This is a genomic window from Chryseobacterium sp. POE27 (assembly GCF_039727685.1).
GTDB lineage: Bacteria > Bacteroidota > Bacteroidia > Flavobacteriales > Weeksellaceae > Chryseobacterium.
In genome coordinates this window covers 4,011,888-4,069,558 of sequence record NZ_CP152475.1, presented here as the reverse complement: position 1 = coordinate 4,069,558, position 57,671 = coordinate 4,011,888, and the positions used below count along the sequence as shown (strand labels likewise).

The 57,671-nt window shown below is 36.0% G+C and carries 52 protein-coding genes and 3 pseudogenes (3 of these 55 running past the window's edge); 32 read left to right on the top strand and 23 right to left on the bottom strand.

Going from position 1 to position 57,671, the window contains the following annotated elements; genetic code table 11:
- Positions 1 to 7, bottom strand: the 5' end (the start) of a protein-coding gene (locus tag AAHI02_RS19605) for a prolyl oligopeptidase family serine peptidase (RefSeq protein WP_322924880.1). The gene continues 2,456 nt to the left of window position 1, outside the view; 7 of the gene's 2,463 nt are visible here — the first part of the coding sequence; its start codon is at positions 5 to 7; its stop codon lies off the left edge, out of view.
- Positions 1 to 1,376, bottom strand: the 5' portion of a protein-coding gene (locus tag AAHI02_RS19600; RefSeq protein ID WP_322924878.1) for a RagB/SusD family nutrient uptake outer membrane protein. Its footprint begins 4 nt before the window's first position; only the first 1,376 of its 1,380 coding nucleotides appear in the window; it begins with the start codon at positions 1,374 to 1,376; its stop codon lies beyond the left edge, outside the window. Before AAHI02_RS19600 ends, AAHI02_RS19605 begins: the two co-directional genes overlap by 11 nt.
- Positions 1,377 to 1,386: 10 nt before the next feature.
- Positions 1,387 to 4,398 (bottom strand): SusC/RagA family TonB-linked outer membrane protein, encoded by a 3,012-nt coding sequence (locus AAHI02_RS19595; protein WP_322924876.1) that lies wholly within the window; start codon positions 4,396 to 4,398, stop codon positions 1,387 to 1,389.
- Between the two features lie 669 nt (positions 4,399 to 5,067).
- On the opposite strand from AAHI02_RS19595, the gene AAHI02_RS19590 reads away from it, so the two are divergent.
- Complete coding sequence (locus tag AAHI02_RS19590; RefSeq protein WP_322924874.1) at positions 5,068 to 5,313, top strand: helix-turn-helix transcriptional regulator; 246 nt, start codon at positions 5,068 to 5,070, stop codon at positions 5,311 to 5,313.
- Positions 5,314 to 5,332: 19 nt separating this feature from the next.
- Here the strand turns inward: AAHI02_RS19590 and AAHI02_RS19585 are convergent, their stop codons facing one another.
- Positions 5,333 to 5,545 carry a hypothetical protein gene (locus AAHI02_RS19585; protein WP_322924872.1) on the bottom strand — a complete coding sequence of 71 codons (213 nt, stop codon included), beginning with the start codon at positions 5,543 to 5,545 and terminating at the stop codon, positions 5,333 to 5,335.
- 172 nt (positions 5,546 to 5,717) lie between these two features.
- Between AAHI02_RS19585 and AAHI02_RS19580 the strand changes: the two are divergent.
- The 4 genes and pseudogenes from AAHI02_RS19580 to AAHI02_RS19565 all read left to right on the top strand — a co-directional run bounded on the left by AAHI02_RS19580 (position 5,718) and on the right by AAHI02_RS19565 (position 12,924).
- Positions 5,718 to 7,266: pseudogene (locus AAHI02_RS19580) on the top strand (type I restriction-modification system subunit M).
- A complete protein-coding gene (locus AAHI02_RS19575; protein ID WP_346984618.1) occupies positions 7,263 to 8,534 on the top strand; it encodes a restriction endonuclease subunit S in 1,272 nt (423 codons plus the stop codon). Before AAHI02_RS19580 ends, AAHI02_RS19575 begins: the two are co-directional and overlap by 4 nt.
- Positions 8,485 to 9,351 (top strand): hypothetical protein, encoded by an 867-nt coding sequence (locus tag AAHI02_RS19570; protein ID WP_346984617.1) that lies wholly within the window; start codon positions 8,485 to 8,487, stop codon positions 9,349 to 9,351. Before AAHI02_RS19575 ends, AAHI02_RS19570 begins: the two co-directional genes overlap by 50 nt.
- A 465-nt stretch (positions 9,352 to 9,816) precedes the next feature.
- Positions 9,817 to 12,924 carry a type I restriction endonuclease subunit R gene (locus AAHI02_RS19565; RefSeq protein ID WP_322924864.1) on the top strand — a complete coding sequence of 1,036 codons (3,108 nt, stop codon included), beginning with the start codon at positions 9,817 to 9,819 and terminating at the stop codon, positions 12,922 to 12,924.
- Positions 12,925 to 12,992: 68 nt separating this feature from the next.
- Here the strand turns inward: AAHI02_RS19565 and AAHI02_RS19560 are convergent, their stop codons facing one another.
- Positions 12,993 to 13,895, bottom strand: coding sequence for an HTH domain-containing protein (locus AAHI02_RS19560; RefSeq protein ID WP_322924862.1), 903 nt, complete (start codon positions 13,893 to 13,895; stop codon positions 12,993 to 12,995).
- A 1,037-nt stretch (positions 13,896 to 14,932) separates the two neighbouring features.
- Between AAHI02_RS19560 and AAHI02_RS19555 the strand changes: the two genes are divergently transcribed.
- The 7 genes from AAHI02_RS19555 (at position 14,933) to AAHI02_RS19525 (ending at position 20,287) form a co-directional block, all read left to right on the top strand.
- On the top strand, positions 14,933 to 15,469 hold the full coding sequence (locus AAHI02_RS19555) for a hypothetical protein (RefSeq protein WP_346984616.1): 537 nt from the start codon (positions 14,933 to 14,935) through the stop codon (positions 15,467 to 15,469).
- Between the two features lie 248 nt (positions 15,470 to 15,717).
- Positions 15,718 to 16,188 carry a hypothetical protein gene (locus AAHI02_RS19550; protein ID WP_322924858.1) on the top strand — a complete coding sequence of 157 codons (471 nt, stop codon included), beginning with the start codon at positions 15,718 to 15,720 and terminating at the stop codon, positions 16,186 to 16,188.
- A 134-nt stretch (positions 16,189 to 16,322) separates the two neighbouring features.
- Entirely contained in the window at positions 16,323 to 16,853 is a 531-nt protein-coding gene (locus AAHI02_RS19545; RefSeq protein ID WP_346984615.1) for a hypothetical protein, read from the top strand.
- 52 nt (positions 16,854 to 16,905) lie between these two features.
- Positions 16,906 to 17,745: a hypothetical protein gene (locus AAHI02_RS19540; protein ID WP_322924854.1), complete on the top strand. Its 840-nt coding sequence runs from the start codon at positions 16,906 to 16,908 to the stop codon at positions 17,743 to 17,745.
- Positions 17,746 to 17,832: 87 nt separating this feature from the next.
- Positions 17,833 to 18,264 (top strand): RidA family protein, encoded by a 432-nt coding sequence (locus AAHI02_RS19535; protein WP_322924852.1) that lies wholly within the window; start codon positions 17,833 to 17,835, stop codon positions 18,262 to 18,264.
- Between the two features lie 274 nt (positions 18,265 to 18,538).
- On the top strand, positions 18,539 to 19,465 hold the full coding sequence (locus AAHI02_RS19530; RefSeq protein ID WP_322924850.1) for an aldo/keto reductase: 927 nt from the start codon (positions 18,539 to 18,541) through the stop codon (positions 19,463 to 19,465).
- Positions 19,466 to 20,287, top strand: a complete 822-nt coding sequence (locus tag AAHI02_RS19525; protein ID WP_322924848.1) for an AraC family transcriptional regulator — start codon at positions 19,466 to 19,468, stop codon at positions 20,285 to 20,287.
- Positions 20,288 to 20,367: 80 nt separating this feature from the next.
- Here AAHI02_RS19525 and AAHI02_RS19520 read toward each other — a convergent pair whose 3' ends face one another.
- From AAHI02_RS19520 to AAHI02_RS19510, 3 genes are all read right to left on the bottom strand, one after another.
- Entirely contained in the window at positions 20,368 to 22,515 is a 2,148-nt protein-coding gene (locus AAHI02_RS19520) for a DNA topoisomerase 3 (protein WP_322924846.1), read from the bottom strand.
- 75 nt (positions 22,516 to 22,590) lie between these two features.
- Positions 22,591 to 24,045 carry a DUF3945 domain-containing protein gene (locus AAHI02_RS19515; protein WP_322924844.1) on the bottom strand — a complete coding sequence of 485 codons (1,455 nt, stop codon included), beginning with the start codon at positions 24,043 to 24,045 and terminating at the stop codon, positions 22,591 to 22,593.
- Positions 24,046 to 24,142: 97 nt separating this feature from the next.
- Complete coding sequence (locus AAHI02_RS19510) at positions 24,143 to 24,424, bottom strand: helix-turn-helix domain-containing protein (RefSeq protein WP_322924842.1); 282 nt, start codon at positions 24,422 to 24,424, stop codon at positions 24,143 to 24,145.
- 299 nt (positions 24,425 to 24,723) lie between these two features.
- On the opposite strand from AAHI02_RS19510, the gene AAHI02_RS19505 reads away from it, so the two are divergent.
- The 9 genes from AAHI02_RS19505 to AAHI02_RS19465 all read left to right on the top strand — a co-directional run bounded on the left by AAHI02_RS19505 (position 24,724) and on the right by AAHI02_RS19465 (position 33,993).
- Complete coding sequence (locus AAHI02_RS19505) at positions 24,724 to 25,302, top strand: Crp/Fnr family transcriptional regulator (protein WP_322924840.1); 579 nt, start codon at positions 24,724 to 24,726, stop codon at positions 25,300 to 25,302.
- A gap of 102 nt (positions 25,303 to 25,404) precedes the next feature.
- On the top strand, positions 25,405 to 26,472 hold the full coding sequence (locus AAHI02_RS19500; RefSeq protein ID WP_322924838.1) for an SDR family oxidoreductase: 1,068 nt from the start codon (positions 25,405 to 25,407) through the stop codon (positions 26,470 to 26,472).
- A gap of 385 nt (positions 26,473 to 26,857) precedes the next feature.
- Positions 26,858 to 27,973: an alpha/beta hydrolase gene (locus tag AAHI02_RS19495; RefSeq protein ID WP_346984614.1), complete on the top strand. Its 1,116-nt coding sequence runs from the start codon at positions 26,858 to 26,860 to the stop codon at positions 27,971 to 27,973.
- A 744-nt stretch (positions 27,974 to 28,717) separates the two neighbouring features.
- Positions 28,718 to 29,080 (top strand): hypothetical protein, encoded by a 363-nt coding sequence (locus AAHI02_RS19490; protein ID WP_346984613.1) that lies wholly within the window; start codon positions 28,718 to 28,720, stop codon positions 29,078 to 29,080.
- A 124-nt stretch (positions 29,081 to 29,204) separates the two neighbouring features.
- Positions 29,205 to 29,414, top strand: coding sequence for a CPBP family glutamic-type intramembrane protease (locus tag AAHI02_RS19485; RefSeq protein ID WP_346984612.1), 210 nt, complete (start codon positions 29,205 to 29,207; stop codon positions 29,412 to 29,414).
- Between the two features lie 284 nt (positions 29,415 to 29,698).
- Complete coding sequence (locus AAHI02_RS19480; RefSeq protein WP_346984611.1) at positions 29,699 to 31,855, top strand: ATP-binding protein; 2,157 nt, start codon at positions 29,699 to 29,701, stop codon at positions 31,853 to 31,855.
- Positions 31,856 to 31,956: 101 nt separating this feature from the next.
- Entirely contained in the window at positions 31,957 to 32,322 is a 366-nt protein-coding gene (locus AAHI02_RS19475; RefSeq protein WP_322924828.1) for a response regulator, read from the top strand.
- Positions 32,323 to 32,804: 482 nt separating this feature from the next.
- Positions 32,805 to 33,341 carry a hypothetical protein gene (locus tag AAHI02_RS19470; RefSeq protein WP_322924826.1) on the top strand — a complete coding sequence of 179 codons (537 nt, stop codon included), beginning with the start codon at positions 32,805 to 32,807 and terminating at the stop codon, positions 33,339 to 33,341.
- Between the two features lie 55 nt (positions 33,342 to 33,396).
- On the top strand, positions 33,397 to 33,993 hold the full coding sequence (locus AAHI02_RS19465) for a hypothetical protein (RefSeq protein ID WP_322924824.1): 597 nt from the start codon (positions 33,397 to 33,399) through the stop codon (positions 33,991 to 33,993).
- 19 nt (positions 33,994 to 34,012) lie between these two features.
- On the opposite strand, the gene AAHI02_RS19460 is transcribed toward AAHI02_RS19465, so the two are convergent.
- The 3 genes from AAHI02_RS19460 to AAHI02_RS19450 form a co-directional block, all read right to left on the bottom strand.
- Positions 34,013 to 34,258: a hypothetical protein gene (locus AAHI02_RS19460; protein ID WP_346984610.1), complete on the bottom strand. Its 246-nt coding sequence runs from the start codon at positions 34,256 to 34,258 to the stop codon at positions 34,013 to 34,015.
- Positions 34,259 to 34,695: 437 nt separating this feature from the next.
- A complete protein-coding gene (locus AAHI02_RS19455; RefSeq protein WP_322924820.1) occupies positions 34,696 to 35,154 on the bottom strand; it encodes a hypothetical protein in 459 nt (152 codons plus the stop codon).
- Positions 35,155 to 35,261: 107 nt separating this feature from the next.
- Positions 35,262 to 35,954, bottom strand: coding sequence for a hypothetical protein (locus AAHI02_RS19450; RefSeq protein WP_322924818.1), 693 nt, complete (start codon positions 35,952 to 35,954; stop codon positions 35,262 to 35,264).
- Positions 35,955 to 36,104: 150 nt separating this feature from the next.
- Here AAHI02_RS19450 and AAHI02_RS19445 point away from each other — a divergent pair, with 150 nt between their 5' ends.
- The gene (locus tag AAHI02_RS19445; protein ID WP_322924816.1) at positions 36,105 to 36,590 is read left to right on the top strand and encodes a DUF4385 domain-containing protein; all 486 of its coding nucleotides are present in this window, start codon (positions 36,105 to 36,107) and stop codon (positions 36,588 to 36,590) included.
- 63 nt (positions 36,591 to 36,653) lie between these two features.
- Here AAHI02_RS19445 and AAHI02_RS19440 read toward each other — a convergent pair whose 3' ends face one another.
- A complete protein-coding gene (locus tag AAHI02_RS19440) occupies positions 36,654 to 37,265 on the bottom strand; it encodes an alpha-ketoglutarate-dependent dioxygenase AlkB (RefSeq protein ID WP_322924814.1) in 612 nt (203 codons plus the stop codon).
- A 65-nt stretch (positions 37,266 to 37,330) separates the two neighbouring features.
- The gene (locus AAHI02_RS19435) at positions 37,331 to 38,098 is read right to left on the bottom strand and encodes a helix-turn-helix domain-containing protein (RefSeq protein WP_322924812.1); all 768 of its coding nucleotides are present in this window, start codon (positions 38,096 to 38,098) and stop codon (positions 37,331 to 37,333) included.
- Between the two features lie 61 nt (positions 38,099 to 38,159).
- On the opposite strand from AAHI02_RS19435, the pseudogene dinB reads away from it, so the two are divergent.
- The 6 genes and pseudogenes from dinB to AAHI02_RS19405 all read left to right on the top strand — a co-directional run bounded on the left by dinB (position 38,160) and on the right by AAHI02_RS19405 (position 45,135).
- A pseudogene (gene dinB, locus AAHI02_RS19430) lies at positions 38,160 to 39,303 on the top strand (DNA polymerase IV).
- 11 nt (positions 39,304 to 39,314) lie between these two features.
- Positions 39,315 to 42,370, top strand: a pseudogene (dnaE, locus tag AAHI02_RS19425) (DNA polymerase III subunit alpha).
- 28 nt (positions 42,371 to 42,398) lie between these two features.
- Positions 42,399 to 42,728 (top strand): hypothetical protein, encoded by a 330-nt coding sequence (locus tag AAHI02_RS19420; protein ID WP_346984609.1) that lies wholly within the window; start codon positions 42,399 to 42,401, stop codon positions 42,726 to 42,728.
- Between the two features lie 95 nt (positions 42,729 to 42,823).
- Positions 42,824 to 43,630, top strand: a complete 807-nt coding sequence (locus AAHI02_RS19415) for an SDR family oxidoreductase (RefSeq protein WP_346984608.1) — start codon at positions 42,824 to 42,826, stop codon at positions 43,628 to 43,630.
- 76 nt (positions 43,631 to 43,706) lie between these two features.
- Positions 43,707 to 44,618, top strand: coding sequence for a helix-turn-helix domain-containing protein (locus AAHI02_RS19410; RefSeq protein ID WP_322924801.1), 912 nt, complete (start codon positions 43,707 to 43,709; stop codon positions 44,616 to 44,618).
- Between the two features lie 181 nt (positions 44,619 to 44,799).
- Entirely contained in the window at positions 44,800 to 45,135 is a 336-nt protein-coding gene (locus AAHI02_RS19405; RefSeq protein ID WP_322924799.1) for a nuclear transport factor 2 family protein, read from the top strand.
- Positions 45,136 to 45,292: 157 nt separating this feature from the next.
- Here the strand turns inward: AAHI02_RS19405 and AAHI02_RS19400 are convergent, their stop codons facing one another.
- The 3 genes from AAHI02_RS19400 to AAHI02_RS19390 all read right to left on the bottom strand — a co-directional run bounded on the left by AAHI02_RS19400 (position 45,293) and on the right by AAHI02_RS19390 (position 47,063).
- Positions 45,293 to 45,511, bottom strand: coding sequence for a hypothetical protein (locus AAHI02_RS19400; protein WP_322924797.1), 219 nt, complete (start codon positions 45,509 to 45,511; stop codon positions 45,293 to 45,295).
- A 117-nt stretch (positions 45,512 to 45,628) separates the two neighbouring features.
- Positions 45,629 to 46,108, bottom strand: coding sequence for a cupin domain-containing protein (locus AAHI02_RS19395; protein WP_346984607.1), 480 nt, complete (start codon positions 46,106 to 46,108; stop codon positions 45,629 to 45,631).
- On the bottom strand, positions 46,038 to 47,063 hold the full coding sequence (locus tag AAHI02_RS19390; protein ID WP_346984606.1) for a carboxymuconolactone decarboxylase family protein: 1,026 nt from the start codon (positions 47,061 to 47,063) through the stop codon (positions 46,038 to 46,040). Before AAHI02_RS19390 ends, AAHI02_RS19395 begins: the two co-directional genes overlap by 71 nt.
- Positions 47,064 to 47,468: 405 nt before the next feature.
- On the opposite strand from AAHI02_RS19390, the gene AAHI02_RS19385 reads away from it, so the two are divergent.
- Positions 47,469 to 48,365 carry a helix-turn-helix transcriptional regulator gene (locus AAHI02_RS19385; protein ID WP_322924793.1) on the top strand — a complete coding sequence of 299 codons (897 nt, stop codon included), beginning with the start codon at positions 47,469 to 47,471 and terminating at the stop codon, positions 48,363 to 48,365.
- A 258-nt stretch (positions 48,366 to 48,623) separates the two neighbouring features.
- On the opposite strand, the gene AAHI02_RS19380 is transcribed toward AAHI02_RS19385, so the two are convergent.
- Together AAHI02_RS19380 and AAHI02_RS19375 are read right to left on the bottom strand one after the other, a co-directional pair.
- Complete coding sequence (locus tag AAHI02_RS19380; protein WP_346986640.1) at positions 48,624 to 48,869, bottom strand: outer membrane beta-barrel protein; 246 nt, start codon at positions 48,867 to 48,869, stop codon at positions 48,624 to 48,626.
- Positions 48,772 to 50,853, bottom strand: a complete 2,082-nt coding sequence (locus AAHI02_RS19375) for an outer membrane beta-barrel protein (RefSeq protein ID WP_346984605.1) — start codon at positions 50,851 to 50,853, stop codon at positions 48,772 to 48,774. The genes AAHI02_RS19380 and AAHI02_RS19375 overlap by 98 nt, the downstream gene beginning before the upstream one ends.
- 233 nt (positions 50,854 to 51,086) lie before the next feature.
- Between AAHI02_RS19375 and AAHI02_RS19370 the strand changes: the two genes are divergently transcribed.
- The 3 genes from AAHI02_RS19370 (at position 51,087) to AAHI02_RS19360 (ending at position 55,087) form a co-directional block, all read left to right on the top strand.
- Entirely contained in the window at positions 51,087 to 51,641 is a 555-nt protein-coding gene (locus AAHI02_RS19370) for an AraC family transcriptional regulator (protein ID WP_346984604.1), read from the top strand.
- 334 nt (positions 51,642 to 51,975) lie between these two features.
- Complete coding sequence (locus AAHI02_RS19365) at positions 51,976 to 54,348, top strand: TonB-dependent receptor (RefSeq protein WP_322924787.1); 2,373 nt, start codon at positions 51,976 to 51,978, stop codon at positions 54,346 to 54,348.
- Between the two features lie 10 nt (positions 54,349 to 54,358).
- Complete coding sequence (locus tag AAHI02_RS19360) at positions 54,359 to 55,087, top strand: hypothetical protein (protein WP_322924786.1); 729 nt, start codon at positions 54,359 to 54,361, stop codon at positions 55,085 to 55,087.
- Between the two features lie 60 nt (positions 55,088 to 55,147).
- Here AAHI02_RS19360 and AAHI02_RS19355 read toward each other — a convergent pair whose 3' ends face one another.
- The 5 genes in view from AAHI02_RS19355 to AAHI02_RS19335 are tightly spaced (at most 12 nt apart) and all read right to left on the bottom strand, a layout consistent with a single transcriptional unit that may run on beyond the window.
- Positions 55,148 to 55,564: an EamA family transporter gene (locus tag AAHI02_RS19355; RefSeq protein ID WP_322924784.1), complete on the bottom strand. Its 417-nt coding sequence runs from the start codon at positions 55,562 to 55,564 to the stop codon at positions 55,148 to 55,150.
- Between the two features lie 10 nt (positions 55,565 to 55,574).
- Positions 55,575 to 56,366, bottom strand: coding sequence for a phosphatase PAP2 family protein (locus AAHI02_RS19350; protein WP_322924782.1), 792 nt, complete (start codon positions 56,364 to 56,366; stop codon positions 55,575 to 55,577).
- A 12-nt stretch (positions 56,367 to 56,378) separates the two neighbouring features.
- A complete protein-coding gene (locus AAHI02_RS19345; protein ID WP_346984603.1) occupies positions 56,379 to 56,624 on the bottom strand; it encodes a hypothetical protein in 246 nt (81 codons plus the stop codon).
- A complete protein-coding gene (locus tag AAHI02_RS19340) occupies positions 56,605 to 56,970 on the bottom strand; it encodes an HD domain-containing protein (protein WP_346984602.1) in 366 nt (121 codons plus the stop codon). Before AAHI02_RS19340 ends, AAHI02_RS19345 begins: the two co-directional genes overlap by 20 nt.
- 11 nt (positions 56,971 to 56,981) lie before the next feature.
- Positions 56,982 to 57,671, bottom strand: partial view of a TonB-dependent receptor gene (locus tag AAHI02_RS19335; RefSeq protein WP_322924778.1) — the end only. The gene runs 1,731 nt beyond the window's last position; 690 of the gene's 2,421 nt are visible here — the last part of the coding sequence; its start codon lies beyond the right edge, outside the window — the gene reads right to left on this strand; its stop codon occupies positions 56,982 to 56,984.

The window sequence follows — 57,671 nt, the reverse complement described above, 5'->3', positions numbered from 1 at the left end:
TAACCATTGTTCTGAGGATTTAATGATGGGTTAAGTGCCAATTCTGAAAGCGGAATGGGCCATAGGACATAAAAGCTCTTCCAGTTCGGTTTGACTGTACTTAAAATGTCAAGTTTTTCATTTCTTTTTAGATTGAGAAAGCGAATGCCTCTTTCAGAAAAGAATTCCCTTCTGCTTTCCGATAGGATTTCTGCCAGTAAAACGTCTTTTGTAATGGTACTGGAAACATCGACCAATCCGGCTAAATGACGGACTGCATTGAGATAGTTGACACCTTCTGCGATTCTGTTTTGTTGAGCCATTACTTCCGCCATTAATAAGTAAGCTTCCTGCAACCTGAAAACAATGGAGTATTCATCCGTATTGCTGGTAATGGTTTTGTACTTATTGATTTTATAATAGGTTTTCTGACCAGTTGTTATTGGAGAAAGCCAGTTTGTTTTTCTCAGGTCACTCGCTGAAAAACTGGACATCAGGTTATCAGAAGCTGAGTAGTAACGGGGTACGCCAGAAGAAAAATTATATAGGGATGCTTCAGGTGTTGCAGCATTGGCAAAAATTGGCTTTAACTGCCACAAAATGTGTTTACCCTCTTTTTTAAATGTTTCGGAAAGATCTTGTGGGAAACTGTATAATGGTGAATTAATAATCCCATTCAATAATCCTTCTGCCTGATTCCACTGTTTTAACCGCATATAAACAAGAGATGATAACAAATCCAAAGTTTTCCTGTTGACATAAATTCTTTCGGCATTGCGGTAATCAATATCTACGAGAGGTGTAGCTGTTGAAAGGTCTTGTGACACTCTCTGCAAAATCTCATTCTGGTTTACTTTCGAGATGGATTGGTTAACATTATAATCTGTAGAAGTAATGTAAGGGATGTCACCGAAAATTTCCGTGAGATAGTAATAGATCAGCGAACGGATAAAAATAGCTTCTCCTTTAATCCTGTTTTTATCTTTCTCACTGATAGCAGTTGATTTATCAAGTCCTTCAATGATGGCGTTCGCCATATAAATTTGCCTGTAGGAATTGCCCCACACTAATTTAACCGTCGTATTCGAGGGATTTTGAATATTGTTAAACAAATCCATTGAGGCATTGTTTGAATAGATATCGTATCCATCAAGATCATCCGTGTAACTTCCCAATAATCCACCGGAGCCAGTGGCTCCGCCTGCAATGATTGAAAAGGATTGCATTTCTGCATATAATGCTGAAAGTGCACCTTCTGCCGTACTGGTGGATTCAAAGACCTGATCAGCTGTAAGCTGGTTGATTGGCAGGTCTACTTCCACCATCTTTTCACAAGAAGTAATCGACAGAAATAATACTAATATTAAAATTGTATTCTTTATTGTTATATTCTTCATAATCTTTGTTTTAAAAGGTAATTTGAACACCCATCGAGTAGGTTTTAAATGGCGGTGTGTAGCCCGTCAGCAGAAATTCAGGATCGATTCCGAAATAATTAGTCCACGTCAGGAGATTCTGTCCTTGCAGAAAAATCTTAGCTTCTGACAAAAGTTTGCCCTGTAATGGAATTCTGTAATTCAGCTGGATATTCTTCAGCCTTATATAGGATGCATCGCTGACTGCGGCTGTACTGAATTTTAGATACGTGGTCATTGTAGATACTGTAGCATTACTTCCCGATGAGTAGGGCATAATAATACCGTCGGGATTTGCTGGTGACCATACATTCGAGAATATTGCAGGCTGATTGGACAGTGTTCCCGGAATATTCATATCTCGGTAGTAATTGGTTTGTCTCTGCTTGACAAATTGCAATAGGAATGAAAATGAAAGGTTTTTATATTTGACTTCGTGCTGCCAGCCTCCGAAAAATTTCACTCCTATGTTTTCCACAGTCTGTGCATCATCAAGAATCGATATTTTACCGTCATTATTGGCATCTTTAAATCGATACTGTCCTGTTACAGGATCTATGCCCTGATATTCCAAAAGTTTGAGTACAGTTGTCGGTTGTCCTACACTATACATCGTGGCATACGGTGAACCTTCCAAACCCGGAAACGAGATCAGCTTATTTTTTGGAAAGGAGATGTTAAATCCTGTATTCCAATTCCAGTCTGAGCATTTTATAATATGAGAACTAAGTTCAAACTCCCAACCGCTGTTTTCAATAGTCGCATTGAGGTTAGCCTGCACAGATGAGAATCCTGTAACCAAAGGCAATTGAAACCCAACCAGCTGATTGGAAGATCGGTTCCTGTACCAGGATGCCGTAAGGTTGATACGGTTCTTAAGGAATGAAGCCTCCATTGCTGTTTCCAGCTTCTTAGTCTTCTCCCATGAAAAATCCGGGTTAAAAAGTCGTGAGGGAGCAAAACCGGGAATGGAATTGTATGGTGAAGTCGTTACTGAATAGGTGTTCAAATATTGGTAATCCCCTATTCTATCACTTCCGGTAATCCCATAGCTTCCGCGCAGTTTGGCAAAGCTCAGCCAACTCACATTTTTAAGAAAAGATTCTTCGGACATAATCCAGGCGGCTCCTACTGCACCAAAGTTGGCAAATCGTTTATTGGGACCGAACCTACTCGAACCGTCCCGACGACCCGTAATATTTAATATGTATTTTTTGTCATAATTCCAGTTTACTCTTCCGAACACAGCAGCATAACGGTATTCAGTTTCATTGAGACCTTCGATGTTAACCACAGAAGCCGCAGCAACATTGTAAAGCAAGGCGTTACTTGAATATCCTGTTCCCCTGACTGCTAATGATTTTGAAATGGTTTCCTGATATGAAGCTCCTGCTAAAACTTCAACTTTTGACTTTCTAATATTTTTAGTCCATGATAGCTGGGGCTCCAAGAGATATGAAAAGAAATGCGCATTATTAACTGCTGAGGTGGAGTTAGCTGAACTTGCTCCGGCAGGAAATGCAGGATTGTACATCGTATTTGGTGACAATGTGTTTTCCTGTAAATTCCAATAATTAATTCCACCGTTAAGCTTTAGTCTAAAATCTTCTGACAAAGCGTAGGCTACACTAATATCTTGGTTCAGTCGTAAAGTCTTGGCTTCATACGTTCCGTTAAGTGCTGCCAATGGATTGCTGAATGTGTTTTCCTGCCAATTGATATTGCCATTGGTAGTATACAAAGCAGGGGCATTGGGTGCAAGCGATAATGACTGCCTTGTGAAATCACCGTTCATTACATTGTTGGACTGGAACGTCAGATAGTTGGAAGCGGTTAGTGAAAAGCGTCGGTCACTGCTGTTGTAGCTGTAATTGCTGTTCAGTACATTCGTTTTATATCCTGAACTGCCGGGATAAACCGTTCCTTGTTCCTCATGGGAAGCGCTGATCAGAAAAGAAGAGCGATCTCCTCCTCCGCTGATGGACATTTGGGTCTGAAAATTTTCTGCGGTATTTCCTATCAGCACTTTCTGCCAGTCGGTATATCTTGATTTGTCCCATTTTCCGTTAAGGTCGTAAGCTGAAGCAGGAAGTGTTGTAATACCATCGTTGGCAAATGCCTGCTCTCTCATCTTAAGGTACTGCTCGGTACTCATCATTCCCAGTCTGTTGGCGACTTTGCTTAAACTGTAGCTGGTGTTAAGACTTAACTTTAAATCTTTGCCATTTCCCTTTTTGGTTGTAATGAGAATAACACCATTACCGCCTCGTGAACCATAGATTGCCGTAGCATCTGCATCCTTAAGAACTTCTATGCTTTCGATGTCATTAGGGTTGATTGCATTAAGAGGATTGACGTTCCGCATCGGTTCAATACCTGTTGTGTAGGTGGTCGTGAGATCGCCACCAACAGCAACACCGTCAATCACATATAGTGGTTCATTACCGTTGATCAAGCTGTTGGTAACCGTTCTTAAACTGTTTCGTCCCCTGATCTGAACATCAAAGCCTCCTGAATTATTACCGCTTGAGCTTGTAATGTTGACGCCTGCCATTCTTCCCTGTAATGCAGAGAGGACATTGTTGACAGGTTGGTTTTCTATGTCTTTTGCTGAAACTTTAGCGATACTACCGGTTCTTTCTTTGTCTTTCACCTTGTAGTAGCCTGCGTTGAGAATAACTTCTTCGATTCCCTTTACTTTCTGTTCTAAGCTGATATTAACGACGGTCTGATTAGTTAGTGTGACTTTTTCTTCTGCATAATCAGGATGTCTGAACAATAGGATGGGATTTTCTGCTGAAACCTTTATCGTGTAGGTTCCGTTATTAGCGGTCATGGTTACCTCATCACTGCCCTCCTGGGAGATAATGACTCCCGACAATGGTATATTGGATGAGGTGACGGTACCGGAAATTGTGCGTGTTTGGGCTTTTGATTGAGTGCTGACAGCGGTCAGCATAAGGCCAAAGAAAATACCTCCTATATGGTAATAGGAATTTTTCATAGATTTGTAAAGGTTTTTAATTTTCTAAAGATTAATTACTGAACTACGCTCTTTCCTGATGTTTTAGTCGACTGACAGGAAGGGGCTTTTTACATTCTTCTGTTTTTAAGTTGAGTAGTTTTTTTGATTCTTTTTTTTAGTAAAACTTTCCTGATGCCCTTTGGTATGAAAAAGGACTGGTGAGGTTCTGCAAGCAGTGACCGCAAGGCACCGGAAAGAATTTAATATGAATGAATCTGTGTCCCGTGTGAGCTTTTTTAAAGCCGCAATAGGTTGTACCCTCCTATTGTATCGTGTAATCTGATACTATTTTTAGGAAGCGGGCTTAGATTTTTAGCGACTGCGGACAACATTAGAAAAATAAAGCGTGGAACTCACTACATCATCGCTTGTACTAGAGGCATCGCCAAACACCTTGCAACAAACTCCGTAAGTAAGCCCACGCCTAGGTCGTGAGCTACTTTACTTATGGTCTCGTTGCGTTTGTTTGAAAATTGGCGATTTTCTAGTACGAGATTCTAAGCAATAGCTTCTAATATTCTTTGAAGTATCGCAAAATTACTTTAATAAGTAATCTTTTCCAAATATAATAAAAAAATACAATGTGGGAAATAATACCCACTAAATATTTTATCTTTCTATGGAAATTGCTATCAATTTGATATTGATATGGCAACAAACTCTGAAAAAATTGCATTTCTAACAGGTTTCGGAAAAAGAGTTCAGGCTTTAAGAGAAGAAAAACAACTTAGCCTTAGGCAATTGGCGCAAAATTGTGAGATCGACTATAGCGATATTAGTAAAATTGAAAAAGGTTTAAGAAATATTCAAATGTCTACAATATTAGAGCTATCTAAAGGATTAGATGTACCTCCCCAAGAATTATTTATTTTTAAAATAAGTGATAAATCCTAGCTAATGGTTAGGATTTTTTTTACTTATTAATTTCCTGATAGTACTGATCAGAACATTGATCAAGAACTTCTTCTGTTTCTTTTAATTCTTTCGCTTTTCGTTGCAATTCTATTTCCTTTTGTTTTAGTTTTTTCTCAGAAGCATTAAGCTTTGTTTCGCTTTGGTAAAGAGACAATAATTTTGCGATGATTGCAATTGTTGTAATTGTGCTGTAGATTTTTAGTGTTTTCATATTTGTGGTTTTTGTAAAGATAAAACAATCCTTAAAATTAATAATTTGAAAATGACTCCATTGAACGCAGAATTAAAACTGTTCTTATTAACTACACTCCATATCTTTAATTCTATGCGTATATTTGACTAGTTTTATAACTTAAAAATATAATAAATTTACATTTATATAAATGACTAGCACAATTCAAAAGCAAGAACTACTCAATAAAATATGGAAAATCGCCAACGAAGTAAGAGGCGCGGTAGATGGATGGGATTTTAAACAATTTGTTCTCGGGACACTTTTTTTATCGTTATATAAGTGAAAATTTCAGCAGTTACGTTGAAGCAGGTGATGACAGTATAAACTATGCAGCTTTACCCGACAGCGTAATTACGCCAGAGATTAAAGACGATGCAATTAAAACCAAAGGCTATTTTATTTATCCAAGTCAGCTTTTTGAGAATATGGCTAAAAATGCCAATACAAATCCAAATTTAAATACAGAATTAAAAGATATCTTCAATTCAATCGAAAGTTCCGCAAATGGCTACCCTTCAGAACAAGATATTAAGGGTCTGTTTGGCGATTTTGATACAACCAGTTCACGTTTAGGAAATACCGTTGCCAATAAAAACAGCCGTTTAGCAGCTGTCTTAAAGGGGGTTGAAGAACTTAATTTCGGAAACTTTGAAGACAACCAAATTGATCTTTTTGGTGATGCTTATGAAATTCTAATTTCTAATTACGCTGCTAATGCAGGAAAATCGGGTGGAGAATTCTTTACCCCGCAGACCGTTTCAAAATTAATTGCACAATTAGCAATGCATAAGCAAACATCAGTAAATAAAATTTATGATCCGGCAGCAGGCTCAGGTTCTTTATTGTTGCAGGCAAAAAAACACTTTGATAGCCATATTATTGAAGAAGGATTTTTTGGGCAAGAAATAAACCATACCACATACAATTTAGCAAGAATGAATATGTTTTTGCACAATATTAATTACGACAAGTTTAATATTGCACTAGGAAATACTCTCTTAGACCCTCATTTCGGCGATGACAAACCATTTGATGCTATTGTTTCCAATCCTCCATATTCAGTTAATTGGATTGGTTCGGACGACCCAACTTTAATAAACGATGACCGTTTTGCTCCGGCAGGCGTGTTAGCCCCTAAATCAAAAGCTGATTTTGCATTTGTACTGCATGCTTTAAGTTATCTTTCCAGTAAAGGCAGAGCCGCTATTGTTTGTTTTCCGGGTATTTTTTACCGTGGCGGTGCCGAACAGAAAATCAGAAAATATCTTGTAGATAATAACTTTGTAGAAACTGTAATTGCATTAGCACCTAATTTGTTCTATGGCACTTCCATAGCTGTAAATATTTTGGTTCTTGCCAAAAATAAAACAGAAAATAAAACCCAATTTATCGATGCTACTGGTGAAGACTTTTTCACAAAAGTAACCAACAACAATGTATTAAATGATATTCACATTGATAAAATTATGGAACTCTTCGACACAAAAAACGATGATCCACATATAGCTGTAAATATTGACAATACTAAAATCGCTGAAAACGATTATAATCTTTCCGTAAGCAGTTATGTAGAAGCTAAAGACAACCGTCAAAAAATTGACATTGCCACACTTAATGCTAAAGTTGATGAAACTGTGAAAAATATAAATATACTACGTGCCAATATTACTAATATTATTAAAGAGATTGAAGCATGAGTTTTTTAGAAAAATTATTAGATGGCGTGAAGCTGGAATGGAAAACCCTTGGTGATGATAATTTTGTTCAAATTGCTAATAGTGGTAGAAAACCTGTAAAATCTGAACTAAGAATACCTGGTAAAATTCCCTATTATGGAGCAAATAACATACAAGATTACGTTGACGGATTTACCCACGATGGAGAATATCTTTTGATTGCAGAAGATGGGACAGCTAGTATAGAAAAATATTCAATTCAATACGCTGTTGGAAAATTTTGGGCTAACAATCATGTTCATGTTTTAAGTGGTAAATCATTATTGAATACAAGGTTTTTATATCATTATTTGCAAATAGTAAATTTTGTCCCATTCTTATCTGGTGGTGGGAGAGCGAAGTTAACAAAAGCAAAGTTGCTTGAAATCCCAATCCCAATTCCCTGCCCTGAACATCCTAAAAAATCGTCTGAAATTCAACAAAAAATAGTTGCAATTCTTGATACTTTTACAGAGCTTACAGCAGAGCTTACAGCAGAGCTTACGGCAGAGCTTACGGCTCGCAAGCAACAATATAGTTATTATCGAGAGAATTTGTTAAATTTTGATGAGAGAGAAGTAAAGCATTTACCTATGGATGATCAAAGAGTTGGAGAATTTCAAAGAGGAAAACGTTTTGTAAAAACTGATTTACTCTCAAAAGGAATTCCAACCATACACTATGGGGAAATGTATACTCATTATGGTACTTGGGCAAATGAAACAAAATCTTTCGTAAGTAAAGACCTAGTTAAAAATAAAAATCTACGTTTAGCACAAAAAGGAGATGTAGTCATAGTTGCAGCTGGAGAAACAGTCGAAGACATTGGAAAAGGAACTGCGTGGTTGGGTAACCAAGGAGTGGTTGTTCATGATGCTTGTTTTTCGTATAAAACTAGTTTAAATCCAAAATTCGTTGCTTATTTTACACGAACTAAACAGTACCACGACCAAATTAAAAAACATATATCCTCTGGTAAAATTTCTGCAATTAATGCAAAAGGATTGGGTAAAACGATTATTCCTATTCCTTCTCCTGAGGAACAAGAACGTATCGTTTCAATTCTAGATCAATTTGATATTTTAACTAATTCAATTAGCGAAGGTCTACCGAAGGAAATTGAATTGAGAAAACAGCAATATGAATATTATAGAGATTTATTGCTAACCTTTCCTAAAAAAAGTGAACTAAGCGAACAATATGGGACAGAAAATAACCGAGATAGCTCAATCTTTAAAAGATGCCAATAAGAAAGTGCAACTGATTTATGCGTTTAATGGTACTGGTAAAACTCGTTTATCACGTGCGTTCAAAGAATTGATAGCACCCAAAAATCCAGAAACTGATGAAGAAGGTAAAGAAATCAAAGTAATGTATTATAATGCATTTACTGAAGATCTTTTCTATTGGGATAATGATTTGCATAATGATGTAGACAGGAAATTGAAAATACAACCAAATACATACACCAATTGGATACTTGTGGAACAAGGACAAGAACCCAATATAACAACGCACTTTCAACGTTACACTAATGATAAATTAACACCTCATTTTAACGAAGATTTTACTGAAGTTCGTTTCTCTTTTGAGAGAGGAGATGATTCAGTTTCGGATTTTATTAAGATTTCTAAAGGCGAAGAGAGTTGTTTTGTGTGGAGTGTGTTTTATAGCTTACTTAAAGAAGCTATCGATGAATTGATTCCATTAGGAGAAGCACAAGAAGAAATAAAATCATTAGCATTATTAACCGAATCCAAAAATAGAGAAACAAAAAAGGCTGAAGACCTAGCTAAAAAAACAGGAAAGGAAGAGGATATCAAAAAAGCGGAAATATTAAGAAATGAAGCAGAGGTAGCTAATATTGAAATGAATAGTGCACAGGAAAAACTAAAAACCTTAAGTGGGCTATTTAATAATTTAGATTATGTTTTTATTGATGATCCTGTAAGCTCTTTAGATGATAATCATTTAATTGAATTAGCTGTGGATATAGCTTCTCTGATCAAATCCAGTAACTCTCAATTAAAATTTATCATTACAACACATAATCCACTTTTTTTATAACGTACTATTCAATGAATTCAATAACGCAGATTCGAGTTCCGGTTATAAAGTAAAACATTGCACAAAATATCGTTTTGAAAAACTAGCAGATGGGACTTACTTACTGAACGAACAATCAAATGATTCACCTTTTTCCTATCATTTATTTCTTTTGTCTGAATTAGATAAAGCTATATCGCCATCGGGTAATATTCAAAAATATCATTTTAATTTTCTTCGTAATATTTTAGAGAAAATGTCCACTTTTTTTAGGGTATAATAAATGGAGAGATCTTTTACCTGAAGAATCACGTGAAGCATATTACAATCGTATAATAAATTTATCAAGTCATAGTAAATTTTCGGGCGAAGAAACCTCTATAATCCTTGATAGTGATAAAAGAGTTTTAGAATATTTGGTAAACCTAATAAAAACAAATTATCGGTTTAATTCTAATAATAAGATAATTACAGAACAAGAACAAAATGTCACAATATAGCACCATCGCAGAATCAAACAATTTTATTGTTTTAGATAAATACACAAAGCATTCGTCAATTAATGATACTCCTGCAGGCTATCAAACCGAATCGGCTTTAGAAAGTGAATTTATACAGGATCTTATCAACCAAGGTTATGATAATCCTACTGAAATTAAATCTTCAGAAGCAATGTTAGCAAATGTTAGAGTGCAACTTCAAGCACTCAACGACATGCAATTTACAGATATTGAATGGAAACGTTTTGTAGAAGAATACCTAGACAATCCAAGCGATACATTGGTTGATAAAACCCGCAAAATACACGATAATTACATCTATGATTTTGTATTTGATGATGGGCATATCCAAAATATTTATTTGGTTGACAAAACAAATATCATCCGTAACAAGGTGCAAGTTATTAAACAGTTCGAGCAAAAAGGAACCTATGCCAACCGTTACGATGTTACCATTTTAGTCAATGGACTACCTTTGGTACAAGTTGAACTTAAAAAGCGTGGGGTTGCCATTCGCGAGGCTTTTAATCAAGTACACCGTTACAGCAAAGAAAGTTTCAACAGCGAAAGTTCTCTTTTTAAATATTTACAGGTATTTGTTATTTCCAACGGTACTGACACCCGATATTTTGCTAATACCGTACAACGTAATAAAAACAGTTTCGACTTTACGATGAACTGGGCAAAGGCAGATAATTCTTTAATTAAAGATCTTAAAGATTTTACGGCTACTTTCTTTCAAAAAAATACGCTGTTAAATGTATTATTAACCTATTCTGTTTTTGATATTAGTGACACATTGCTCATTATGAGACCATATCAAATAGCAGCTACCGAGCGTATGTTGTGGAAGATAGAAAGTTCTTTTAATGCAAAAAACTGGTCTAATACCGAAAGTGGTGGATACATCTGGCATACTACGGGTTCAGGGAAGACCTTAACCAGTTTTAAAGCAGCTCGTTTGGCTAAAGATCTTAATTTTATTGATAAGGTGTTTTTTGTAGTAGACCGTAAAGATCTCGACTTTCAAACCATGAAAGAATACCAACGCTTTTCCCCCGACAGCGTAAATGGCTCCGATAGTACTGCTGGTTTAAAAAGAAATATAGAAAAAGAGGATAACAAAATTATTGTTACCACGATTCAAAAGCTCAACAATTTAATGAAAACCGAGGGAGATCTGGCTATATACCAAAAGCAGGTTGTTTTTATTTTTGATGAAGCCCACCGTTCGCAATTTGGCGAAGCCCAAAAAAATCTTAATAAAAAGTTTAAAAAGTTCTATCAGTTTGGTTTCACTGGAACGCCCATTTTTCCACAAAATGCTTTGGGAGCAGAAACTACAGCCAGTGTGTTCGGTCGAGAGTTGCATTCATACATAATTACAGATGCTATCAGAGACGAGAAGGTGCTGAAATTTAAGGTTGACTATAACAATGTACGCCCCAAATTTAAAGGAATAGAAACTGAACAAGATGAGAAAAAATTAAGTGCTGCAGAAAATACCAAAGCCTTATTGCATCCAGTTAGAATCAAAGAAATCTCTCAGTATATTTTACAGAATTTCAGAATTAAAACCCATAGGACACAAGGTGGTAATAAAGGTTTTAATGCTATGTTTGCTGTGAGTAGCGTAGATGCGGCAAAATGTTATTATGAAGAGTTGAACAAATTGCAAAAAGACAGTGACAAGCCTTTAAAAATAGCAACTATTTTTTCTTTCGCGGTCAATGAAGAGCAAAATGCAGTGGGAGAAATTCCTGATGAAAATTTTGAGCCAACAGCTATGGATCAAAGTGCCAAAGAATTTTTGGCTAAAGCCATCGATGATTATAATGCTATGTTCAAAATGAATTTTAGCGTTGAGAGTAAAGGTTTTCAGGACTATTATCGTGATCTTGCTAAAAGAGTTAAAAGTAAAGAAATTGATTTAATTATTGTTGTAGGTATGTTTCTTACCGGATTTGATGCCCCTACCCTTAACACGCTTTTTGTAGATAAAAATTTGCGATACCATGGTTTAATGCAGGCTTTTTCCCGTACAAACCGTATTTATGATGCTACCAAAACCTTTGGGAACATTGTTACATTCAGAGATTTAGAACAAGCAACCATTGATGCCATTACGCTATTTGGTGATAAAAATACAAAAAATGTAGTACTTGAAAAAAGCTATAAAGAATATCTGGAAGGTTTTACAGATGTGGCTACTGGAGATGCTCGCAGAGGTTTTGTAGACATTGTAAATGATTTGAATGCCAGATTTGCTAATCCGGATGAAATTGTTACCGAGAAAGATAAGAAAGAATTTACCAAACTATTCGGGGAATATCTTCGTGTAGAAAACATCTTACAAAACTATGATGAATTTACACATCTAAAAGCATTACAGCAAATTGATTTAAACGATTCACAAGCTGTCGAAATTTTTAAGGAAACCCACTTCGTGACAGATGAAGATATTGCTGTGATGCAGGATATTACATTATTGCCAGACAGAACCGTTCAGGACTACCGCTCAACATATAATGATATCCGTGATTGGTTCAGAAGAGAAAAGCAAGGCAAAGAAGCTGAGGAATCTAAGATAGATTGGGATGATGTTGTTTTTGAAATCGACTTATTAAAATCACAGGAAATAAATCTTGATTATATTCTAGAATTGATTTTTGAACACAACAAGAAAACCAAAGATAAAGGAGCTTTAGTTGAAGAAGCGCGTCGTATTATTAGAGCCAGCATTGGAAATAGGGCAAAAGAAGGTTTGGTTGTTGATTTCATCAATGAAACTGATTTAAACAGTATACTAGATAAAGCGAATATAATTGATAGGTTCTTCGCATATGCACAAAACAAACAAAAAGAAGAAGCTTCAGAATTAATTACAGATGAAAATCTGAATGAAGAAGCTGCCAAAAGATATTTGGCAACATCATTAAAAAAGGAATTCGCCACTGAAAATGGAACAGAACTAAATGCAATTTTGCCTAAAATGAGCCCTCTGAATCCACAGTATTTAACAAAGAAACAAAGCGTTTTTAAAAAGATTATTGATTTTGTTGAAAAATTTAAGGGTATTGGTGGGCAACTTTAAGATAGTAAAAAACAAGGCTGATATTATTTAATCTAGCCTTGTTTTCTACTTTTAAGCGTTGGTATAGTTCATTTTAAATTCTCAATCTTCTCAACAACATCATATTCCTTCTTATGAATCTTCTTACTTGTTAAATCGATCTTAACAGTTTCAATAAAGTCTTTAAAATCATTATTCATAGCAAGTTTATTCATTGTTTCAAAGTCCAAATCTTTCTTATATTTTGCTGGAAGAATCACGTCTGAAGAATGTGGATCTTCAAGATCAAGCTCTATCACACCTATACCAAAAGAAGCTGCTAACCTAGACAATTCATTCATAAAATCTTCATCTTCTGATATTCTGGCAGCCACCAAATAAGACTCATTTGCCCAAGAAGAGTTAGAAACACATTGAAAGAAACTTTCTCTTAAGTTAGCAAAACTCAACTCTCTCTTAATTTCAAATGAATATAAAACAACTGAATTTACACCAACAGCCCTGCTAAATTCATTGATCTCTTGTTTCCAGTCTTCCATACGGTAGTAACACCCTACCATATCAGGATGCACCCATTCTCCAAACTCCTTCTTACTAGAAATATGATGCCTTATTGTTTTGGTATAACAATTCAAATGATAATAAACAAAGTAGCTTATGTACTTATGAAGATCTTTTTCTAAAAAATCAAACTTCCTTTTTTTCAATGGCGGAAGATCTTCAGGAATTGTATTTTCATAATCTTCCAATACGCCTTCCATTGATTTCAGATAAAATCTTTTAGGTCTTGAATCTGTTTTAGCAAAAACTGATTTCGGATTGTCTTTGCTATTCACATAGATTTGAGCCCCTAATGTTGACCATGGTGTCTTTCCCTGTGAATTTAATTTTTTATTATATCCTTTTTCGACAGCAAGGTTCCAAATCTCAGTGGCTGTCAATGGTTTCTTTTCTTCTTTTAATATGGATTGAGCAAGTTCTAGAAAGGTCATATAAGTTTTTTATTTACGGTTAAATATTACTATCATTTCTCTGATATTTAATTGTTTTTACCTACCAAAGATAATATATTTACTATTTTAACGCAGAACCATATTTCTTTAATATGTATGCAAAAATACTGATATCAGAAAGAGAATCATTAAAGTCAGGTTTCTATAGTTTTATTTCGAAAAAAAAAATATTAAAAAAAGCTTTACGGATATCCGTAATTAATGAAGTTCTATTTAAAATAAATTTACTCCTTCGTAAATACTAAGTATAATTAATTTGGAAATCTCATTAACGAAATTTTATAAAATTAAATTTTATATTTGTAATTAAAACTGATAACCAACAACTTAATGTTTTCAAATTTTGTTAAAATCTTATTTGTAATTTCTGCTTATTCGCCAGTCCTTCTAATTGTTGGAGTGGTTGAAATACTTAACCTTAATAAAGAAGGATATTCAATTACGTTCGTAGATTCCTGGAAAGAAGTTTTCAATCGTATCAACTTTATTTTCTGCTTTTTGATTTTATTGCCATTCAGTGTTTTAATTATAAAATGGGCAGAAAATAATCTGACTAAAAATAAGATTGATATTAAGGCAATCAAAAGCGCCGATTTTAATTTGCCCACTTTTATATTAAGTTATTTTTTACCCTGTATTGAGCTGGTCAAGAAGGACTCAACATATTTAACAGTATGGTGCATCATATTGACAATAATTATTTTAATTAATTTAAAAACTTATTTCTACAATCCTTGTCTGAAAATTTTTGGATACCGATATTATGAGATTTCGACCAGGAAGGATGTAACCTATACCATGATATCTAAAAATAAATTGATCAATGCCAATCAAGTTAGTACTTATTCTCAATTGACGGATTACGTGATTATTAAAAACTAAAATTATGGCTAGAAACTCTACACCCTGCAATTTTTTTTGCAATTCTTAAAGATGATTCCGTCAGAAAGATTGATTTGTTGCAATCTATTACCGAAAATATTAAAAATGTTTTTCTTAACAATGCGACTTCAATAATGACCTCTGATACTGAGGAGATTCTTTTTGACGGAAACTTCAAGATAGATGGGGATGAAGTATTATATGTAGAAATGGATTTGCCCGAAAATGTACTTGAAGCTAATACTAATGCAATTGGTTTGCAAGTTTTGGATATTACCACAGATGATATTAAAACTCTTTTTTGGATTGAAGATGACATTTATTACTTTCAAAATTTTGATAAAAGAAAATTACTTCAGAACAAAAATGTTATTTTTTATAGTGGAACAACTTATCACAAATTAAAGGAAGATGCGCTCATTGTAGAAAATATGGTTAATGCCATTTACAAGGACGGTAAATTTTATTTTAAATCGTACGCCAACGCTAACAAAATTATTTCCTTGAGCGATTTCTTTGAAGAAGCTTCAAACGAAACAATTGAAGAGTTCGCAGACAATGCGATTTTTGAGTTAGATTTAGATTGGCTTAAAGAGAATAGTGATACCATGATCAGAAAGCAAATTACATTGATTCAAAAAAAGTCAGGTTATAGCCTCTGCATCTCCTAGAAAAATTAAGGCCTCAGCCAAAAAATTTAATCTTGATATTGAAATGGAAAACGGCAAACTAAAATTACCTAATGATAAAAAAGTCTGTAAAAATATTTTAAGCTTCTTAAATGAACAGTATTACTTTGGTCTTATTTCCGGTAAAAAATTTATTACTAATTCTAAGAGGGATGTATCTTAATTTTCACCCCTTTCAAGACAAACAAATTATCAGAATTACACACTGATCCATTAATAAGATAAAAATAATGACGCAAGAAACAGCTAAAAAGGTATTTGATATTTTGCTCTCATCTATTCGTATGAATGGATTCACTGATATTGGAACCTTCGTAATTGATAGAACTGCAAAAGATCAAGAATTTGAAGAATTTCACAGTAATTACGAATACGTAAATACAGAAAGAGCAATCCTTAACTTGGAAAAACTGTCCTCCAATCCAAATTACACATTTTATGCATTGAGCCGACTTGTAGAAGCAGGTTTGGAGTACTTTAATTTAGCGTCCAAAATCCCAGAACGCTATGCTTTTAGAATGAATAATTTGACCTCTCAACAAAGAATAAAATATAAAATTAACATGCAAGGTATAAATGAAGAAACCATCAACATTGACGAAAAGTTAAGAAGTAAGAAAATTCAGCTAGTCATCAACTTTTTGGAAAAGATAAGAATTGGGCTTGATATGGATGATAAAACGTTTTTAAAATCATTCTAGAAATATAATGTCTCTACAAAATCTTAAAACGCAATTTGACACATTACTGTCAAATCTTAATGCTAGCGGTACATTAAATTTTGCCTCAACAGTTGAAGCAGGTTATGAAGCTCTCACACTAGCCGAGGTGATGAATGAATATAAAAAAAGTATATGGTAAGATTTTACATGTTACAACTCCATCCAGCAACAAATTCTTAAATCAAAGTCCAGGACGATTTAGAGTTGAACGATCTTTTAAAATTGAATTCTCATCTGGACTTGTTTTTTACTTTGCGGCTGATATTGAAGTATTTGGATTGGGAGCACTGCGTGAAGATAAGCCCTTAGGAATATTGTTTGAGGCAGATGTAGTAGTTCTTAGTGAAGAACATATTCAGGATATATTGCGTAACTTTCGAGGATTTCCAGCACCACAACATATCGATAGCGCTTACGAGTGCAAATTTGGTCAATACAATAAGGGGCAACTAAGGGAACTATTAGGATTAAGGAGACACTTAAGCTATCTTAGTCCATCGAATAGTACAGCAACACTCTTGTTTAACGAATGGGTTAGGCACTCGAATCCTCCTATCGCACTTAAAATGGTTAGACCAAGAACACATATCTTTTATGACATTCAGACTGCAAAGCTGTACGATCTTGAACAAATAATTGTTTAATTTAATATCTTACATTTAATATAACCTTAATAGACAAGCTTATCTGAAATATATGGATAATAGACAGCAATTTATTGAGAAGCAATTTAAATATTATTACGATAACATACGTGATGTTTCTTCACCTATTTACGAACAGTTTTATGGATTTTCAAATGAGATAGATAAGGAAACACTTATGTTCGCAAAGTTTTGGACACATCAATATGTGCAGAGAATGTACAATATACTTTGTGTATATTTTGAATCTTTAGATTTGAAAGATTATCTTTTCGACTTTAAAACAAAATATAAATCGATAGTTGAAGATGAAAATGAATCAACTAAAATGATCACTATTCCTCTAAAATATGGCGATTCACAAGATGATCTTTTTATTCTAAATGAGTGGAAAAGATTATTAGCTCCTTTCAACTTCTTCTGGACAGATAAAGATGATAAAGAAAAAAGAAAGCTCACAGAATTTTTAGAGAGTACTAATGAAATTTTGAAAATCACTAAAACAAAAGTCTATAAAGAAGACAGCATAAATAATATCATAAGAGAAACTGCAAAATTCTATTTTAATGGTATTATTTCGTATTCAGAAGGTTATTTCGTTCATCAGTTCAAGGGTTATAAGCCTGATATAATCATTAAAGAATTAAATACTGCGATTGAATATAAATTAATAAGAGAAAATAAGGAAATTGCTATAAAACTTGATGAGCTTTTAATCGATGCTAAACGTTATACTGGTAACCACAATAATAAATTTTGTATTGCTGTATTTTGTTTATCAACAGCTGTGAATAAAACGAAAAAGGAAATTAAAGAGGATTGGAAAAATATGAATTTTCCCATAAACTGGGAGCTCATAGTAATTAGTGATGTGGAAATCGTAAGAAAATGAAATAACACTTATTTTATTTTCTGATTATCAAAAAAATAATTTTAATGTGACTTTTAAGAAGTTTTATATTGCTATAAATATTTATTAATGAAATACTTCCTTTTAATCACTTGTATTTTAGTATTCAACAATACATTTTCACAAAAAGCAAAAGTCCAGAAAGAGAAATGGCATTGGAATAATAAAACACAGGATAGCATTGCGGGATACGCGCAGGCCGTGAAGGTTGACAATGTGATCTATATATCTGGTGTGGTAACCAGTAATGTTACATCAGAGGGTATTACCTCTGTAAACAATAATTTAAAAGCGGTGTTGGCAAATTATGGAGCCACGTTTGACAACGTGGTCAAAGAAAACTTATACACTGCTGATATTGAGACGATTAAGAAGTATGATAATGTCCGTAAGAAATTTTACAGCAATGATTTTCCTGCGGCAACCTGGGTACAGGTGCAGAGATTATACATGCCGAATTCTAAATTGGAAGTGGAATTGGTTGCACATTTACCCAAGTAGTTTGTCCTATAAGATAAATTATCTTTATTTAAAATTAAGATAGCCCACGACAATATAATCGTGAAAAGAAACTAAAGCCGCAGACTGAATGATGGTTTAAGAATAATTATCATATAAACTCTTTTTGCTATTTTTACTCTGAACCGTACAGGTAAATAAATTGAACCGTACAGGAAAGTTGATTGGATGATAAATGAAGACCTTTGTCCTATTACATTAAATCAATCACATGTCAGAAATTACAAAAATTCAATTGGGTCAAAATGGACCTATCGTGTCTAAGCTCGGTCTTGGATGTATGCGGATGTCTTCGATCTGGGGCGGACCGACACCGGATGAAACAGAAAGCATTGCAACCATTCATCAGGCTTTGGATAATGGAATCAACTTCCTTAATACAGGCGATTTTTATGGTGCAGGTCATAACGAAATGCTAATTGGAAAAGCGATCCAAGGAAGACGGGATGATGCCTTTATCAGTGTGAAGTTCGGAGCAATCTTCTACAATGGTCAATGGATCGGACTGGATCTCCGTCCTGTAGCAATCAAAAACTTTGTCAATTACTCGCTGACCCGCCTGGGAATTGAGACCATTGATCTTTACCAGCCCTGTAGAATGGACGACAGTGTGCCGATAGAAGACATTATCGGAACGATCGCAGGTTTGGTCGAGGAAGGAAAAGTGCGTCATATTGGTGTATCGGAAATTAATGCTGATCAGCTTCGGAAAGCCAATAGCGTTTATCCAATCAGCGCACTGGAGATCGGTTACTCTCTTGCAGACCGTCAGATCGAAGCTGATCTGTTGCCCACTGCCAAAGAATTGGGGATTGGTGTCGTAGCATTTGCCAATACGGCGGAAGGTCTTTTGACGGGTGATCTAAAAACACCTATTGCTGTTGATGACCACCGAAATCATTTTTCCCGCTTTCAAGGGGAAAATCTCGTCCACAATCTTGAAAAAGTTGAGATACTAAAAGAAATGGCTCGAATTAAAAATGTTACCCCGACACAGCTTGCCATTGCCTGGGTCAACGAGCAAGGCGACCATATTATGCCGTTGGTAAGTATGAGCCGTAGATCAAGACTGCCTGAAAACATTGCTGCGATGGAAATTGTATTTTCGCCTGAAGAAATGAACTTATTAAACAGTACATTTGCAATAGGTGCCTTGAAAGGCGGTACTTACCTACAAAGATAAATGGAAAGTCCAGCAGAAATTCTTCCGGGTGTTATATTTTATTCCTACCTTTCTTCGGAACGGAAGGAAAAGGCCTGTGTCTGGAATCATCATACGCTGGTATTGCAGGTCTCAGGTCAGATGATTCTGGAGACTTCGGAGCAGAATATTAGTATCTCTGCGGGCAATGTATTATTGATTCATAAGAACCAGCTGGGAACATTAACTAAAACACCGGGATCAAATGGTCATTATGAAACCATCGTCATCTCCCTGCAAGAGGATCTAATGCGCCAGATCGCATTGGAAGAAAAACTGGAAGCTAATGGCAAATATACCGGAATGCCGAATCTTTGCCTTCCGAACAATGATTTTCTTCAAGGTTATTTTCAGTCGATTGTTCCGTATGCCAGAAGCTCCGGTGCTGAAATGACCGATGAATTGGGACTGTTGAAAGTAAAGGAAGGCATCAAGTTAATGTTACTTGCCGTTCCTGAGCTGCGAAATTTTCTATTCGACTTTTCAGAACATCATAAGATAGATCTTGAGAAATTTATGTTAAGTAACTTTCATTTTAATGTACCGGTGGAGAAGCTTGCTCAATTGACCGGAAGAAGCCTATCAGGATTTAAAAGGGATTTTCAGAAGACATTCGGAATGCCGCCACGAAAATGGCTGCAAGATAAAAGGCTGATTGAGGCAAAGCATCTTATAGAAAGTAAAAATAGAAAACCTTCTTCTTTCTACCTCGACCTTGGATTTGAAAGCCTGTCTCACTTTTCTTATTCTTTTAAGAAAAAATTTGGAAGTTCACCAACCGAAGGCTTGTTAAAAACTGATTAAAAAAAAGTCCGAAGAAATCATTTATTCTTCGGACTTTTTTTAATGATAGAGCTTATACTGGGTTTTTATAGTATTTAATTTTATCTATTTTGAGGAAATTCAAAGATTGTTTCGCACTGATCTAAGAGAACCAAAAAGGCATCAAACTTCTTCCCACTTTTGGCCTTCATGTTTTTGATGAGTGGTGTTTTTCCTGTTTTTATGAGGGAAGTGATATGATCAATGCTGAGCTGCACTCCGCATATTATTCGGAATAAAATCCATTGGCATTGCTCATTCGGGCATTTGACTATTTTGTCTTTGATAATGAGATTATGCTTATTACACTTTGGACATTTGATCTCTAGAATGTTTTCTTGCGGAATATGGATTGATAGCAGTTCTTGAGTGATTTCATTAGTGTAGTTTTTGATGTCTGTGATGAATTGTTTTGAATTGATTTCTTTTGTTTCAATTTGATTGAGTGCCATCTCCCACTCTGCGGTCATCTGGACATTGGCAATCTTTTGGTCTTTGAGTAGGTTGTAGACCTTTTCACCTTTCTCAGTTGGGATCAATGTTTTGCTTTTTCTGGTGATATAATTTCTTGTGATTAAGGTTTCAATAATGGATGCTCTGGTAGCTGGTGTACCGATACCGATGTTTGCCAAAGCTTTCTTCTGATCCTTGTCTTCGATCTGCCTGCCTGCATTCTCCATGGCTGATAAAAGGTCAGCTTCAGTGTAAAGTTTGGGAGGGCTGGTCAGTTTTTCTTGGAGTTCGGCTGATGAGATTTTAAGTTCATCACCTTTTTTGAATTCTGGCAGTTCAATGAGATTGGGTTCTTCTGAATTGTTATTGTAGCTTTTGTTATGACTGCTTTTGTCATTGCTGTTGCTATCTTGGTTTGTACTGGCTTCATCAGACAATAGGCCTTTGATTGCGCGCCAGCCTTTGTGAAGTATTTTAGAACCTCTGATGATGAATTCGTAATGGTGTACTTTGATAGTGATGTGGCTGACTTCTTTGGAGCAATGCTCTGATAAAGATTCTAATAGTCGGAAGGCAATCATATCATAGATAGCTTTTTCACTGGCGGTTAAAGCGGACGGGATTTTGGTGGTGGGCAATAATCCGTGATGGTCTGTGACCTTGAGATCATTCACGATACGTTTATTGAAGTTGCCGAATTTTAGAGTTGATATGGCTGGCTTGAATGTGTCAGTTTGATTGAGTATTCTTAGGAGTTCAGGGATTTCTGACCAGAGGTCTTGGGGAATATATTTACTTCCGGTTCTTGGATAGGTGATGAACTTTTTTTCATAGAGACTTTGTGCAGTTTGTAACACTTCATCTGCTGATAATCCCAACTTTCGGTTGGCTTCTTTTTGAAGTTCTGTCAAATCAAACAGTAAGGGTGACTGTTCTTTTACAGTGTTGATGGACACATCTTCTACAGTGGTTCTCCCCTCCCGCTCTATGGCTTTTAAAACCTGCTCTGCCTGTTTTTTGTCTTCCCACTGCTGATTGGAAAGACTGGTGAAATTTAAATAGTCCTTTCTGTGTTGTAACTGGATCTGCCAGTACGTCTTCTGTTTGAAATCCCTGTTCTCCTGAAATCTTTTGCAGATCAATGCTAAGGTTGGGGTCTGAACCCTGCCTAAGGAATAGACATCATTGTTCGCTGCGATACTTAATGCCTGGGTAGCATTGATGCCGACAAGCCAGTCAGCTTCGCTTCTGGCTTTTGCAGCATCATAAAGGCCATCGAAATCTGAACCGGGTTTCAGGTTTTTAAATCCTTCCTGTATCGCTTTTTCAGTGAGTGAACTGATCCAGAGCCTTTCAAATGGTTTGCTGCATTGGAGGTAATCATAGATGTACCGGAAGATCAGTTCGCCTTCCCTTCCTGCATCGGTCGCAGCGATAATGCTCGTGCATTGACTGAAGACATTTTTAATGATCTTAAGCTGCTTTAAGGCAGAAGGGTCTGGCTGATGTTTTTTTGATTTGGCCTGTTTTGTCATTCTTGGAGTGAGAATGAAAGGGTTAGGAAAAATAGGCAGAGAGGCTTTGTCAAAGCCTCTTATGCCATAATCTTCCGGCATTCCCAATGATACTAAATGTCCTAATGCCCAGGTCACACAATAGCCGTTTCCTTCAAAGTAGCCGTCTTTTCTGTTGTTGGCATCGAGTATTTGGGCAATTTCTCTGGCAACACTTGGTTTTTCTGCAATAATGGCTTTCATAGATTTTAATTTGATGATGGTTACGGTTGATTTATACTTGAGAGATTGAAGATTCTGAATTGAATGGAGTTTCCATTACATTTTCCTTCCTCTTGATCTGGCTGGCTTTTTCTGCTGCTCCTGTTGCTGCTTGTTGACAGGTTCCTGCTGTTTGGACTGAAGCGGTTCTTTGATGTTCTTCGTCGCTTCATTGGTTTTGCCATCGGTGTTAACTGCCGTTTGGGTTTTGTGGGATTCTGATGGCTGGGCTTTTTCCCTGAGCTTGTTAGGATTGGTAAATGAGAAGTCGGTTTTGGCGGTCTCTTTGTTGAAGGTAATATAGCCTTGGTATTCTTTGCCTTTACTGTCCACAAGACCGTTGACATAGACTGTCTCTCCTGCCTTGAATTTCTCATATTGCTTGTCATCCAGTTCCTTATCCCTGAAAATTCTTGGCGGTTCGCTGTTTTTATTTTGATTTTGGCTTGGTTGATTGCTTTCTTTTTGAGACTGGCTTTGCTGCTGCTTTTGGTTGTTGTCAAATATGAATTCGACATAGCGCTTATCTGCATTGAACTGCACGGTAGCATCGAAGCTGGTTCCCTTAGTAGAGGTCATCCCTTCGAGATAAAGAGGCTTGCCTTCTAGCAGGGTTTGTTTTTGATGCTCGTCTAATTTGATTCCTTTGATTTCGTCAGGGATCTTCATATACTCAGCTCTGTAAGCCACCAGTTCATTGGTCAGGCGGTCACGGCTGATGATGGAGGGAATGATCTCATCGGTCTTAGGGTTGACCAGATCCACTACTCTTCCCATATTGCCACTCTCCATCAGGTTCTTTTTGTCTTCTTCGCTAAACTCGTGTCCCAAGAACTTGAGGTTAAGATTGGGTTCTCTGCGGATGCTGTGAAGCTTAATGCCGATATCCCCTGTATCGCCTTCCTGTAAAGATAGCCTGACGTCCATTTTGCTCACAGCAGCGCCGAGATTAATGGTAATAGGGATCAAAGTATTGGTCTTGTAGCCTCTCAATAGAGGATCCATAGCATTCATCTTTTCAAGCTTCTCCTGGGTAAGCCCGAATTTTTCCATCGTTTTCCAGTCGATCTGCTCCGGCTGGAAACGGTATTCCTGATTTTCTGTGTTGTTTTCCATTGTTTTCTGATTTTTTAATGGATTGTTATCTTTGGGTAAAATTTCATATTCCTTGAGCTTTTCTTTTTCTTCAGGTGATGCCTGATCGACATAGTTCTGAAGGTCCTTTGCGGTATCGACAGCATCATACTCCGAAACTTTAAAGAAATTGAAATGCGTAGGGTTTTTAAGCTGCCGGTAAAAGTTGGAAAAGAAGTTGGAGAAAATATCGCCGTGCTTATCGACCCTGATGAGCTGTTCATTTTCTTTTTTGTTTTCCGGAGCAACTTTTTGCAGGTTTCCTTCTTTATCAATTCCCTTCACCATCTCTATCCTGTTGTTATGAATATTCAAAACCAAAAGGGTATCCGCTGTTGGTTTGATTTCATTGGTATTAGTGGGTTTGCTATCTTCCATTGCTGATCATTTTAACAGGGCGAATATAGACGCGCTCGTTTTTAAGCAATAGAACTAAGTGCAATATCGGTTGATTTGGCCGTCCTTGTCTTTACTTTTATTTATTCAGACTGCTCCTTATAAGCTGATGCACATCGGAAAGCTTATAATAAAGCTTACCGCTGATGGTATAATACGGAAGCTTTTTATCAGTGCGGTAGCGCTGTAATGACCTCGAACTGATTTTCAGGAGCTGCAATACGTCCTGGTTGTCGAGCAGCTGCTCGCCGTCGATCTCGATGTATTTGGATTGTTTTGTTACGATGTGTTCCTTGAGGATGTCGAATCGTTCCATGATTCTTTCCATCCACGCAGTAAATTCTGTTCTTTCAATATTCATAACCTAAATTTTTTGATGTTAAAATGAGGTGAACAGCTGATCAGCTCTGTTGGTGTAAAGTTGAATATTGGAGTTGGGATAAAATCACTACTTTTTCGTAGTACCGAAAAGAATTTTTGATATTATTTTTTTATATAACATTCCTTAATTATCAATCAAAACAATTTTTGAGATAAAATTTCACTTACAGATAATGCATTTGAGGTCTACTGAGTTAGTTTATCATTTTTTGATTTGCTACCTTTATAAAACAGAATCTTAAGAGAAAAACCTCTAAAGTATAATAAGGTTAAGTCTGTATGTTTGATATTTTAATAGCACATCTTCAACAAAAAGTAAATCTTAATGCAAACGAAATTGAGTCATTAAAACATTTTTTTATTGAGAAAAAACTCGGTAAAAAAGAGTTTTTGCTGAAAGAGGGAGAGATTTGCAGAAATCTCGCATTCGTAAGCACCGGTATTCTTAAATCGTACATCAGCGATGAGAAGGGTCAGGAGCGAATCAATCTTTTTGCTTTTGAAGGCTGGTGGATCTCAGATTTCAACAGTTTTATCAATCAGGAAAAAGCTACTTTAAATATTAATGCCATTGAGTATTCCGAAGTACTTCTGATAAGTCATAATGACTATGAGAGGCTCACTTTAGAGATTCCAATCATGGACCGTTATTTCAGGATTCTTTATCAAAACAGTCTGGTTACAAAAGATCGCAGGCTGATTGTTTCAAACAAGTCCTCCGCAGAAGAAAAATATCGGTCTTTGGTCAGAAGCAATCCTGAAATGTTTCAAAGAATATCCCATACCTTGATCGCTTCTTATTTAGGGTTAAGCCCTGAAACCGTGAGCCGGATTCGAAAAAGAATTCTGTTGCGATAATTTAATTTTAGTGTTTCAAACTCTTGATCTGCGTCAAGTTTTTGAAGGCTGTTGTGTATGTACATTTATGATCATAATTACAAAGATTAAAAAATATATACAATGAAGAATATTGCACTAGTAGTTGGTTCAACGGGTATCACCGGAAGTAATCTTGCCGAAGAATTAATTTCTCAAGGCTGGACCACATATGGTCTGGCAAGAAATCCAAACACCCATATTTCAGGATTACATCCTGTAAAGGCTGACCTTTTAAATGAAGAAAGTCTTTCTGATGCTCTTCGTGACGTCGCTCCTACTCACGTATTTTTCACGACTTGGATGCGGAACGATACCGAGGAGGAAAACATTCGGATCAACAGTAGTCTGGTAAGAAATCTGCTCAATGTTCTATCGGTAAAAAAGTCGATTCAGCACGTTGCATTAGTAACCGGCCTGAAACATTATCTAGGTCCCTTCGATGCCTATGTTAAAGAGGGAATTCTGCCCGAGACACCCGTCAGAGAAGAACATCCGAGATTATCACATCCCAATTTCTATTATGCACAGGAGGATGTCATTTACGAAACCGCAGAGAGAGCTGGTTTTTCGTGGAGCATTCATAGACCGCATACAGTGATCGGATATGCAATCGGAAATTTGATGAATATGGGAATTACTTTAGCAGTTTATGCCAGCATTTGTAAAGAGATGAATATAAAATTCGTCTGGCCTGGCTCAGAAGCTCAATGGAATGGACTTTCAGATATTACTGATGCAAAAGTCCTGGCGAAGCAATTGATATGGGCTTCTACAACAGATGCAGCAAAAAATCAGGCTTTTAATGTGACAAACGGAGATGTTTTCCGTTGGAAATGGTTATGGCAAAGAATTGCACATTATTTCGGAATTGAAGCAGATGGATATAATGATTCCGTAAGACCGCTTGAAAACGAAATGAAAGGTAAGCAGGAGGTTTGGAAAAAAATAACACAAAAACACCAACTGAGAATAACCGAGTTGGATCAGCTCAGTTCGGCATGGCATACAGATCTTGATCTGGGAAGACCTATTGAGGTAATGACTGATATGTCTAAAAGCCGAAAATTAGGTTTTACAATTTTTGAAAGTACAGAAGATTCATTTATAAACCTATTTCAAAAATTGAGAGATGAGAAGATAATTCCTTAAATTTATATGAGCAATCCAAGGAAATATGAAAAACCTGGATTGTTTATTATTTATTTTTCATTAGAACGTAGTCTTCGGAAAGATGTAAGCAAGGCATCACGTGAAAATCAATCTAAAAATTACAAAATAGGACATACTAATTTTTTAAGTTGTTGATGATCTCTCATTTGGAGAAATATCTACTTCTGGTTAATCGTATCCTACTTTCCTATTGGCATTGTAGCTTGGAATCAAGCAATCATCTTTTAGCAGAATCAGGAAGAATATCCGATAAACATATGGTATTCAAAAGCCTGCAATTTATACTGATAGTTCTTCGACTATCATATCAAGAATTGTAATGGCATATAATTAGCAGTTGAGCTGTTATTCAACAATTTATAATATGATAAATAATTTTACAAAATGGTCCATTGCCATATGTGTTTTGACCATTGCAGGCAGCTGCTCGAAGAAAAATGAATCGACTAAATCAGTTGATTCCAATTCTGTGGATTCCTCAAGTGTTTCTGAAATTAAACCAACAGGTTCTGCTCCGGAATGGGGAAAAACGATCAAACCAGAAATGCTGGCAGTCATTGAGAAGCTTGGAAGTTATGGCGACAAACCTATTGAAACCCTTACACCTACCGAAGCCAGAAAAAACCATACACCTACCGATGCAGTAATGGATCTTGTGAAGGAAAATAACATTCAGGTTCCTGCACCAAAAGTTGATACAACAGGAGTAAGTATAAATGTTGCAGGTGGCAAAATTCACGCAAGGGTTTATACACCAAAAACCGGCAAAAATTCATATCCTATTATCGTTTACTATCATGGCGGAGGATTTGTTATTGCGGACCTTGATGTCTACAATGCATCGGCTCAGGGATTGGCAGAACAAACGGAATCAGTAGTGGTATCTGTTGCATACCGCTTGGCTCCTGAAAATAAATTTCCAACTGCACACAATGATGCTTTTGCAGCCTATGAATGGGTTCTCAAAAATACATCAGCAATTAAAGGTGACGCTAAAAAGATTGCAGTGGTCGGTGAAAGTGCCGGAGGAAATCTTGCGGCCAATGTTTCAATTATGGCCAGGGACAAAAAAATAATGATTCCGTTACACCAGGTTCTTGTATATCCGATTGCACAATCTAATATGAGTACAGCATCATATACCAAGTATGCGGGAGCAAAACCACTGAACAAACCCATGATGGAATGGTTTACAAAGCATTATTTGAATAATATGAGTGAAGCAAAAGACCCTAGAATTTCATTGGTAAATGCGAATCTAAAAGACCTACCTCCAACATCGATAATTACTGCAGAAATCGATCCTCTTCATGACGACGGAACAATGTTGGCAGACAAGCTCTCTGCTGCGGGAGTGAAGGTGAATAGCAAAAACTACGAAGGTGTAACTCATGAATTCTTCGGAATGTCCATTATTGTACCACAGGCGAAGGAAGCTCAGGCCTATGCAGCAGAACAATTGAAAGCAGCTTTTCAATAACATTACGTTGACATTCAAAATTTAAAAAATAAAATCATTATTATTAAGAGATTTTAATGAGCTTGCGACTATTTAAAATAATAAGATTAAGCTTAATTTTTGAAACGATTGTCTAGGCGATCTCATTAAATATAAAACCCTTCAAAGTTTTTGAAGGGTTTTGTATTTAATGATGATGTAATATTATATGAGTACTTCATCTCTGATCATATTTATGAGATAACTTTTACATATTTATTAAAATTCGATTTATGGTGCAACGCAAAAGGTATATAAGTATGGAGATACCACATTTGAACAAAATCTAAATTTTGTTAAGTTATATTATTTATTCTAAAATAATTTCAACAATGGACCGATCATCACGCTTCGATGGAAACCATGCAATATGAATGATTGTAAAATAATCTTTATCCTCAAATAGCTCAGCATTCTGTTTTTCAGAAAGTAATTCCGATACGGATAAAGTTTCTCCAATGCGTGGGAGGAAGGGAAGATTCCATTTGATCTTGACCGATGAATTATTGTAACATAAGACCACTTTCATATTTTTCTTTGAAAGTTAAGAGATTCATCAAATAATTACAACTTATTAATAGCTATATCCACAACCTTTAGAGAAATAAAGATGTTAAATTATATCCTTATCTAAAATCCAGTCTCAATCTCCCATATACATTGAGATTCTTATGAAAAAAAATTAGCATAGATTTGTAAATAATTGTTTCTGATAGATTAATTTTTATGAAAGATTTCATCCAATTCCTATTAGGCCATCAAAATATTAAACCAATGACAGAAATCAGGTCAAAATTAAAGCTCATTGCTTTGATCTTGCCGGCCATGTTGTTGGTGATCATATTCACTTTATTACTTCACATTCTACTTACAAAATTTGGAATCATCCAACCTGTTAAATCAGCAGGTATGATTCCTGATTATATGAAATCAATGTCCACATTCCAAGTGATTACAGAGATCGCAATTCTTGCTCCCATCTTGGAGGAAACTGCATTTCGTGGACTACTTCAAAAAAAATTGCAATTGGTTCAGAATTTCATTGGTTTCTATTTTTTATCTCTTCATTTGCCGGATGTTTGGAATTAACTTTTACGAATTGAGTATTTCAACTTCCTTGGCACTCTTAGTAAGCCTGTTCACCCTATTTGTACCAACTAACAATATTAATAGATTTATCATCATACTACAAAAGAGAACTTATCGCTTTTTCTTGATTTGGGGTGGTGCTATCGCTTTTGGAGTTTGGCATTATTATAATTTTGATTTTAACAATACTGATATTGTAACGGTTATCGTGACCCTGCTTCCATTCATGATCAACGGACTGCTATTGGCATACGTCGTTGCAAAAAATGGCCTTCAATGGAGTATCACTCTGCATATGGCCAATAATCTATGGCCTTTGATCATATGGTTATGAGTTTATCATAATGCGTTGAGCTATCCAAAATTTTACAAAGTTCAGAAAGTCATACCATACCTTTCCCTATTTAAACTTTGTAGACTGAAATCGAAGCACCCTCGTCCTATGTCAGTTCGAAAATCTTTCACAATATGTACTGATAGAAAAATTGGATTGTCAGGATGTTTTAAATTCAAAAAATTAAAGCACCTTTGCATAGTCTATGGCTTTACAGATTATTTGATTAAATCAAGTTTCATTTGATAGTTTATATAGTTATGACTTAATACAAATTGAAATTGATGAGAATCATAGAATGTCACGAGGAAAAAATCCACCTTTCCGGCCAGATTCAGGATCTGGGTTTTTTGTTGGTCTTCGACATGCACCAATGCGTTGCGGCAAGTGAAAAAACACTTTTACCTGGATTAAGTTTCAGCACTATTATAGGAGCTTCCTTTGCGGATATAATGGCTGTGCTTCTGCCCTCCGTTGGCGTAGAACAAATAGAATCAAAAATCGACGACCAGATCTTTTACCGATACGTGGAGCGAATCCGTCTTTTTGAACAGGAGTACTTTCTGAGTATTTACCGATACGACGGTAAAATCTATGTTGAAACAGAATTAGCACTTCAGGAGCGAGTACAGACTACGCGTCTTTATTACTACGCCAAATATATCAGCGACCGTGGCCACCAGAATAACTGGCAGTCATTGACGGAACTTATCCGGGACATCATCGGATACGACCGTGTGATGGTCTATCAGTTCCTCGAAGATGAGGGTGGTCAGGTGATCGCCGAATCGAAACTTCAGGATAAAGAATCATTTTTAGGATACCGATATCCGGAATTTGACATTCCAAAACAAGCGAGAGAACTGTATAAGGTATTTCACGCAAGACATACGGCCGATGTTGATGCCCCTGTCCACGGCATCGTCGGGCTAAAAAAGGAAGATGTCGATCTAAGCCGTACGAGCATAAGAGCCATGTCGCCCATCCATCTCCAGTACATCCGGAATTCAGGGGCTAAAGCCAGCGCAAGTTTTTCGATCATCATCGATGGAGAACTTTGGGGACTGGTCACCTGCCAGCATTATGAGGCAAGGCATGTGGATCTTTCACAACGTCATCTATGTGTATTTCTAACTCAATACGCAGTCAACAATTACCTGGCGGGGAAACAAAAAGAAATGTCAATATTCCGGGAGGCAATCGCAACTATGGAAGGCGAACTTAAAACCCAGTTGCTGGTTAATAGGGGGCAATTCAATATTCTTGAACAGTACGGCTCACAAATTATGAATTTTATGTCCGCTGACGGCGTGATTATCCGTCATGACCAGGGACTGAAACAATATGGGGATGTCCCCTCACTGGAACAGATCGTTCAAATTGACCGGCAGATCAATGCTACCAACTATAATTCGATGTATGTAACACATCAATTTGTGGATAATGAAAAAGAACAAGCTGCCAAATTTCCGGGTGTGATCCGACTGGATGTCCTTCCTCAAAGCAACTGGTATATTTACGCGTTCAGAAAAGAAAGGATTGTTAACGAGGTATGGGCCGGAAAACCTGAAAAAATTCATCATACCGATGATAGCAAAGGCATTACATCTTTTTCTCCAAGGACCTCTTTTGATGCTTGGATCAGGACCACAGCAGGCAAGTCGGAAGAATGGAAAGACTCTGAAGTGAATTTCCTCAAAGATATAGGACTTCTTGTCCAGCGGGCCATTGCGCAGAGAGGAGGTGAAATTGAAGAACTCAATAAAGAGCTGATCCGCTCTAACAATGCCCTTGAGACTTTCAGCTATACCCTGATGCACGATCTGAAAAATCCGTTGACCTCCATTCAGCTTTCCGCGCAGTTGATCGCCTCTAAAAAGGATCTTTCAGAAGAAAGAAGATTGAAAATGGCAGAGAATATTATTGAAGGTTCCAAACTGATTACCGAAATGATGGATAAGGTCTACAAGATCTCCAGTGGAACGCATGTGAAATTTGAATTTGAGACCATTGATCCGGAACCTAAAATACTGGGAATTATTGAAGATTCTATGCAGCGATACAAGGTTCCGAACCTCAGGTACAAGGTAAAGGATTGCCTGCCTATTTGGGGTGAAAGAACCTTGGTTTACCAGCTGTTTCTAAATCTTGTGGGCAACGCCATAAAGTATAGCAGCAAAGAATCTCAGCCTGAAATTGAGATCTCAAGCAAGCTTGAGGATGACATGATTTGCTACATAATCAGGGACAATGGCATTGGAATGGACCTATCCGCGAATCATAATATTTTTGAAATTTTCAAAAGAATGCCTAATACAGGAGAATTTGAAGGGTCAGGTATCGGTCTGTCCATTGTGAAAAGAATTGCAGATAAATTGGATGCCCAAATATCTGTTGAAAGTAAACTAGGATCAGGAACCACTTTTTTTCGTCTGTTTTAAACATAACAGAAGATAATTTACTGTATGCCAGTATTTATTGCATAGTATTTGTATAATCGGTAGGGTAAGCTTTTTTTTAATGCTTCAGCAATATTTACAATATGAAAACAGTAATGATCCTTGAGGATGAAAAAAATATAATGGAGGCATTAGAAATATTATTGGCTTATGATAACTATCAAGTCATTTGCTGTCCCAATGTTAAGGATTTCTACGCTCAATCAAAGATTCTTATACCTGATGTCTATCTCTTGGATGTTATGCTTCCTGATGGTTCAGGGGTGGATGTGTGCAATTACATCAAAAAGACGAATAATATGGCAAAGATACCGGTAATTATGATGAGTGCGCACGCAAATGCTATAGAACTAGACCAATCGTGCAAACCGGAAGCGTTCATCACAAAACCATTTGATCTTGATGATGTGTTGAATACGTTGGCATCGTGTACTGCCAAAGCAGGATAATATTTATTAAGGTCTCATTAATGTTAAAAAAGACTCTTTTTTAAGAAGGATCTGAGTTCATGATTGAGATCAGTTACTTAAAACTTGATCAGTGATTTCTACAAATTTTTGTAAGGCTAATAATTAAAATCTATGAAAGAATTATTGTAATTTTTTCTTTAGTATAAACGTAGCGTCGTTCAAATCAATCAGATGAATAGTTCTTTAAGTGCTGAAAGATCGATCAATATCGGTAATCGCTTTGCAATTATACCGGTATAGAGATTTACTGTTCTTGCATCATTGATTACCCTAAAGATTTTTAACAAGATTAATGACTTTGCCTATTGCAAGTCAGTTATATCGCTCACAATCCGGCTACTAATTATTAAGATCAATATTCTCATATTTATGGCTTTTATATTGCCATATATTGGTCAGTAAAATATACACTGATGCATAATAATAACTATCGCGAACTGTTTCTAAGAAGGATCAGAATAATGAAAATAATAGCCAGTATTTTTTTAGGACTATTTGTTTGTATAGTGGCTACAGTGATGATATTTTATATTTTTTTCAGCAAGCGATTACAGCTGCCTAGCTATGATTTGACATTATTGTTAGCTCTCACCCAGTTTGTTATACTCTTGGCAACACTGATTTTCAGCATTTCTTTCTTCAGAAGTTATAAAAACGTACTGACAACGATTAATGATGAAGATTTGGAAACACTGAGAAAAATAAGTGAATCACGTTTTTGGCTGAACAGGTACCTCCCTTCATTTATTATATATTCAGGAAAAATCAAGGTCTTTAAATGGTTCAGCCAACCTGAATTTTACTTTTCTGAACTCAAAGAGATCAAAATTAAAACAATGTTTACAAGGGGAAGTCAAAATAAACTGGTGATCTTCAAAAAACTGAAAGGCGGTTCGTTCTTTTTTGCAATCGATAATAACCAGATACAACAAAAACACCTATTTGACAAGGCAATTGAGTATAATCCCAATATTCTCATTGGAGATAGCAGCCACTAGACAGATTTTTTTTCTGTTTCTAAATATAATTTAATCTACCTTTCAATATTCATTTATGAACATTATAATTAAACGAATTTTATTCCTGACTTTGCTCTATGCTGCTGTAACAGTGGTTATGACGTTGACTCGCTCACAGGAAAAATCATTTATCCCCATTTTAATAGCTATCAACATCGTATTCGCCGTACTTCTTACGCTCTTGATCTATACATATTTTAGATTTTCAAAACAAAATACCTTCCCGAATAAAGATCAATTGCCGCGAAATCCAATTTCTCATGTAAACAATAATTTTGATAGTAAGTCAGTATTTAAGATATCCCAACAACCGTTCTTATTTGGTCTTGAGAAAGGACTAATCAGTAACAAGGATTTTTATTACGATCAGGATTTCTTTTATGCAGTCGATGAGGCGGGAGCTGTATCTACCTATAATCTTACCGATATTTCTGAACTAAGCGGTACTGCAACCCAGATCAACAACAGTAGGATCTGGCAACTTAAAATTATCCAGGATTCAGAGACCGTAGAGTACCGTTTTGCACACAACTTTTCTATTTGGAATAAGAACTTCCTGAACTTTTATTACAGGGTAAAACAAATCCGGCCGGAAGCTATAAAATCAAAATGGAGTCTTTGGCGGATGTAATGATTAAGTAAAGTTGCTCCTACAGCTTTTTAAGATTGCTTAACTTAATATATCCTGCAGTATCATTACCGCTTTTATTACGGTATTGAACAAAAACCCAGTTTCCTACAGCTACGCCGTCCAGGTTAAAACTAACTATATTTCCTTTGATTAGATATGACCTTTGTTTGGAATACTCATCAGGCTTAGAATAGAAAAATGATTTGTCAACATTTACCATGTAATCTCCGGCAACAGCATCTGAAATTTTTTTGGTACCTTCCATTAAAATCTTCTGTGAGGTGGTCAGTAGTACATTTTTGAAACGTCGCAGTAATAGTACGGTCGGTCAGTGCCATTGTAACAATACAATCCTGATCACTCTCATTGCTTTTTAAAACCACCCGATTATTGGTCACAATACCCTCACCATAATAAGATCCGGTTTGCGCACTGAGGGTATTCCACCATGTAAATATTTCAGCAGTAATTTTATTTTGGTTCTTGATCAGCGAAATAAGACTGTAAGAACCGTTCTTATTTTTTAACTCATAGGTTCCATCCTGTGCATGGACAACAGCGACGGATAGAACAGTAAAGATGTATATCTGTAGACGAAACAATTTTGTAAGTAATGTACGCTGCTTCATTTGATGGAGATTATAAGAATTATTCTTTATTATTTTCAAAATTGAAGTTACGACTTTAAGCATTTTAAATGTTTTAAATACGACTGATTTTTCGACTTAAAATAGTGAGCAGTTCATCTTTATCAATCTGCAACTGATCGGTATTGATCTTTATTGATTGTGCAGGATCATAAGTGTGAACATAGATCTTGGAATGACGGCCACTTGACATCTGAACTGTTTTTAAGGTAAAATGCGAAATTTGCTCCCATTTCAGGAATTTGTGTCCTGAGATGTTGCTTGAAATGCCTCGATCGTTAATCTCCAATGCAGTGACATTATTAAAACTTTTAATAAGACGCTGAAAATATACCCAAAGCTTAAAGACGAATAGTGACCCTACTCCCAACGTTAGTACTTTAACAATTAAACCTTTAAATGAATTAATAGTGAGATCGTAAAATGCGAGAAAGCTACACCACCCTGCTCCTATCAGACATATGATTGTCACTGCCAGAATCTCAGATCTTTTAAATTTTATCTTGATGCTCATTTGAGGTAAGAACTGTTTGGTAATGATCCGTTATTATACATTGGAAACTTTAGAATTTTTTACAACCTGCCTAACGACTATTCACGTGAACAATAGTCTTCAAGACCTTATTTTTGAAAATACTTATATTCTACCCTAAATACCTCTTCTGTGGATGATCGTAATGTCATTGTAGTAATATAACCCTCATTATCATACGTATTTTCAGAATTTAAAATATTCTGGCTGCCATTATTGGATAATGTAATCGACTGAATGGGGCGGGTACTTAAATAATAATATTGAAAGGTAGAAAATAAAGTCACAGGAAAAAGATCTTTATCGGGAAGATTGAACAAAGCCCCTTTTTTATTGTTGTCATAAGCAAACTTTTCATTCTCGGAGCTGTTTGTAACATAAACGATGTCTTTCCCTTGAAGTCCGAAACTCAGGAGATTTCCTATCGAATAGCTCATCTGCTGACTGTTATAGGTCACAGGGTAAGGATTGGAATAATGGGTCAGGCCTGACAATATCTCGTTTGTATATTGTAAAGTATAAGGAACAGAATTATTGTTCTCCTTTACCTCTGCAACCTTGTCATTTTGATAAGTGAAAGTAATATCAGAATTCGGTTCGGAATATCCGATGATCTGCATCTTGTCATTATAGCTTATTTTCGTAGTGATCGACTCACCGTCTTTTGTCAGGACAATTGATTCCGGATATTTTTTGATTTGCGTTTCAGGGATATCGTCATCATTGTTGCAGCTCAGAAGAATCATAGCACAAATACTGAAAATCAATATATTTTTATTCATAAGTTAGTTATTAAAGATTATTTAAAGATCTAGTGTAAGATTCTATAATACGATTCTATTGATACAACGATAGTGCCATTGCTGGCCAATAATCCTGATTAGAATTTGTCAATCAGAAGTCGAAGGCATTGTGTTTGTTTACCTTATATCATGAGTACAAAAAAACCGTCTTACCTTGATTTTAAAAAAGAGAATTATTTTTGGAAGCCCGGCATTGATTACCGGGTAGATCCTCATATGTACAGAGTGGGTAAAGGTGAACAAGGTGTTTTGATCTGTGAGCCTTATAAATCTGAAATAGGACAACACTGGAGATTTAAAAATGAAGAAATCGCAAAAAGAAGTTCAGAAATAATATTTTCAATGTTTTTGGATTATCTTGAGAAAGAAGATTTTGTCGGAGCAGATATGGCAAGAAAATATCTTCAAATGGGATTTACAAGAGCCAGAAGATACTTTAATTACAAGGGTGATAAGAAATACGATGCTGAGAAAGGATACCAAAAGTTAGAAAGAGGCACGGGTGATTCCGAAAAAGCCAAAGCAGCAGCTATCTTTTACAAAAAATGGAAAGAAGCTGAGTCAAACCAGAAATATGCTGCATTAAAAAATAGCTGGAAGCATAAATATGGATAATCTTTTAACTATTTTCCGAGCATTCAAATATTATTAAATATATACCCCCTGTTTTTTCACCAATCATAAATTATGAATTAGCCGAAATGTCAGATTGATCCTTTCTTTCATTGGAATGACAGATTTAGCAATACGGTGTTCCCAATGCTCCTGAAGATCACCTTTCATGATTAGCAGAGATCCATGAGGAAGCGGCAAACTGTATTTGCTTTGATGATGGTCTTTCTTTCTGAATTCAAAATTGCGGGTTTGCCCAAGGCTGATCGAAGCAATGACAGGACGTTTTCCGTAACGGCTTTCTTTGTCCCTATGCCAGGCAACCGAATCATTATGATCACGGTATAAGTTTAAAAGAACCCCATTGAAATGGGAACCAAATTCCTTTTCTATTCTTTCTTTAAGAGCATAAAGTTCGGGTGTCCATGGATTTTTATTTTTTATATTCCCATCAGCTGGTTCATCAGATGTCATATCACCATACCAAGCTGTAAGCCGTGGTGTTACTACAGTCTTATCATACATCTTTTGAGTTCTCTGTTCCCAAGGTGCCGTCTTTAAAAGTTGGTATTTAAGTTCATCGGCTTCCTTCCTGCTCAGGAAATTTTCCTGGTATTCCAAAAGGTCTTTGGGAAACTCATAAAACTCTTCTGCGCCAAATAAACTTAACTGAGTCATCGTAGTTTTCCGTTAATATCATATTTATATAACTTATTTCTCCTAGTTCAAATGAAATCAGTTTCTTATCTCATTTTTTCCTTGATCTGTCTAATATCGGTCTTGATCTCTGTAATGAAGTTTTGAATATTGCGTTCTGCAAATTCATCAGCTCCATATTCTATGGTGTTGATACTACAGGCAAACTCCCAAATTTCTTTAATATCAGGTAATGGAATTTTATAAGGTTCATAGAAACTGTTGTCAGCCTTAACCCAAATTCCGTCTGCTTCATGAAACTGAAACCTTTTGTAACTGATTCCGTCATTGGTGGTAATGAAAATATAAGTCCTGTCCGTTTTCAGATCAGAAAGATTTTCTACATATTTTCCAACGATGTAAGTTCCGTTCTTATAGGGCGGCATTGAATCTCCGTCAGCAGGAAACGCCCTGAACTTCCCGCCTTTCAAGAAGGGTAAGGAGATCGTATCAAGACCTTCGATGTACTCTGGATCACCATAGCCGTTCAGGTAACCCATCGAAGCTTTTTGTGGAATGATCTCGATCTGATCGTTTCCGTCCTGATCCACCCTGATTGGAAGAACGATCCTGTTGTCAGGGAGTTCCATAATCTCATCGATTGAATATTTACTTACATTAACAGTCAGTAGTAAATCGATGCTGATATTATAATATCTTGAGATTTTCACTAAAATATTTAAGGGCGGCGCTGCGGCATCATCTTCATATTTACCGTATCTGCCTCTCGTGATCAAGAGATCATCAGCAACCTTTTGTTGTGAAAGATTTTGCTTCCCCCTCAAATACCGCATGTTTTCTGATAAAATTGACATTGCTATAAATTATAGCAACAAATATACAATTTTTTGCTACAAATCGTAATAATTTTACAGCATGGAAAGAGCAATAGTGCATATGGATTTGGATACGTTTTTTGTTTCCTGTGAGCGGCTAAAAAACTCCGAACTGGTGAAAAAGCCGATCATCATTGGAGGCGGAGACCGTGGTGTCGTGGCATCCTGCTCTTATGAAACCCGCTTTTTTGGCGTGCGAAGTGCAATGCCCATTAAAATGGCATTAAAGCTATGCCCTGAAGCAAGGGTTATTAAAGGGGATATGGAAATGTATTCTAAAATGTCTCATGTGGTTACAGAGGTTATTCAGGAAAGAGTTCCGGTATTGGAAAAAGCGAGTATTGACGAGTTTTACCTTGATCTTTCAGGAATGGATAAGTTTTTTGGATGCTACCAATGGACCAATGAAATTGCAAACGCTGTTACTAAAAATACAGGTTTGCCCATCAGCTTTGCCTTATCCACCAATAAAACCGTGTCAAAAATAGGAACTGGAGAATCTAAGCCTACGGGAAGATTTGAGATCAGGGAACAAAACATCAAACCATTCCTCAACCCTCTTTCCATAAAAAAGATTCCAATGGTCGGAAATGTCACTTTTCAGTTGCTCTCAAGATTAGGTGTCCGAACCATTGAGACTTTATCTGAAACACCGGTTGAAGTTTTGCATCAACTCATTGGCAAGAATGGAACTGAACTCTGGAAAAAAGCCAATGGGATTGACGATACACCCATCGTTCCTTACTCGGAAAGAAAATCTATTTCTACAGAAAATACTTTTTCACAGGATACCATTGATGTTCACAATTTAAGAAGTATTCTATCCGGTATGGTCGAGCAACTGGCATTCCAGCTGCGTCAGGAAAAGTGGCTGACCTCAACAGTATCTGTTAAAATCAGGTATTCCAATTTTGATACAGAAACCAAACAATGCCGGATACCGTATACATCTGCAGATCACACGCTGCTCAAATACATTTTAGAACTTTTCAAAAAAAGTATATACCCGAAGGATGCGTATTCGGCTGATTGGGATAAAATTTACTGGGCTTGTTCATGGCTGTCACCAGATGAATCTTTTCGAAGACACCGAAGAACTGATTTCTTTATATCAGACCATGGATAAAATTAAAAATAGGTTTGGAAGCACCAGTGTTGGAAGAGCATCCGGATTAATACAATAAATCAAAAGATCATGTTTCTTAACTGTCATTCTTACCACAGTCTCAGATACGGCACCATTTCTATTCAGGATCTGGTTCGTCAGGCTGTAAATCATCAACTGCAAACTTTAGCATTAACCGATATTAATACCGTGACAGGTATTTATGATTTCTTGAATTTGTGCACTGAAAACGATATTAAGCCTATCGTGGGAGTGGAAATCAGAGTTGATAGCAAACTGTATTATATCTGTCTGGCTAAAAATCAAAAGAGCGTTGGAGAGATTAACAGGCTGCTCACCCATTACAATTGTGACGGAGTAGAAATTCCAAAGCATAATCCGATGCTTCAAAACACTATTGTCATATATCCATTGCACAACATTCCTCAAGTTTTACAAGATTTTGAATATATAGGAATCAGACCTGAAGAGCTCAACCAGCTTTTGAAACCTCAACTTAAAAAAGTGGATCAGGAAAATGGTCATACTGCAACCCGTGACCGTTACAACCAAGCAGGAGTACAATCTTCACAAAATACTGAGAGCCATTGACAACAATACCCTCATCAGTAAATTAGAAAATGATGATCACTGCAAGGAGACAGAAACATTTGTCAATAAAAAAGAACTGTTAAATCAGTATCGAAACTATCCGCAAATCATCCAAAATACTGCTGCCGTAATTAATCAATGCAGTTTCGATTATGATTTTTCAACCCCTAAAAATAAGCAGCATTTCACAGACAGCAGGGAAAGTGATTTTAAACTGCTGACTCAGCTGGCACACGACGGACTGGCAGTTAGATATGGAAATAATCATCCTGAAGCTAAAACCAGAGTTGAAAAAGAACTCGCTGTTATTGACCATCTAAAATTCAGCGGTTACTTTCTAATTACCTGGGATATTATCCAGTACAGCAACAAAATGGGATTCATGCATGTGGGAAGAGGAAGCGGTGCCAACTCCATTGTCAGCTATTGCTTGGGAATAACCGATATCTGTCCTTTAGAGCTTGACCTGTATTTTGAAAGATTCTTAAACCTAAACCGTAAAACACCTCCCGACTTTGACATCGACTGGAGCTGGAATACAAGAGACACTATTCTGGAATATGTTTTTAATAAATACGGCAAACATCACGTAGCGTTTTGCGGAACCAATGTGGAATTTAAATATCGGTCTATCTTTAGGGAAATTGGAAAAGCCTTTGGCTTGCCAAAAGAAGAGTTGGACGTATTGGCTACAAGACCGATGAGTGAACATGATGACAATTCTGTTTTTAAGCAGGTTCATAAATACGGAAAACTTCTGGAAAAGTTTCCGAATCAGAGAAGCATGCACTCCTGTGGAATTCTTATTTCTGAAGAACCAATTACCAATTATACAGCATTAGAAATGCCACCGAAAGGATTTCCGATTGTGCAATTTGATATGCATACGGCTGAAGACATTGGTTTTGAAAAGTTTGATATTTTATCCCAAAGAGGGCTTGGAACAATCAAAGACACTGTTGACCTAATAAAAGAAAAAAAAGGTATTGCCGTTGATATCAAAGACACTGCCCTATCTAAAAATGAAGCAAAGTGCAATGAATTCCTAAGCATAGGGAAAACAATAGGCTGTTTTTATATCGAAAGTCCCGCAATGCGTGGGCTATTGAGAAGACTTAAATGCGAAGATTATAAAACTTTGGTTGCCGCTTCATCCATCATCCGACCGGGAGTAGCCCAAAGCGGAATGATGAAGGAATATATTTTCAGGCATAACAATCCGACAAAATTTGAATACTTTCATGAAGTTTTCAAAAAAAGAATTGGGTGAAACTTATGGCATCATGGTCTATCAGGAAGATGTCATTAAAATTGCATTGCATTTTGGAGGACTGTCAGCAGCCGATGGTGATGTCTTACGACGGGCAATGAGTGGAAAAGGAAGATCATTATCTGCATTGCAAAAAGTAAAGGATCATTTTTTTGAATCGTGCAAAGAATTGGGACATCCTGAACAGCTTTCTAGAGAAGTATACCGACAAATTGAATCTTTTGCTGGATATTCATTCTGTAAAGCGCATTCAGCTTCTTACGCTGTTGAAAGCTACCAGAGTTTATATCTTAAAGTCTACTATCCTATCGAATTTATGGTTTGTGCCATCAATAATGGTGGTGGATTTTACAGAACAGAAGTTTATGTCCACGAAGCAAAAATGTCAGGTGCAACCATTAACAATCCATGTGTCAACCTCAGCGAATATCAGACGACAGTCTACGGTCAAGATGTTTATTTGGGATTAATGCATATCGAAAAGATGGAAAGAAAAATCGCCATGATGATTCCTGAAGAGAGATTGAAAAACGGAGATTACACTTCTTTGGAAAATTTTATCAAGAGAATACCTGTTGGAATAGAAACTTTGCAGACGCTAATCTTTATTAGTGCATTTAGGTTCACAGGGAAGCAAAAACATGAACTGCTCATTCAGGCAAGATTCCTCTTTGGTAATGACCATTCAACATTTAGGCAGCCAACCTTACTTGATGAACCTCAAAAAGAATACAAACTTCCTGCGATTCTTAAAAATCCTTTTGAGGATGCTTTTGATGAAATAGAGATTTTAGGATTTCCAGTATCATTCAGTCCATTTGATATTTTACAGACAAAGTACCGTGGAACGGTTATGGCGAAAGATTTGGTCAAATACCATAAAAAACAGATTAAAATGCTTGCGTATTTAATCTCCAGAAAACACGTTCCCACTAAAAGAGGAGCCATGTTTTTCGGAACTTGGATCGATGCCGAAGGAGCCTATTTTGACACGGCTCATTTTCCGGATTGTCTGGAGGAATATCCTTTCCAAGGTGGAGGATGTTATCTTCTGTTAGGAACTGTAGAGGTGGATTTTCATTTTCCTACAATCACCATCCATAAAATGGCAAAGATGCCCTTTATCCCTGATCCCAGATATTCTATGGATAAAGATAAGTCACTCGAAGCTGCAAGAACCCTACATGAAGATATTAGCATGACTCAAAGAAAGCCTTATCCGCAAGAACATGAGATTGGATTGCCGAGACAGAAAATGCAGTAGTCCTCAACAATAACAAAAAATCAATAAATTGAAACTTAAAGCAACCATCGTTGAAGAGACAAGTCCCAATGACGACTCCGTTATTGTGTGTTTTGAAGGAGACAAAAACAAAAAGCATTTCGAGGTTAAGTGCTCTTTTAATCCTTTTGTACACAAAATGCGTAAATGGGACAGTTGGGAAATGGTGATCAAATGGGATAGTGAAATTTACACCGACGAAAAAACAGGGAATAAATCATATTTTACTTATCTGTTCTGTGATAGAGCAATAGAGATCAACTCTCCGTATGGCAAAAAAAGATTAAAAATGTACAGAATAAATACTCCTTTTGAAAAATATAATATATGCAATTCTTAAGAAACTTACGTCATTTCAACTAAGATCATTACCGTTTTGACTTATTTTAAATTTTAGCTAATGCCCAATTTTGCATCAATAAATAAATCAAAATTATGCAAAAGACAATTTTTATAACCGGAGCTTCATCCGGATTAGGGAAAGCAACCGCCAAATTATTTCAGAAAAAAGGATGGAAAGTAATCGCAACTATGCGAAGACCCGAGGAGGAAAAAGAGCTCAATCAACTTCCCAATGTAATCCTACTGGAACTTGATGTTACCGATACCGTAAAAAGCCAGGCAACTATATCTGAAATCTTAAAATCCCAAACCATCGATGTCGTACTGAATAACGCGGGTTACGGCCTTATCGGTCCCCTGGAATCATTAACCAATGAACAGATCCAAATGCAGATCCGGACCAATTTACTGGGTGTGATTCATATCACTAAAGCCTTTCTTCCTTATTTCCGGAAAAGAAAAAGCGGAACGTTCATCAATATCACCAGTACATTCGGCCTTCTGGGATATCCTACCTGCTCCATTTACAATGCCAGCAAATTTGCCGTCGATGGATTTTCAGAAGGTCTGGCCTACGAGCTCGCACAATTTGGAATCAATGTAAAAGTCATCGCTCCGGGAGGGATGCAAACCAACTTTACAGGAAGATCCCTTCAGGAAGGAATGCATGGAGCATACAGTCAGCTGGTAGCAAAGGTCAGCGAAGGCTACAGTGAGGAGCAGGTCGCCGATTACACGAAAGCAGAAGAAGTGGCTGAGATCATTTACGAAGCTGCGACCGACGAAAAATCCCAATTCAGGTATGTTGCAGGCAACGATGCTGTTGCCCTTTACCAGGAACGACTGAAATTAACACCTGAAGGACAGTTTAAAAAGATCCGCGAACAGTTTCTATTCTAGCCTAATAGTTAGTTCTGGGCTGTTAATTTTTAGCAGTTCATAAAATAACTCCGTACTAATTATTTAAATTTGTATTATGAAAAAGCAACCGGTTATCTTTAATTCCTTGTCCCAACTTCATAAAGCAATGGGACAGCCGGCACCCTCCCACCCCCTCATCAGTATTATCAATTATGGTGAGGCACAGTTCGACCCCACGGATTTCGAGCAGGGTATCATCCTTAATTTCTACAAAATTTCCCTTAAGACAAGCTTTTCCGGAAAATTGAAATATGGTCAGGGCCACTACGACTTCGAAGAGGGCGGGATGTCGTTCATTGCTCCGGGCCAGCTGCTGAAAATGCAGGAAGAAGAGGCTGATTATGATGGGATGACTCTACACATACATCCTGACCTGTTAAACGCATATCCGCTTAGCTCCAATATAAGGCATTATGGCTTTTTCAGTTATTCTGCAGCAGAAGCGCTGTACCTTTCGGATAAAGAAAAAACAACGATACTCAGTATCTACCGGTTTATCCAGGACGAGCTAAGCGAGCGCATCGATAAGTTTAGTCAGGATGTGATCATTTCCCAGATCGAGTTACTGCTCAATTATGCTAACCGTTTTTATGACCGGCAGTTTCTGACCAGAAAGGCGGTCAATAATGATATTCTTGCCAAGCTCGAACAACAGCTGGAAAACTACTTTAGTAACGAAACACCATTAGTCAACGGACTTCCCACCGTCAATTTATTAGCAGAACAGCTCAACCTAACACCGCGATATCTTAGCGATCTTTTACGGAACCTGATTGGATTAAATACACAGCAATTCATTCATGAAAAAGTCATCGAAAAGGCAAAAGAAAATCTTGCAAAAGGTCACAAGAGCATCGCTGAAATTGCCTATCTGCTAGGATTCGAGCATCCTCAATCTTTCAATAAACTATTCAGAACCAAAACGTCCATATCACCTTCTGAATACCGGAAATCTCTGTTAAATTGATAATGGTCCGTTTCATATTTTGTTCCTGATCCATCACTTCCTCTTCGAAATTATTTCCTTGCCAAATATTTTTCTCGATAGGTAAATATACCATGAAAGCATCTTATATCTGCGCAAATTTATATGGAATTCAAACATTCATTATTCTTACCATCTGAAATATAAAAATCAAAAAACGAGTATGAAAATAACAAATTTTGTAGAAGAATTTATTGCGTCAAGCAATGCTTATGATACTGTAGACTATGTTAGCAAATGGCAGACAGATGTCATCCTTGACGATCCATCGGTAGGAAATGTCTATGTCGGACATTCGGAAATCAAAAATTACTTTGAAAGCTATTTTATAGGCTACAGAACACAGACCAAACTTATAAAACTTGACATCACGAGTGATAACAAAGCAAATTTGGAAGTTGAGTTTACCGGGAGCTTTCCTGAGGGAAAAATTAAAGGATTTTTCAGTTTTACATTCGAAGAAGGAAGGATATCTAAAGCATTTGCAGATTTACTATAATATTCCCGAGACAATATATGGTAGGTAAATGATAATAATTTAATTTTAATATTAAAATTCAGCTTTTATCCTCTTCCATATCAATCCGTAATTTTCCGTGTTCTTAATATCTGTTATAAATTATAAATCGCAAATTTCATAACCTTCTCTAAATCCTCTAAGAATGGTTATTCTTAGAGGTTACTAATTCATCAGTTATATCTTTTTGATATACACAATCAAAATTGATGAATACATTTTTGCCGATCTTAATATCCTTGCCATAATTGATGTAAAGCGGCGTAAATACATCTGTCGTCTCATCAATTTCGGACCCAACGATTTCCCCCAAATAATTCCTTATTTCCGCAGCATCTGTTGTGCTGTTTAATTTCATCAATACTTTTTGCTTTCATAAGAGACATCCCGCATTCTGTTCCTTTGAGAATCACCTTGCGGAATAGTTTTGCCACTTTTCAGTCTCTCAAAAATGTCTTTTTCTATTGGCATCTCTTTATTTTTTATTGGCGGCTTCATAAGCCTCATCATTTACCGCTTCCAACCAGGTGTTTTTATTAGATTCCTGATTAGGAATTATGGATAGATGTGCAAACCAGCTATCTTTTGTGGCACCATGCCAATGGTCTACATTAGGTTCGATTTCTATAATGTCCCCCTCTTTTATCCTTCTAATATCTTTTCCACGTTCCTGAAAGAGCCCTTCCCCAACTACAGCAATCAGAATCTGTCCGTTTGTATGCTTATGCCAATTGTTTCGGCAACCCGGTTCAAAAGTCACATTAGCAATTGGTAGATTTAATTCTTTATTAGATGTAAGAGACGCTACATATGATTTACCAATAAAATACTTTGATAAATCTGTATTCTCTTTTCCAACAGGGAATGCACTTACTATTGATTGGCTATTGTGATCCTCTTTTTTTACTATTAAATTTGCTGAAGATCTCCACCATTGTTTTTGTGTCCAAAACATTCATATCAACTAATTTCAGAGATTTAACCATAGGAAGTGTAGAGTCTTTATATTCTTTAAAGTGAGGGGTTTGCAGATGGCTTTCATAGGCTTTTCTATCTGCGTAAATTTCTAGGATTCTCACCTGATTGGGATTTTCTTTCTGGAACATCGGGAAAATAGCGACTACTCCATGTTCAATTTTTACAGAAGCTGCCGATTCCTCTACCAGTATCGATTTGTACTGATCTAAGAATTCAGGTACAATTTCAATTTCCGAAATGCGAACCATCATATCATTTGCAATCAAAGGAGTTTCTTTTTCACCAATGGCATTTCTTAATACATTGCCTTGTTGACGACTGATGTACTGATCGATAATCAAAACCAATTCTTTCAATTGTCCATCTGTAATACCAGTGTTTCTTCCCATACCGATATGGGCTTTCAACTGAGGCTCTACTCCGGGCATAGCTGCCAATGCAGAAATCGTTACAAATTCTCGCTGACGAAAATTCAAAACGTCACTGTTAAAAATATCTGCAAAAAGATGCTCTTTTAAAAAAGCATCAGCTCGTGGTGCAAATTCGCCAAAACCAGGGGCAGGCTTTTGTTGCGGTGTTTTGGTAAGTTCTTCCAATACTTTACGACCCTGCTCATATTTATCCAATGTAGTATTTTCTACGATAATCTTTTTGCCTTCCTTGTCTTTGATACCTTTACCCGCTCTTTCTTCCACTACCGTTTTAAAAACACCTAAAGCATTCAAACTGCGAGGAAATCCGCAATACGCATATAATTGTACTAAAGCTTCTTTTATTTCGTTAATTGCAAGTCCTGAATCCAGACCTGAATTCAAAACCTTTTTAAGATTTTCAGTATTCCCTGAGGCGGTAAGGGCTGATATCGCAGACAAATTTTGCTGATGGTCATTTAAGTGGGTAAATCCATTACTCGTCGTTACTTGTGCATTCATTATACTATTCATATTTATTGTGAAAAAAAACACCCATAAAAATTTTGTTATTTTTAATCTCATAAGATTATTTTATTCTGGTTCAAATGTAACTTTTAGTTTTCCTTTTTGCATGGAACTGCATAATGCCTTCCTAAGGGTCTAATCTTTGTCAATACCTGTATTAAATCTCTTCGATCTTGGAACGATCTTGTTTGTTTTTATACTTCCAGTTTTCCATAATGATTCAATTTTTATAGATCTTCTGTGATCTAGATCATTACAAGAACAAAGTTCTTCATTGTATGGATTAACTTGTTTATACAGAATACGGAAGTATTTACCACTTTTACTGATTTGGGGTATAAGGATGTAATTCGTGTTAAAAGGTTTTATAAATTTGTGTATGTAAGTGATAAAAACGATATGGAAGAGGTCATAAAAATAGATACTGTACGACAGTATAATGACGAGATGGGTGCTGAGACAAAACATCCTTTGGTAAGTGTCGTTAATTTCGATGAAATTCCTACCTATGTACAATTCAGGAGGTATATGGGGCTATACTGTGTTTTCTTAAAAAATGTAAAGTGTGGCGATATGCGCTACGGCTGTCAGCCATATGATTATGAGGACGGAACACTTGTTTTCATTGCACCCGGCCAGGTTTACGGTATTGACAGTAGCGGGAAGGTTATTAAACCGTCAGGAAAAGCATTGGTATTTCATCCAGATATGATTCTTGGAACCCATTTGGGGAAAATTATTAAAGACTACACTTTCTTTTCTTATGATGTTAATGAGGCACTACATTTATCAAAAAAAGAACGAGCTACAATCAACGATTGCTTTGATAAAATAGATAATGAAATCGATCTAAATATTGACAAACACAGTAAAACACTGATTGCGTCTAATATAGAACTTTTGTTAAATTACTGTATGCGATTCTATGACCGCCAATTCATTACCAGAAATAATATAAATACAGGTATTTTGGTGAAGTTCGAAAATCTTCTGCACGATTACTTCAGGTCGGGAAAATCGCAGGCTCTTGGACTACCCACCGTCACATATTGTGCTGAAGAATTAAATCTATCGGCAAACTATTTTGGTGACCTCATCAAAAAAGAAACGGGAAATACGGCACTTGACTATATACAGACAAAATTGATTGAAGAGGCCAAGGAAAAAATATTTGAGCCTAATAAATCAATAAACGAAATCGCCGATGAACTTGGATTTAAATACCAACAGCATTTCACTCGGCTTTTTAAACAGAAAGTGGGTGCAACACCTCAGGAATTTAGGAATCTAAATTAATAGAATACCATTGCTTCTGAAACGATAAATTCTTGGCACACCTGGAACTATATTGAGTTTTTTCATTGGGGTAGAATAAATATTTAGTCCCGTATAAATAAACAATCAATTAGAATTATTTATGCATCTGAATTAGTCCATTATTAGTCGACCCTTATATTTACATTACTGCTTAAAAAAGGTTCAGAAAAACTCAATCCTGAACCTTTTTTCTTACTATTTAATTAAAATTGCCCCCTTATAAGAGATCTAAAATCATCAACTTCCCTGCGAAGCTCCATTCAGGTAATCCTCACTGATATCTTTATCCTTTTTAAAATCCATTTTCCCGAATTTATAGCTAAAACTTATACCGAACGACCGAAGTGGTAATTGGCGCATGGAATATGAAGTATAATCAGTGGTATTAACCGTTGTCACCTGATTGATATATTTGTTGAAAGGGTTTGTTGCTGTAAACCCTATACTTGCCTTTTTGTTCCAGAATTGTTTTCTCGCCGCAATGCTGTAAGTAATGGATTGAGGATTTTTTACCCTGAATATTCTTTGCGGAAGAATTATAATTCCCAAATATCTCTACAATAAAATCTTTTGGAAATGCATAATTCATATTTAAGTTTAAACGGTAGCGCATTCCCATATCAATGTTTCCAAAATAATCGCTGACGATATATCGGTGGAAAAGCATCATATTTCCCCGAATATTTAATTTGTTATTCAGCAAAGGAAGGGAGCCGGATAAAATACCTCCCGAATTATATTCTTTTCCGATATTGTCTCTTGAAGTCACAGAAACATTGGTATAATCAGTTCCGTTGACGTTATAAATCGGATAAAAAGTTGTGATTTGTTTTAAATCCTGACTGTTAATTCTTTCTGTAAGCGTGAATGAAAGATTGGCTCCATTTTCAAAATTTCTGTTGTACCCTAATTCCATATTATCACCAATTTCTGGTTTTAATGAAGGATTTCCGGTGGTAATATTGTGAGGGTCGCTGAAATTCAGAAACGGATTTAGTTCAGAATATTCTGGTCTTTCAACTCGTCTTGTGTAAGCCAGTTTTATAGTTTCTCCGCTGTCAAATTTGTGCGATAAAATAAAGGAAGGAACAAGCAGACTGTAAGATGGAATATTGGTATTTTGGTAATCAATTTTAACGGTTGTGTATTCGTAACGTGCTCCTGCCCTTACATCCAGCCAATCATTAAATAATTTTAAAGATGAGGAAAGATACGCCGCATATACTCCCATATCGTATTTCAAGCGAAAAGACTGAAAAGGGTCAGATTCATACTGTCCTGATAAAGCATTCAAAACATTAACATCTGTTGTATTATTAATATGTTGAAGAATGGCTTTCGTACCCATTTCCAATGTAATTTTATCATTGATTGGCTGAACATAGTCTACCGATAAATTATGCTCAGAATCTGTTCCAGGATTGCTTCCGGAGATTCCGTCATAAGGGATCATTGATCCTGCCAAACTCTGTGTTTGCAAGTAGTTACTTTTGGGTGAGCCAAAACTTCCCACATAATCAGCTGTTAATTCCTGTCCTTCTTTCTGAAATGTTTTTCGGTAGCTAACATTAGCATCAATAGAATTCACAGATGAACGAGTATCTGAATTTCTGTAACCGATAATAGACTGTTCATTCGGCGTGGAAAAATCTCTTATATACTGTTCCTGATTGATGAGACCGATGTTTTTGTTGGCAAAATCATTATAAGAAACCGAACCGCTCAACGTATTGGTTTTGTTAATGGCCCAGTCAAAACCCAATCCCGTACGATAACCGTGTCTTTGAAAATCGTTGTAACCATTTTGCAATAATTGAGTTTCACTGGTAGCTGTATGAGAAACTCTGTTTTGTGAAGAAGGCGTTCGGGATTTCAACTGTGCATTGCCGCTGAAAAAAGCATTCAGGCTGAAATTATTATTTCTGAAATTTAAATTGACAGAACCTGTTTCAAACCTTGTTCCTACAGAACCGTTGATAATTCCGTTAATGCCTTTTACTTTGCTTTCGTTCAGAACAATATTGATAATTCCACCCGTTCCTTGAGCATCATACTTTGCTCCTGGACTTGTAACCGCTTCTATACTTTTAATCTGACTTGCCGGAATCGAAGCGAGTGCATCAGCAAGACTGTTTCCAAAGATGCCGGAAGGTTTTCCGTTAATTAAAAATCTTACATTGGGATTTCCCTGAAGCTCCACATTCCCATCTGCATCTACGGTTACCTGAGGAACTTTTCTCAAAACATCTATTGCGGCACCGGTCTGTGACGTCAAGTCATTAGCCACATTATAAACGATTTTGTCAATTTTATTTTCAACGATTGGCTTTTTACCGCTAATGACAACTTCCTGAATGGTTTTGATTTGATTGCCCTTTAGAGTATCGGTTGGTTTTACAGGATTTGTATTTTGAGCCTTTGCGACAATCGCAAATAGTAAAGTAATTGGAATTGATAATTGTTTCACAGTGCTGTATTTATGGCACAAAGGTGAAACCTAATTTTGTAAACATTCTGAATTATGGAACGATAATGTAAAAGATATAAAATTCAAATTTTATTCAAAATCGCAAAATATTTTTGTGAAATTAGTTAAATTTAAAGTGGAGGTAATCAACGATCATATTAATTTAGAAATAAGTAAAATTCAGAGTAATAATTCTTTTTTTTGAGAGTAAAACCACTGAAGAAAAGATTCAATTGATATTTACTTTATCGGAAAAAGACTTCGTTTACAGTATTATTGAAAGCCAAAGCATTATCATTACAATTGACACAAAATATTTTACAAAATACAATGAATCTCTAACTATTTTTCAAAAAGAAAAGCAAAAGATCCCAATCGATATACAACATAACCTGCTACAAATCATTAAGAATAATTTTAATGACATTTTTAGGAAAATAGGCATTGAAAGTCTTATTCTTGATAGTATTTGTAAGCTTGGGACAAACGAGTTACAACTTCAGGAAGATAATCAAAAAGTCAAATTTTCGGGCCTTGCCAATGTCGAGAAGATCAATCTTGCAAGAAAGCTTATCGTTGAGCATCTGTCTGAGCATCTGACAATCCCTATTATAGCATTGGAAGTGGGAACGAATCAATCTTATCTGAAAATCGGCTTTAAGAAAATGTATGGTCAAACCATTTTTGAATTTATCCAAAGTACCAGAATGCAGACCGCAAAAGAACTCCTTAAAAGACAGATCTTACTATTACAATTATCGCCTACAAAGTGGGTTATTCTTCATTAAGCAGCTTCAGCCAGACCTATAAAAAACACTTTGGTATTACTCCATCATTAGATTGCAAATAAAAATTTTCTGATTTCTAAAACAGTATTTCTTTATTCTAAACAGAGATGCTTTTTTGAGTTCATATTATATGTATCTTTGCACTTTATTAATATTTGGTCTAAATAAATATAATGAAGCAGATTTTTAGTTTAAACAGAACTAGTCCAAAAAAAGATAATGGGGCAATCTCCTTTTTATTTTAAAAACAATCCTATTTAATTACTTTTTTATTTTTTAATAATTTCCTACTCAACTGTCATTTTTGTATGGGTAAGAGATAAACAATTTTACAATGCATAAACGATTAATTTTTCTATTTTCAATGCTTACGGCCTTATTTTCCTTTGCGCAAACCAAGACCGGAGCAATCTCAGGAACAATTACTTCCATTGAAGATGAACCTTTAGAACTTGTTTCGGTATCACTTTTAGATCAGAACAAAAGTACAATTACCGATATCAAAGGGCATTTTAGTTTCCCTGAACTTGCACCGGGAAATTATACTGTAAAAATTCAGATACTGGGGCTTAAAGAGCAGCAAATCCCGGTTGAAGTAAAAGAAGATGAAGATACACCCGTAAATTATCGACTTACCAAGGAAAACATTCAGGTATTACAGGAAGTGCGGATTGTTAAAAATAATTCAACTGTTACCCGAAAAGAGAGTCCCTATGTGGCAAAATTACCCATCAAATATTTAGAAAATCCGCAGGTTTACAATACCGTTCCAAAGGAATTAATCACTCAGCAAATGGCAGTAGACCTGGGAAGCGTTTCCAAGAATGTTCCCGGGGCTGGTATTCCGATGATTGCCAATCAGGGAAGAGTGACTTTCCGTTCGCGTGGATTTGAAACTGAGCCTAATGCAAGAAACGGTGTTGCAGGAGCGGCTTTCTCATTTTTGGATAATGCCAATTTAGAAAGAATTGAAGCTATTAAAGGTCCTTCCACCACCCTTTTTGGAACTCAGGTATCAAGCAGCTACGGAGGTTTATACAACAGAGTCACCAAAAAGCCCTACAACGGATTTGGTGGTGAAGTAGGTTATACCGGAGGAAGCTGGAATTTTAACAGACTGGCTTTTGATGTCAATACACCAATCAATAGTGATAAAACGGCACTGTTTAGATTAAATGGGGCAACAACTTTCGAGAAAAGCTTTCAGGATAGTGGTTTTACGAACAGTTTAGCCATTGCCCCAAGCTTTTCATACCAGATTAATGACCGATTATCTTTGTTACTGGATGTTGAATTTGGAATTGCAAAAGGAACTTCCGTAGTTCGTTTTAATCCTTACACGAAAAGTAATAAAATCCAATCCATCGAGGACATTAATTTCCCTTACAAAAAGACATTTTTAGGCGATGACATCACCTACTCTACTCAAATGATGAATATTTTCGGGCAATTAAATTACAAGATTTCATCTTCATGGACTTCACAAACCATATTTTCCCGTGCAAGATCAACCATCAATGGCTATATCACAGCATTAAACGGAAGATCAGACACTACATTACAGGCAAGTGTAATTGTAGGCAACACAAACTTTATTGCTACTAATTTACAGCAAAACTTCATCGGTGATTTCTACATCGGTAAATTCAGAAACAGAATGGTGGTAGGGCTTGATTATTATAACAATTTCAATAGTTTTGACAGAACCAACGTGAATGCACCAGTGGTCGATTTTATTAATACCCCAAGTACTTACAGAGTAACGAGGGATATGCTCGATACCCTTACCAATACAGGAACACCAAGAAAAGAAAAAAGCAGCGATGATACTTATGCTGTTTATGTTTCAGATGTTTTTGATATTACAGACCGTTTGAAAGTAATGGGAAGCTTAAGAGTTGATAATTTCCATTACAATGGGGTGTACAATATTCTTACAGGTGAAACAGCAGGAGGACTTAGCGTGAGCGGACTACAGGCAGGACCTTACACGCAAACAGCTTTATCTCACAAGTCGGGTTTAATTTATGAAGTTTTAAAAGATAAAGTATCTCTATTTGGAAACTATTTAAATGGATTCTATAATATCAGCGGAGTTGATAAAAACGGAAACAATTTCGTCCCACAGAAGGGAAATCAATTAGAATTCGGGGCTAAGGCAGATTTGTTTAATCACAGACTTGTCGGGACGATAAGTTATTATGATATTAAAGTAGATCATGTGTTAAGAACAGATCCGGATGATGCGAATTTCTCTATTCAGGACGGTTCGCAATACAGCAAAGGCATCGAAGTAGACATTACGGCAAATCCTGTTGCAGGTCTTAATATCATCGTTGGATATGCTTATAATGACAGCAAATTCACAAAATCAGATGCTTCCGTACTGAACTTACGCCCTGCTGCATCCGGTCCGCAGAATATGTATAATTTCTGGATGAGCTATGCTTTTACGAAAGGGAAATTCAGTGGTTTGGGAGCCGGTTTTGGAGGAAATATCGGAAGCATGTCTTATCAAACCAATACACAGACCGCAAAAGTGATAATCCCTTCTTACAAAATGTTCGATGCAAGTATTTTCTATGACCGTCCGAAATACAGATTAGGCTTAAAAATAGATAATATTACCAGCGAAAAAGCTTGGTCTGTAAGACTTACACCTCAAGCTCCGATCAGATTTTTGGCAAGTATTGCTTTAAAATTTTAAATAAGTTTTAATGAATTCTTTTATTGTGAAAAAAGTTTTTTATTTATTATTTTTTCTTTTGTTAAGCAATCTTGCCTATGCAGACGGATATTGGCTGGAACTGGAAGGCTCAGGTAAAAAGGGAGATCCCTTAATGATAAAAATCCGTTACGGAGGCGTGAACGAAGACAAAACAAGATACATCAAAAGCGGAAGTGATCTTGATAAAATGAAAGATTTTGAACTCACTGTCATCAACCCCAATGGAGAAAAATCTCAAATTTCAATTCAGCAGAAAAACGATTTCTGGATTGGATACTATATTCCTAAAAATGATGGAACATATTATATTTTTGCCATTAACGACAGACTTCCTGTCGTAGAAAGAGAAGATCAGAAACAGAATATTAGACCTACTCAATATTTGCAAACCGTTTATGTAATTGGTAAAAAAAAGGAACAGAAAACGCCAATGCCTTATTTAAATCTGGATATTCACGTAAGTGATAAAACAGCAAAAATTTCCGCATCTATCGATGGAAAACCAGTAGAAAAAGGAACTCTGTTACGTGTTTTCTTGCCAAATAATCAGGATTTAAAATTGAGTACAGATGATAAAGGAACCGCTACTATTCCACTTCTACTGAAAGGTCAATATTTAGTAAGGTTAGATAAAACCATAAACACTGAAGGAGTTGTTGATGGCAAAAAATATTTTGCAGAAAGACATCGATGCGATTATAGTTTGATTACAAAATAAAATGATAAAAAAGATACGAATTTGCATCCGTATCTTTTTTATTTTTAAAAATTAATTCAATTATTTTAAGGCAAATAATATAGTTCCACCTATTATTAATACTGCTCCGATTGCTGTTTTCAAAGTCAGTGTTTCTTTAAAGAACAAAACTGCAAAAATGATGGCTATTGCCACACTCAATTTGTCAACCGCTGCAACCTGTGAAACTTTTCCGATTTGAAGTGCTTTGAAATAAAACAACCAAGACAAACCTGTAGAAACTCCTGACAATACCAAGAAAATGATATTAAATTTTGATAGCGAACCAATATCTTTCGCTTCTCCTTTAATGAAAACAACACTCCAAACCAGTACCAGAATAATAATTGTTCGAATTCCGGTGGCTAGATTAGAATTAATATTAGAAACTCCTATTTTAGCAAAAATAGCCGTGAATGCAGCAAAAAGCGCTGACAGTAGTGTATAATAAAACCACATTATTCAAGTTTTAAAAATTTTTAACAAAGCCAATTCCTACACTTTTATTTTGGTAGAAAGGCATAACCATTGTTGCCGAATTTTTACTCTTTCCTCCCAAAAGATTATTGATTTTAGGATAAAGCCAATATGCCAGTTCTGTTGAAAGAATTCCAAAACCAGCACCACCAACAACATCTCCAAACCAATGTTTGTCATTCAGCATTCTGTAAACGCCTGTGAATACAGCAAATGAATAACCTGAAATACTTAATAAAAAGTTAGTATCCTTATATTCTCTGAACATAAATTGCGCAGAGGCAAAAGCAATCGCAGTATGTCCTGAAGGAAATGACAAATTATTGGATTGGTCCGGTCTTTCTTCCTTTGTTATATGTTTTAAAGGAAGTACAAATGCCGAAGTAATGAGCATAGATGTTCCATAAATGATAGTTCTATCCTTGAAGTTATGTTTACCTTCAACACCAAATGCATTTAATCCGTATACCAAAGCTGCAGGAGCAAATTGTGTATAATTATCAATTCTGATGTGGTCTGGCTTGTGTTCGTTGATTTCGTCTCTGGTTGAGAAGTTTAATTGTTTTAGGCCATTAACACTCAAACTCGCCACTCCGTATCCAATCAACGCAGTTGGAATAATCAATTTTTTATAACTAGGATTATATATTTTTTCATTAATGATTGTACTATCTTTTATTGTTTTCTGACCCTGAATTGAATCATTGTTTTGAGCCTTAATATTTCCAAAAACTGAGGTTAATATGAAAAGACCGATTGCTATTTTTTGACTGTAATTTGACATTTTTTTTGTGTATTAATTTTTAATAAAATCATTGGCGAGCTGGACATTCGCTTCCTTAAATTTTGCAAGTATATTTTGTCCGTAATCTGTAAAATATTGGTGATTTTTTAGAAAATCATTGTTCTGCATCTGCCATTCTTCATCGGTAAAAATGAGTCCGAGATATTTTTCAAACTCCAGTCTTAAAGCTTTCTCATATTTGGGATAATTAGTTCTTGTTAAATGAAATAAATCTGCATCACAAATGATTTTTTTCAATCTCTGATACAGGATTTTGAGGATATTTTGTTGAATCGATACATTCTAAAACCTTTTGAATAAAATCTTTTTCACAACCGAAGTTTTCAAGAAAATTGCAGGCAATTCTCTTACTTTCTTGTTCGTGACCTTTATAACAAAAAGCATATCCGCAATCGTGAAACCAAGCAGAAACCTGTAAGGCACAAATATCCTCTTCGGAAAGGACACTTTCCTGAGAAATTTCCCGAACTGCTGCCACTACTTCATAAGTGTGCCCTATATTGTGAAATGTCAGTTCACTGGAAATATTCTCTGTAAGAAAAAGAATCGCATAATCTCTTACAGCTTGTAATAAATTATTCATTTTTTTTATATTTAGAACTTATAACTATAACCAACCCTAATGACCTGTGTTTCATAGTAATCATCGCTGGTATAGTAGAAACCACTTCCTTGAATCTGTTTCTTTATTACCATTGTATTAAGCAAATCCGTAGCATTGAAGAACAATTCTCCTTTTCCATTTTGAATCGATTTTTTAATACCGGCATCAACTGAGAATCTAGAACCGATTTTCCCTTGCCGAATAATATCAGGAGCCAGATAAACAGCCGTCAATTGAACATCCAATCCGCCAGCAAATTTGAGAGTATTGTTAAATTTCACATTTCCTGATATTGCATTTTGCATTTCTGCCGAAAAAACATTTGGAGTTGGATAAAGATTGGTTACCGTAAAAGCATCAATCCGATTTCTGTAAAGATTTCCATTAATATTAAAGGAATATACTTTTGAAATCTTCTGATTTAAAATCATTTCAAGTCCGGAGTTATAACTTTTACCGGCATTCTGAAAAACAGCGTAAACCAAAGTGCTTCCTGGAACAATGCTTGAAATTCTGGTAATCGTTCCATTTGAAAAACGATGATACAACGCAGAATACAAATAACCATTATCCCAATTGTATTTGTGTCCCAATTCAATAGAATTGGTAAATTGAGGTCTTAATTGAGGATTTCCGACTTTAATGATTTCTGCATCATCATATTTTGGAAAAATCCTGAT

Bases quoted from the DNA above. Each gene is read 5' to 3' on its own strand.
- AAHI02_RS19595 (WP_322924876.1), bottom strand. From the start codon at position 4,398: ATGAAAAATTCCTATTACCATATAGGAGGTATTTTCTTTGGCCTTATG.
- AAHI02_RS19590 (WP_322924874.1), top strand. From the start codon at position 5,068: ATGGCAACAAACTCTGAAAAAATTGCATTTCTAACAGGTTTCGGAAAA.
- AAHI02_RS19585 (WP_322924872.1), bottom strand. From the start codon at position 5,545: ATGAAAACACTAAAAATCTACAGCACAATTACAACAATTGCAATCATC.
- AAHI02_RS19575 (WP_346984618.1), top strand. From the start codon at position 7,263: ATGAGTTTTTTAGAAAAATTATTAGATGGCGTGAAGCTGGAATGGAAA.
- AAHI02_RS19570 (WP_346984617.1), top strand. From the start codon at position 8,485: ATGGGACAGAAAATAACCGAGATAGCTCAATCTTTAAAAGATGCCAAT.
- AAHI02_RS19565 (WP_322924864.1), top strand. From the start codon at position 9,817: ATGTCACAATATAGCACCATCGCAGAATCAAACAATTTTATTGTTTTA.
- AAHI02_RS19560 (WP_322924862.1), bottom strand. From the start codon at position 13,895: ATGACCTTTCTAGAACTTGCTCAATCCATATTAAAAGAAGAAAAGAAA.
- AAHI02_RS19555 (WP_346984616.1), top strand. From the start codon at position 14,933: ATGACCTCTGATACTGAGGAGATTCTTTTTGACGGAAACTTCAAGATA.
- AAHI02_RS19550 (WP_322924858.1), top strand. From the start codon at position 15,718: ATGACGCAAGAAACAGCTAAAAAGGTATTTGATATTTTGCTCTCATCT.
- AAHI02_RS19545 (WP_346984615.1), top strand. From the start codon at position 16,323: ATGAATATAAAAAAAGTATATGGTAAGATTTTACATGTTACAACTCCA.
- AAHI02_RS19540 (WP_322924854.1), top strand. From the start codon at position 16,906: ATGGATAATAGACAGCAATTTATTGAGAAGCAATTTAAATATTATTAC.
- AAHI02_RS19535 (WP_322924852.1), top strand. From the start codon at position 17,833: ATGAAATACTTCCTTTTAATCACTTGTATTTTAGTATTCAACAATACA.
- AAHI02_RS19525 (WP_322924848.1), top strand. From the start codon at position 19,466: ATGGAAAGTCCAGCAGAAATTCTTCCGGGTGTTATATTTTATTCCTAC.
- AAHI02_RS19520 (WP_322924846.1), bottom strand. From the start codon at position 22,515: ATGAAAGCCATTATTGCAGAAAAACCAAGTGTTGCCAGAGAAATTGCC.
- AAHI02_RS19515 (WP_322924844.1), bottom strand. From the start codon at position 24,045: ATGGAAGATAGCAAACCCACTAATACCAATGAAATCAAACCAACAGCG.
- AAHI02_RS19510 (WP_322924842.1), bottom strand. From the start codon at position 24,424: ATGAATATTGAAAGAACAGAATTTACTGCGTGGATGGAAAGAATCATG.
- AAHI02_RS19505 (WP_322924840.1), top strand. From the start codon at position 24,724: ATGTTTGATATTTTAATAGCACATCTTCAACAAAAAGTAAATCTTAAT.
- AAHI02_RS19500 (WP_322924838.1), top strand. From the start codon at position 25,405: ATGAAGAATATTGCACTAGTAGTTGGTTCAACGGGTATCACCGGAAGT.
- AAHI02_RS19495 (WP_346984614.1), top strand. From the start codon at position 26,858: ATGATAAATAATTTTACAAAATGGTCCATTGCCATATGTGTTTTGACC.
- AAHI02_RS19490 (WP_346984613.1), top strand. From the start codon at position 28,718: ATGAAAGATTTCATCCAATTCCTATTAGGCCATCAAAATATTAAACCA.
- AAHI02_RS19480 (WP_346984611.1), top strand. From the start codon at position 29,699: ATGAGAATCATAGAATGTCACGAGGAAAAAATCCACCTTTCCGGCCAG.
- AAHI02_RS19475 (WP_322924828.1), top strand. From the start codon at position 31,957: ATGAAAACAGTAATGATCCTTGAGGATGAAAAAAATATAATGGAGGCA.
- AAHI02_RS19470 (WP_322924826.1), top strand. From the start codon at position 32,805: ATGAAAATAATAGCCAGTATTTTTTTAGGACTATTTGTTTGTATAGTG.
- AAHI02_RS19465 (WP_322924824.1), top strand. From the start codon at position 33,397: ATGAACATTATAATTAAACGAATTTTATTCCTGACTTTGCTCTATGCT.
- AAHI02_RS19460 (WP_346984610.1), bottom strand. From the start codon at position 34,258: ATGGAAGGTACCAAAAAAATTTCAGATGCTGTTGCCGGAGATTACATG.
- AAHI02_RS19455 (WP_322924820.1), bottom strand. From the start codon at position 35,154: ATGAGCATCAAGATAAAATTTAAAAGATCTGAGATTCTGGCAGTGACA.
- AAHI02_RS19450 (WP_322924818.1), bottom strand. From the start codon at position 35,954: ATGAATAAAAATATATTGATTTTCAGTATTTGTGCTATGATTCTTCTG.
- AAHI02_RS19445 (WP_322924816.1), top strand. From the start codon at position 36,105: ATGAGTACAAAAAAACCGTCTTACCTTGATTTTAAAAAAGAGAATTAT.
- AAHI02_RS19440 (WP_322924814.1), bottom strand. From the start codon at position 37,265: ATGACTCAGTTAAGTTTATTTGGCGCAGAAGAGTTTTATGAGTTTCCC.
- AAHI02_RS19435 (WP_322924812.1), bottom strand. From the start codon at position 38,098: ATGTCAATTTTATCAGAAAACATGCGGTATTTGAGGGGGAAGCAAAAT.
- AAHI02_RS19415 (WP_346984608.1), top strand. From the start codon at position 42,824: ATGCAAAAGACAATTTTTATAACCGGAGCTTCATCCGGATTAGGGAAA.
- AAHI02_RS19410 (WP_322924801.1), top strand. From the start codon at position 43,707: ATGAAAAAGCAACCGGTTATCTTTAATTCCTTGTCCCAACTTCATAAA.
- AAHI02_RS19405 (WP_322924799.1), top strand. From the start codon at position 44,800: ATGAAAATAACAAATTTTGTAGAAGAATTTATTGCGTCAAGCAATGCT.
- AAHI02_RS19400 (WP_322924797.1), bottom strand. From the start codon at position 45,511: ATGAAATTAAACAGCACAACAGATGCTGCGGAAATAAGGAATTATTTG.
- AAHI02_RS19395 (WP_346984607.1), bottom strand. From the start codon at position 46,108: ATGTTTTGGACACAAAAACAATGGTGGAGATCTTCAGCAAATTTAATA.
- AAHI02_RS19390 (WP_346984606.1), bottom strand. From the start codon at position 47,063: ATGAATGCACAAGTAACGACGAGTAATGGATTTACCCACTTAAATGAC.
- AAHI02_RS19385 (WP_322924793.1), top strand. From the start codon at position 47,469: ATGGAAGAGGTCATAAAAATAGATACTGTACGACAGTATAATGACGAG.
- AAHI02_RS19365 (WP_322924787.1), top strand. From the start codon at position 51,976: ATGCATAAACGATTAATTTTTCTATTTTCAATGCTTACGGCCTTATTT.
- AAHI02_RS19360 (WP_322924786.1), top strand. From the start codon at position 54,359: ATGAATTCTTTTATTGTGAAAAAAGTTTTTTATTTATTATTTTTTCTT.
- AAHI02_RS19355 (WP_322924784.1), bottom strand. From the start codon at position 55,564: ATGTGGTTTTATTATACACTACTGTCAGCGCTTTTTGCTGCATTCACG.
- AAHI02_RS19350 (WP_322924782.1), bottom strand. From the start codon at position 56,366: ATGTCAAATTACAGTCAAAAAATAGCAATCGGTCTTTTCATATTAACC.
- AAHI02_RS19340 (WP_346984602.1), bottom strand. From the start codon at position 56,970: ATGAATAATTTATTACAAGCTGTAAGAGATTATGCGATTCTTTTTCTT.